Source organism: Thalassotalea loyana, from assembly GCF_030161435.1.
Taxonomy (GTDB): domain Bacteria; phylum Pseudomonadota; class Gammaproteobacteria; order Enterobacterales; family Alteromonadaceae; genus Thalassotalea_G; species Thalassotalea_G loyana.
Window position 1 is genome coordinate 980,417 of record NZ_BSSV01000001.1, and the last position, 57,671, is coordinate 1,038,087.

Below are 57,671 nucleotides of genomic sequence, written 5' to 3' on the forward strand. Positions count from 1 at the left end.
CCACATATCATATCGATTAGCGTCACTTGGGCAGAAACCATGATGATTTATGACGATAGTGAAGTGCGGATCCTGTTCAAGGATGTCGATGAGGCTATCGACAACTTGGGTATGCTCCATGGCAAACTGTGCTTCAAATACTAGATTTTGTTTTGCAAGTTCACGTAAGTTTTGTTTCACATGTTCTTGGTACAAAAAGTCAGCGTCGATATCTTCTAAAATATATCGAACCCCCATTAGACATGGGTATGTCTTAAGTTGAGTAATATCTGAAATAAATTCAGTCTGTGATTTGGCAATATCGACGAAGGCTATTGCTTTAAACGAGAGTTTATTGTGTTCTTCCAGGTATGCTAGTTCTCGCCAAGGCTCTTTATTATCAAAGCCTGCTTCTATATGGACGAACCCTGCAATGTCCAACGATGAATGGCTTGTAAGGTTCGTTTCATCAAATGATCTTGAAATCACACTTTTGTCGGGCCAAAACGGCGGGTTGGCTTGTTTGAGCCAATGATAATCACCTAGTTCAATATTAAATAAATGAATATGTGGGTCGATGATTTTCATTATTGCGCAGTGTAACCGCCATCAATGACCTGAAGGCTTCCAGTAATGAATTTTGCATTTTCTGAACTCAAAAAGAACACGAGTTCAGCCACTTCTTCTGGCTGTCCTAGACGACCGAGAGGTTGCAAAGCTTCCTCTTCTTGATGAATGCTCGCCTTGTCTTCACCTGACTTTTCACAATAGTTATCAATTGCCTTGTGATATAGGGGAGTTTCTATTGTTCCTGGGCAAACAGCATTAGCTCGGATATTAAATTCTGCATAATCAAGCGCGGTTGTTTTCGCCATACTCGCCAACGCACTTTTACTCAAGTTATAAGCGAAAGAATTACGTTTACCGATAATCGCTTGATCTGATGACATCAGGATAATGGCACCATTTTTTGCAGCTTTCATACTCGGTAACACAGACTTAACAGCAGCGTAAGCGCCTTTGACATTGATGCTAAACACTTTATCTAGCGCTTCCTCAGATGTGTTTTCAATATTTGCTGAGAAGTGTATGCCTGCATTCGACACCAATACATCAATGGTGTGCTCTTTTGCAATCTTGTTAATAATAGCCTCAACTTGCTTCACGTCAGTAATATCGCACTGGTGGAACTCACCAACATTACTGCTGGTAATATCAAGGTTAAAAACCAGGTATCCTTCGGCGATAAATTTATTAACAATACTGAGGCCAATACCGGAACTTCCGCCGGTGACAATACATACTTTTTGAGTCATAAGCTGAGCTTTTACTAAATTTTTCGAAAAAGTAGCAATATGTGCTATCTAATTCAAGTAAATAAGGTTTTTGTTCGTTATAATAACGCCAAGAGTAAACAGGAGCTTATATGAAAGTTTGTGGCGTAGAAATCAAAGGCAATGATGCAGTTATTTGTATCATGTCATTAAAAATGGGGTTGTACGATATTCCAAAGGTAAGAGTGCCTAAATTAAGTGTTGGTGATGCTAGTGATGCAGAAGAGATGCGTCGCTTTCAATTTGCCTTTGCAAAGTTATTAGAAGACTATCAGGTCGATAAAGTAGTAATCAAAGGTCGCGCAATCAAAGGTAAGTTTGCCGGTGGTGCCGTTGGTTTTAAAATTGAATCAGCGATTCAGCTTATTGCCGATTTAGATGTTGAGATTATGGCGTCGGCTACTATCAAAAAGACTTTGGAGCGCTCTCAGGTCGCAATCGATTTTCGTGACACAGGGTTGAAAAACTATCAACAAACTGCATTTGAAACAGTCTTTGGTTATTTCGAAGGTCGTAACCAATAAAAAGAATTTTGGTTAGAAATGAAACGCACAATATGTGCGTTTTTTTATGCCTATTTTTCGGTGTTCTTGAGTTTCGTCTACTACGATATATCAATACCAATAGGTTTTTGCTCACTCAGCGAAAATTTAAAGGCGTATAGACAAAGCATAGCCTGCAGAGAATCGTTATTCCTTTGTTAATAGCTATAACGCAGTTTAAACACTTTTAAAACTCACTCTTTGGGAGCTCATCATGGAAACATTAATTGTCCTAAATTTAATTTACGTAGAATAACTCTGCCAAAGAAATTTATCTTGTTACTGTTCCTGAGATTCAGCTCTGAGCCGCGTAAAAACTTGATGGGATTGGTATTTAAGACAGAAAGTTTTCATTGATACCATGAAAGTACTTTATCAAAACAAATTTTCTTGCTTATAATGGTGTCAAAAGGTGGTAAGACCACTTAATAAAGACAAAGGAAAATATCATGCCAGAATATAAAGCTCCCTTGAGAGATACTAAGTTTGTAATGCAGGAATTACTTAACTGTAACGAGCATTATGCTCGTTTAGGTTATGAAGATGCGACGGAAGATATGATCGACGCAATCTTGACTGAAGCAGGTAAATTTACTGAGCAAGTATTAGCACCAATCAACCAGATTGGTGACGAACAAGGTTGTACTTGGAACGATGGCGATGTAACCACTCCTGACGGTTTTAAAGAAGCTTATCAACAATATGTTGAAGGTGGCTGGCCAACACTTTCACAAAGTGTTGATTTTGGTGGTCAAGGTTTACCACATTCATTAAATTCCCATATTGCTGAAATGGTTTCAGCGGCAAACCACTCGTTTGCAATGTACCCAGGTCTTAGCCACGGTGCGTTAGCTACATTAGAAGCTCACGGTACACCTGAGCAACAACAAATGTTTATGCCAAAACTTGTTGAGGGTACATGGACAGGTACTATGTGTTTGACAGAGCCACATTGTGGTACTGACTTAGGTATGCTGCGCACAAAAGCAGAATTAAATGACGATGGTACTTACTCACTATCGGGTACCAAGATCTTTATCTCTGCTGGTGAGCACGATTTATCAGAAAACATTGTTCATATTGTTATTGCTCGCATTCCGGGTTCTCCTGCAGGTACAAAAGGTATTTCGCTTTTTGCCGTACCTAAGTTCAATGTTACACCTGACGGTGAAAAAGCGGACCGTAACGGCGTAAACTGTGGTTCTATCGAGCACAAGATGGGTATCAACGCGAACGCAACTTGTGTAATCAACTTTGATAACGCAAAAGGCTACTTAATCGGTGAAGTCAATCGTGGTTTACATTGCATGTTTACCTTCATGAATGCAGCTCGTTTAGGTGTAGCCAATGAAGGTGTTGCTGCTGCAGATGCGTCTTACCAAGGTGCTTTAGCCTATGCTAAAGAACGCTTACAAATGCGTTCGTTATCGGGTCCTAAAAATCCGGAAGGTCCTGCCGATCCAATTATTGTTCATCCTGATGTTCGTCGTATGTTATTAACGCAAAAATCAATTGCTGAAGGCGGACGTGCATTTGTTGGTTACTTAGCGCAATTAGTTGATGAAGTTGAGCACGGTACTGACGAGAAACTTAACGCGGTTGCAGAAAGCAAGCTTGCGCTGTTAACACCAATTGCTAAAGCTTTCTTAACTGAAGTTGGTTTTGAGTGTACTTCTCATGGTGTTCAAATTTTTGGTGGTCATGGCTTCATTAAAGAGTGGGGCATGGAGCAATTAATGCGAGATACTCGTATTAGTATGTTATATGAAGGTACAACGGGTGTTCAGGCTATCGATTTATTAGGCCGTAAGATTTTAGGCTCTAAAGGTGAATTAATTAAGCCGTTTGCTGCCGAAGTGATGGCGTTCTGTCAAGAGCACGGTACTGACGATGACATGGCTGAGTTCATCAAGCCGATGATTTCGTTTGGTGTTAAATGGCAAGAAATGACCAAAGAAATTGGTATGAAAGCGATGACTAACCCAGATGAAATTGGCGCTGCATCCGTTGATTACTTAATGTATTCAGGCTACATGACCCTTGCTTACTTCTGGGCGAAAATGGCAAAAGTTGCACAAGATGCACTAGCTGCAGGTACAGAAGAGAAAGGGTTTTATGAAGCAAAAATCAAAACGGCTCAATTCTACTTCCAGCGTATTTTACCGCGCGTAAAAGGTCACGCGGCGTGTATCAACAATGGTGGCGAATCTATGATGTCACTGACAGCAGACGACTTCTTATTCTAGTCAATAAGAAGTTTCAAAAAAGGCAGCGATTAGCTGCCTTTTTTATTACGTGTAATTATTGATAATGCTTAGGCATTAGGCAGTTCTACAACAGTAAAAGAGGTATTATCTTCGCCATAAAAGTACACAGAACACCCTTGCCAGTTTTTTGGCAGTTTCCATTGTGATTGCTCATTTACGGTATATACATGTCGTTTGTTTCTGCATCTAACATCAAGTTTCGTCAGTCTTCCATCAACATTTTGAATCCCAAACGACTGTCTAGCTAACCGGTGAGCGACAGAATCTCTGTCTTTGATATTTAGTTGTCGTGTAATTGCATCAGGGCCGCTAATGAATTGTTCTATTGCTAATTTTTGCTTCTGATAACGCTCATGATTAGGTTTACTAATTTCCAAGGCTAAAAGTCTTTCAGTTGTTCTATGCGCGCTTGCAACATGTCCTGCGTCTAACTCAAGTAGAAGTTTTTTGTGAAGGGCAGGATATATATTTTGTTCAATATTAGCTCTTATAGATTTTTGTTGCGCCGTGAGTGTATCTTGGTCTCGGTAGGTCTTCTCGCCAGAAAAGTGTAATGCTTTATTTAAATGGTATAACTCTTGTTTTGGCTGCTGTTGAAAATTAGCGTATCTCGCTAGTGCGCTATGCTGATAAAAACTCTCAATACCCCGATAGATTTTATAGTTTTTTAATTTTGTGGCTAATTCCGAAAGTTTAGCGGCATCTTTGGCCTCAAGTGCTTCTGAAAAAGAGGCGTGGAGACGTAAAAACTTTTTTGAAACGCCGGTTCCTGAGTTATGTAACTTAAAATCCATGCGTATGCTATTTTTGCACTGGGTAATCGCTTTACCGTTTTCAGTTGCAGGTTGGAATTTCCACTTATTAAGGGCTTTTAAGGTTTCTCTTTCGAATCGACTAGAGCCAGAAGAATCTTCGACAACAGCGTCACTTACCTTGCCATTTGTATCGACTACAAAGCTGACAATTACCCAGCCTTCTTTGCTCTTTTTAGCTTCTTGAATTGGATATGTAGGGGGTACTCTTAGGATAGGTTTGGCATCTACTAATGTTGTGATGTGTTTAGCTAGTTTATTCTCCGTAGCGTTTACAGGGCCCGCGAGTAGCGTGAGCGCGAAAAGCGCGGTTAATTTTTTGAAATGCATCGTTCTTCCTTGATTTTTCTCATTATTTTTAAGCATATAAAAAAACAGGGTCAGAGTAAAATTACCCTGACCCTGCTGTAACATGTAGTTGCTAAGACTTATTCTGCAAGCGGACGCATGTGCGGGAATAAAATCACGTCTTTGATTGTTGGTGAGTCAGTAAATAACATGACTAAACGGTCGATACCAATACCTTCACCAGCCGTCGGTGGTAAACCATACTCTAATGCGTTGATGTAATCGTCATCAAAGTGCATAGCTTCATCGTCACCTGCGTCTTTTTCTTCAACTTGTTTGCGGAAACGCGCTGCTTGATCTTCTGCGTCGTTAAGCTCAGAGAAACCATTCGCTAACTCACGACCACCAACGAAGAATTCGAAACGGTCAGTGATAAATGGATTTTCATCGTTGCGGCGAGCAAGTGGTGATACTTCCCACGGGTATTCAGTGATGAAGGTTGGTTGGTCTAATAAATGCTCAGCAACTTCTTCGAAGATTTCACAGATGTACTTACCTGGGCCCCAAACCTTAGCTGCGTCACCTTCTTTTACGTGAACTTTCTTCGCTAATGCTTTGATTTGGTCAAAGTTGTTTTCCGGATCGCGAAGTGCTGCTTCGTCATCGCTTGTCACTACACCGTCTTCAGCGTATTTTACGATGGCATCAACCATTGATAAACGCTGGAACGGCTTACCGAAATCGTAGAACTTCTCTTCAACAACTTCACCTTCAGCATTTTTTACTGTGTTACGGATAACTGTAGTACCCATAACATCTTCAGCTAATGTGCGTAACATGTCTTCTGTTAAGTTCATTAGGTCTTTGTAATCTGCGTACGCTTGGTAGAATTCGATCATGGTGAATTCTGGATTATGACGCGTTGATAAACCTTCATTACGGAAGTTACGGTTAATCTCGAAAACCTTTTCGAAACCACCAACAACTAAACGCTTTAGGTATAGCTCAGGAGCGATACGCATAAACATTTGTACGTCTAACGCGTTATGGTGTGTGACGAATGGTTTGGCTGTTGCACCACCAGGAATCGTCTGTAGCATTGGCGTCTCAACTTCCATAAAGTCACGCTCAGCTAGGAAGCGGCGGATACCATCAACAATTTTTGAACGAACTTTAAATGTTTCGCGTGTGTCTTGGTTGATGATTAAATCAACGTAACGTTGGCGGTATTTCGTTTCAACGTCTGATAAACCGTGGAACTTCTCTGGTAATGGACGAAGTGACTTCGTTAATAACTGGTATTCGTTCATGTTAACGTATAGGTCGCCTTTGCCTGATTTGTGCAAAGTACCTGTTACACCAATGATATCACCGATGTCTAATACGCCACCAAGGTTGGCTTTAATTTCTTTTTGAACTGTTTTGTCTGCGTATGCTTGGATACGACCTGACATATCTTGTAGCACAAGGAATGGGCCACGTTTAGCCATGATACGACCAGCAATCGAGTAAACATCTGATTCAGCTTCAAGCGTCTCTTTATCTTTATCACCGTGTGCAGCTTGTAAATCAGCTGCATAGTGTTTTCGATCAAACGTATTTGGATGGCCGTTGGCGTCACAGTTTTCTCGAATTTGCGCTAATTTGCCGCGACGTTCGGCAATTAATTTGTTTTCGTCTTGTTTTGCTTGGTCTGTCATTTTCAGTCTCAAACTAGGTTAATAAATGAAAGCAAAGGCTTTCTCTTCAATAATATGGCTTATAAGCCTGACTTTAATGATGCTTCGATAAATTTATCTAAATCACCATCAAGTACTGCTTGTGTGTTGCGATTTTCAACACCTGTTCGTAAGTCTTTAATACGGCTATCGTCTAATACGTATGAGCGTATTTGGCTGCCCCAACCAATATCTGACTTACCTTCTTCAAGGGCTTGTTTGTCTTCGTTTTGCTTTTGAATTTCCATTTCATATAACTTGGCTTTCAAAAGCTTCATCGCTGTTGCACGGTTTTTGTGTTGCGAGCGATCTGCCTGACAAGCTACTACGGCGCCCGTTGGAATGTGGGTCAATCGAATAGCTGAATCTGTTTTGTTTACGTGTTGACCGCCAGCGCCAGAAGCACGGAAAGTATCAACGCGTAAGTCCGCTGGGTTAATGTCGATTTCAATGTTGTCATCAATTTCAGGGTAGATAAACGCCGAAGCAAATGATGTGTGGCGACGACCGCTTGAATCAAACGGTGATTTACGTACCAAACGATGAACACCTGTTTCTGTGCGCATCCATCCATAAGCATAGTCACCAGAAAATTTAATCGTACAACCTTTTATTCCTGCAACATCACCATCTGAAACTTCAAGAACTTCCGTCTTAAAGCCGTGAGATTCACCCCAACGCAAGTACATACGCATTAGCATCTCAGCCCAGTCTTGCGCTTCGGTACCACCAGAACCTGACTGAATGTCTAAGTAACAGTCACTTTCGTCAGAGTCACCTGAAAACATTCGACGAAACTCTAAGGTGTTGAGTTTCTCATCTAGTCCGTCAACTTCTGCTTGCGCATCCGTGAAGGTCTCTTCGTCTTCTTCTTCAATTGCTAGTTCAACTAACCCTTCAACGTCGTCACAACCTGACTCAAGTTGGTCAACGGTATGAACAACAGCTTCAAGTGATGCGCGTTCTTTACCTAATGCTTGAGCACGTTCAGGCTCATTCCAAATTTCAGGTAATTCTAATTCACGACATACTTCAACTAGGCGCTCTGACTTCACATCGTAGTCAAAGGTACCCCCGAAGCATGGTGGTGCGCTCACGAATATCTTTTAATTTGTTCAGTACAGGGTTTACTTCAAACATTTTGCCTTGCAATTCCAATTGAAAACAGCGGATAAAATAGTCGCGCATTGTAGCGTAAATAGCGCGTCAAATAAACGGTTATGAGTGTCTGATTATGGTTCTAATTGAACTTTTTTCTTTCAGCTAAAAACCGTGACTAAATCGCTTCAAGGTTTTCCACCATTAATTGAAGGTTTTTCCGTCCGCGAAATTCGTTAATATCAAGTCGATAAGCCAAGTGGACTTTACTCGCGTGATGATTTGGCCAAGCTTTAATATCAACGTTAAACGCGATTGCATCAAACGCGACACCATCTTTTTGCACCATGAGCTTTAGGTGTTTTTCGCCGACAATACGTTGCTGCAGTATAACGAATTCGTCATCAAATAAAGGCTCAGGAAAGCGTTGTCCCCATGGACCAGCATCTCGAATTATTTGAGCGAAGTCGATTGTCATTTCTGTGATAGGTAATTGCCCATCCGACAACAGCTTTCCTTGAAAGTCCTCTTCTTTGATCCACTGTCCAGCATATTGACTAAATAACGTTTGGAATTCGTCAAAACGCTCTACATTTATTGATAATCCCGCCGCCATCGCGTGGCCACCAAATTTTATGATTAAACCTTCATGTTGACCAGAGATGTGCTCAAGCAAATCCCTAATATGTAACCCCTCAATCGAGCGCGCTGAACCTTTTATTTCTTTGGTATTCTCGTCACTTGCAGGCGCAAATACGATAGTTGGGCGGTGGAACTTTTCTTTTATTCTCCCCGCAACAATGCCGATAACGCCTTGGTGCCAGTCTTTTTGATAAAGCGCGATGGCAAAGGGAAGGTTATCTTGATTAAAGCTCAAACGACTCATGATTGCTTCAGCTTCTACTTGCATCCCTTGTTCTATTTCACGTCGGCTTTTATTTAAACCATCGAGCTCAGTCGCCATCATTCGAGCGCTACTGATGTCATTAGCAAGCAAACAGTTAATGCCAAAGGACATATCATCTAAACGTCCGGCAGCGTTAATTCTTGGTCCTAAAGCGAAGCCAAAGTCACTCGCAACCAGTTGGCTTTGATCACGTTTTGCTATTTCAATTAACGCCTGGATTCCAGGTCTTGTAACACCTGCACGAATTCTATTGAGACCTTGTTGGACTAAAATTCTATTGTTGGCATCGAGTGGTACAACATCGGCAACCGTGCCCAGTGCCACCAAGTCCAATAATTGGGCAATATTAGGTTCGCTAATTCCAACGTCCGCAAAGTAGTTATTTTCTCGCAGGGTTTTGCGCAGTGATAACATCAAGTAGAAGGCAACGCCCACACCTGCAAGCGCCTTTGACGGAAACTGACATGACTCGAGATTGGGGTTAACAATAGCGTCGGCTTTCGGCAGGCGGTTTCCTGGCAAATGATGGTCGGTAATGATAACGGTAAGGCCTAAGGCTTTTGCTCTTTCAACACCCGCGTGGCAACTAATGCCGCTATCAACCGTAATTAACGTTTTAGCACCTTGCTGATAAGCTATTTCAACAATTTCAGGTGACAAGCCATAGCCATATTCAAAACGATTTGGCACTAAAAATTCATGGTTTTGATAACCGAATAAACTCAAACCTTCCATCATTAACGCTGTTGATGTCGCGCCATCAGCATCAAAGTCACCGATAATAAAAATGCGCTGGTTTTCTAACATCACCTTATGCAGAATCTCACTTGCATCTTGAATTCCTTCTAGTGCATTTACATCCGCTAAATTTGATACTTGTAGGTTAAGTTCAGTGTCACCACTAACCCCGCGCTGCGCATAAATTTGTTTTATTATCGGGTGAAGGTTTGTCGATATGTGGCTATCAGAAACTGGGATACGTTGAATTATTTGTTTTTGCATTTAACTAACTAGATGAAGAGCGATGTTGGTGCCCTTCCTAAAAATCGGTACTCGTTTAAGCCTACGGGAATTTATAAAAAAAAACGAGAGCTAGGCTCTCGTTTTTGGGAATTTGTTAGAAAACCTAAATCTAGGTTAGATTTAAATGCTATCTAATAATGCTTTTAAATCTGCTGGTGGGCGGTAACCACTTAACATTGTGCCATTATCAAGAATTATCGCAGGTGTACCTGTAACACCAACTTGACGACCAAAGTTAAATTCATCTTCAACAGGCGTTTCACAGATTCGAAGCGATACACTTGCACCGTCTTTTGCACGCGTTAATGCTTTAGTTGGATCTTCGTTACACCAAATTGAGCGAAGATCTTTATAACCATTAGTGAACTCTCCGTAACGATTCGTAATTCCTTCACGAGGGTAGGCGAGATAACGAACCGTAATTCCTAAGTCGTTATATTTCTCCATCTCTTTGTGCATTTTGCGGCAATAAGAACAGGTGATATCAGTAAACACAGTGACAACATGTTTCTCATTTTTTGCCGGGTAAACAATCATATCTTTGGTGAACTTTGCCATACCGTCGATACGCATTTGAGCAAGGGTTGTTTCACTATGGTTAACAACGTTGCCGGATAATCCGTATAATTTACCCTGAATGAAAAACTCGCCTTTTTTATCGCTGTAAAATAATCCTGCTTCAGTGATTAATTCGTATAAGCCTTCCATAGGTGCTTCTTGAACTTGGCTTACAGTTAATCCAAGTTTTTGATTGATTTGTGCTTTTACTGCTTGCTCTTCAGCGCTAGTTAGTTGTGCGTGAGCTGGAAAAGATAACAGCGAATGACCTAATAAAATGCTTGCAGAAACGGTAGCAAGTAGTGCTTTTTTTAACATTAAAAAAACCTATGTTGATTGACTTATTCTGATAAGACCGAAAATTCGAGGATAAAATTACCGTTAATAGCTATTAAATGCAATCGAAGAAGCTTGCTGTTAACAAATTGTCGATAATTTGTTTCGTCTGATTAACGAACAATAGTGCTGGCGCACAGAACGCTGATTTTGCTAAACTGCGCGCAATTAATTTAGGTGGCTTAAACATAATCAAATGAAGATAGGTTTATTTTACGGTTCTACAACCTGTTATACAGAAATGGCGGCGGAAAAGATCCAAGCTGAGATTGGCGAGGAGCTTGTTGATTTGCACAACATCAAGGATGTACCGCTAAGTCAGGTTTCCGACTACGACTTTTTGATTTTTGGTATTTCAACGTGGGATTACGGTGAATTACAAGAAGATTGGGAATCGCATTGGGAGGAAGTGTCTGAGCTTAACTTAACAGGCAAAATAGTCGCGCTTTATGGTATGGGCGATCAAATTGGTTACACCGAATGGTTCCAAGATGCGTTAGGTATGTTACACGAACATTTGCTACCAACAGGCTGTAAAGTAGTCGGTTTTTGGCCAAATGAAGGTTATGAGTTTGAGGCATCTAAAGCCTTAACTGCAGACGAGTCACAATTTGTCGGCTTAGCTATTGATGACGAAAATCAATACCAACTAACCGATGAACGAATTGCTCAATGGACGTTACAAGTTCTTGAAGAGATTCAAGCGAATCTCTAACGCATACGTGTTGTTCACCTAAAACAATCCTTATAAAGTCATCGATTGTAGTCAGATAACAATAAAATCGCGAAAGTCTTTAGGATATTCGCGACTTTAGCACTATAATCTGCGCATATTTTCCAAATAGAAGCACAAGCATGTTTGAGCAGTTTGATCTCGACAACGAATTGTTGGGTGCCGTTAAAGATATCGGCTTCAAAAAACCTACGTCAATTCAACAACTTGTATTGCCAGAAGCAATGGCTGGCAAAGATGTTTTAGCATCAGCACCTACAGGCACTGGTAAAACAGCTGCATTTTTGCTGCCGGCTATCCAGCATTTATTAGATTACCCAAGAACGAAACCTGGTTTTCCTCGTGTTTTAATACTATCTCCAACGCGTGAGTTGGCTTTGCAAATATTTGAGCAAGCGCAACTACTCACTAAATACACCAATGTAAAAACAGGAGTCATTACTGGCGGTGTTAACTATGGGTCACACAAAGAAATTTTAACTAGTACAACTGATATGTTGATAGCGACGCCGGGTCGCTTGTTGGAATACATTGAAACAGAACAGTTTGATGCGCGCGAGATAGAAATTCTTGTACTTGATGAAGCAGACCGCATGCTAGATATGGGATTTGCTGAAACAATTAATCGCGTCGTTGGTGAAGCTCGTTGGCGTAAGCAAACGATGCTCTTTTCAGCAACATTAGAAGGCTCTGGTGTTCTTAAGTTTTCGAAAGAGCTGTTAGAAGAACCGGTTTACCTCGAATCAAATCCATCACGCAAAGAAAAAGCTAAGATCCATCAATGGATCCATTTAGCTGATAATAAGAAGCATAAACTCGATTTACTATGTGCATTATTAAAGCAAGAAGATGTTAAGCGCGCGGTCGTTTTTGCTAATAAGCGTGAAACTGTCCAGTTTTTATCAGGTAAGTTATACGCTGAAGAGTTACCTTGTGCATGGCTAGAAGGCAAAATGCCACAAGACAAACGTAATAGTGCGGTAGAGCGTGTAAGAAACGGGGATGTTAATGTTCTTGTTGCAACCGATGTTGCCGCTCGTGGTTTAGATATTGATGATGTTACGCATGTCATCAACTTTGATATGCCTCGCAAAGCTGATATTTATCTGCATAGAATCGGTCGTACCGGACGCGCAGGTAATAAAGGAACAGCAATTTCGTTGGTTGAAGCTCATGATATGGCTGTGATTGGTAAAATCGAGCGTTACATAGACGAAAAACTAGCACGTCGTGTGATTGAAGGTTTACGTCCTCTTAATAAAGAAGCGAGAGTTCCGCAGAAAAAACCAAAGGTGAAAAAGTCGAAAGCTGAGAAAAAAGCGAAGGCTAAAAAAGTTGCAAAGCGCAATACGAAAAAGGCCAAAAAGTAGTAACCACCTTTCAGTGAAAGACCATAAAAAAGCAGCGTTATTAACGCTGCTTTTTTTTGCTCGCAAAAAGCTTAATACCCGAGGAGCTTAAGCCCTACATAAGGTGCCAAAAAGAATACAAACACTAAAATTTTGTAGAGGGCAAAAGCTATGTAATTCATTTGATTAAATTGCTCATAGCTAATATCAAACCATCTGCTATGCATCTTAAATAAAAACGGCTTTGCCAGTACGAGGATAATAAACCACAGCAATAATACGCCGTAGTTTAATATCAAACACCATGCGAGCAATTTTACAGCTAGTTCCATTGTCACTCCTATTAATGCTTTTACTTAACCACCTAATAGGTCGCCAAGTTTACCTTTTAATTTGTCTGTTGCTTTCTTCTTAAGCTTATCTTCTTGTTGTTTTACAATGTCGTTGCTCAACAAGCTGGATAACGCACCATCTGTGCCGTTTAACAAATTCTCAAAATCTAAGATCTCGGCATTCGCACTGTCACCCAAGGATAAAGCACCTGAAAGCTTTTCATTTAACCCTCCCTGAATATCTGATTTAAAACCAGCTAACTTACTGTTGACTTGGGTCATCACGCTTTGCTGTAAAATCTTATTCATTGGCGATTTAATTGAAAAATTCGGTGATGCTAATAGACCGGTTGCATCAACACCCAATTCTAGTGTATCCAAATTGCTAATCGTCTCTAATACTGACTTTGCAAGCGATGACTCCGCGCTACCTTGATACTTTGCTTGACTCAACGTAAAGGCATTTACACTGTCAATGTCATCATTAGAGACTTTGAATTGGCCGTTACCTGCTAACAACCCACTTAATAACGTGACTGAAAGCTCTTTACTCGTGGCAAGGGCCGCTTCTGGCAGTGGTAACTTGTTCATTTGCCAATTACCTTGAGTTTCAAAGTCATTATTGGCAGCAAGCGCTAGCTGACCGTTTAAATTGGCAATACCGTCGGTCAGTAAATTATTTGTCTTAATCGAAAACTGTGTTGGTACATTGCGCATCCAATGCTGATGAGTCACTTCTGATAAATCGATGTCGAAATCACCGTGAGGCGTAACCACTGAAAAATGGGCTTTCTTGATCAATAAATCAGGTTGTGGGTTCTCTTCATCAAAATGTACAAACCTGCCGTTAGCCGCATGGTTTATTTCAGTTTGCTGTTCAGTTGACGGCGCAAGTAATGGCTTTACGTATTGATAGGCGATTAGTGCCATATCATGATATTCACGGGCTTTTTCGCCAAATAGTATGTGAGCAAAATCCGCCGAGTCGATATTATCAAGTTGATACGTCGATTTAATTTCATTCCAGTCTTGCGAAGGGGCAGTTTTTAAATCATTAACGCGCTTGGCCATAATACTTTTCGTTTGGCTAAGTTGTTCTTTGGTTTGTAAAACAATCGCTTTGTCTTGTTTAAATTGCTTTTTCAGCGCATCAAAATCTTTTTTGATTTGGCTAATATCGCTTACTGATTTGACTTTAACTTTACTTAAGGCATCAACCTGCTTTTTGTAATTGTCGAGTGTTTCTTTGGTCGGCAGTTTACCTTTGAGCTCTTCTAATTTAGCTTTCTCTTCTTGATAGGACTGCTCAAGTGCATTCGCCGCTTTCACAGTTCTCAAATTACTGTTAGCCAGCAGTTCTTCAGGATCTGGCAAACTAATGTCGGCTTCATCCATTGCATCTTGTGCTTTTTGTTTAAGTCGATCAGTAAGTGACGTTTCAGGATCGCGATACACGCTACCTTTACTGCTTCTTTGTGTAGCAAACTGCACTTGTTCTGCTCTTAATTCATCAACAAGTACTCTGCCTAATAAGTATTGCCAGATATCGACTCCAGCATTGACGTGAGCAATTTCTACTGCATTTTTTTCAGGGGTAGCAGCATCAGTTACTTGAACTCTGTACACATCGACAATAAAAGGTGAGTAATTAATTTTAACGTCATCAATGTTAACTTCTGCGCCGGTATAGTTCTCTAGGCCATGTTCCATCGCTTTTCTTGCAATTGTTTCGGCAAACAAATACATCATTAATGATATTAGTGCGACGATTACCGCGAATCCGGCAATTCCTTGCCAACGAATAATTTTATTCATGATTAAGCTCCTTGGTTCGCTAGACTGCTATACAGACGATAAAATTTAGACGCCTTTAGCGCCCTAACAACTTTGTATCGCTCTAATGTCGCCATAAATGATTCACGGTATTTTTCCACTAAGCGCAAGCTCAAAAAGTACATAGGTACCAGCATAAATATGCCAAATACAAAGGCACCTAGCGTATAAGTATGATGTAAGTGAGCAAGTTTGAACCAATCAAATTGATATAGCGATGCGAATACCCCTGATAGAGATGAAGACGTCAATAGCGTCTCCCCCAGACCCGTTAAGGCAAATGAGAATATATAGCCCAGTCCGCTAAAGAAGGTTGCAGATAAGATAAAGCTACTTAAATGGACGCGAATAAATAGTGCAACGAATAAGATGACTAGGTTGTGTAATGATGCCATGGGCGCAAGGCCAAACCAGAAGCCAAGTGCAATTGCCAGTGCGATTTGGCGTGAAGAGCTTTCAGAGTTGAGAGCCTGAAATAATTTCGCTAATAAAGTCAGCATTATTCCTCCTTAAAATGCTCAGTAGATCTTACTGTTTTAATCTACATGAATACGCATCCCAATTAAGGTATTGTTACGCAGAGATCACATCACAGAATTTATTTATACGATAAATGCTTCTGTGATGTAACTTTGGACAACTTAATTCCTAATTGGGCTTAGTATTATTATTGTGTGCTTTATGCTTCTTTGCGAGTAAACACCCAGTCATTATTTTTTGATAATTCTGAATTGTACTCGTAGCCACCATAATTAAATGCTTTCAATTGTTCTACGTTTGAAACCTGATTATCGATAATATATCGAGCCATTAATCCGCGTGCTTTTTTAGCGAAGAAGCTAATCATTTTATATTGACCATTTTTCCAATCTTTGAATGCTGGGGTAATAATGGTCGCGTTCAATGACTTTTTCTTAACAGATTTAAAGTATTCATTTGAGGCTAAGTTAATTAGTACATCATCACCTTGTTGTGCTAACGCATCGTTCAGGTGATTGGTGATTAACTCTCCCCAGAATTCATAGAGATTCTTACCGCGATTGTTATCGAGTTTAGTCCCCATTTCTAAACGGTATGCTTGCATTAAATCTAATGGTTTTAAAATGCCATAAAGACCAGACAGAATGCGCATATGCTGTTGAGCAAACTCAAAACCGTTATTGTCTAAACTAGCTGCGTCTAGGCCAGTATATACATCACCGTTAAAAGCTAATACCGCTGGTCTTGCGTTTTCAGGAGAAAAAGGTTGAGACCATTCGCCAAATCGGGCTGCGTTCAAGCCAGCCAATTTATCGCTAATGCCCATTAGAGAGCTCAAGTCAGCAGGCGTTAATTGAACACAACGTTCTACAAGCTCTTGAGCATGTTCTAATAGCTCAGGTTGGCTGTAAAGGTTGGTTGCTAGTGGTGATTCATAATCCAAATTTTTAGCAGGAGAAACAACAAATAACATAATATCTAACGTGATTGTGAAAGTTACACGAAACTATAACATAGCTGAGTTAGTTTGATACTAGAGCAGGGAAGTTTTTACTAATTTTCAAATGTAATAAAACTAGTTACCTGACCAATTAGTAAACAAAATATAAGTAATAGCAATTTTATACTGCATCTTAGGTAATTATTGGTGTAATATTTTTACAAATCGGAAGTATTACTTGGCAGAAAGCCAAGAAAGGAAAAGTTTATGACAAACCAGTTAGAGCAACTAAAAAGCATGACGACCGTAGTTGCTGATACGGGCGATATTGAAGCCATCGCAAAATTTCAGCCGCAAGACGCAACAACAAACCCATCATTGTTATTGAAGGCTGCAGCCTTACCTGCATATCAAACATTATTACAGCAAGCTGTAGATTGGGCAAAGTTACAGTCAAGTGACGAAAGTAAACAGGTGATTGATGCTGCAGACAAACTATCAGTATTAATTGGCTTGGAAATCTTAAAAATTGTCCCAGGTCGAATTTCGACAGAAGTTGATGCTCGTCTTTCGTTTGATACGCAAGCAACATTAGCTAAAGCTCGCAAATTAATGGCTATGTACAATGAAGCTGGAATTTCAAATGACCGTATCTTAATTAAGATAGCTTCAACGTGGGAAGGCATTAAAGCGGCGGAAGAGTTAGAGAAGGAAGGTATTAACTGTAACTTAACCTTACTATTTAATTTTGCACAAGCACAAGCATGTGCTGAAGCTGGTGTATACCTAATTTCACCTTTCGTTGGCCGTATTTTAGATTGGTACAAGAAAGACACAGGTAAAGAAAGTTACGACGCGGACGAAGACCCAGGTGTTATTTCGGTAAGCAAGATTTACAACTACTACAAAGCGAATAGCTACAACACCGTCGTTATGGGAGCAAGTTTTAGAAACGTTGGTGAAATTACCGAGCTTGCTGGGTGTGATCGCCTAACACTTAGCCCGCAATTAATGGACGAGTTGGCTAATACTGAAACCAAAATTGAGCGTAAATTAACAGCTGATAATGCACAAGCGAGCAAATTACCAACGTTAACTGAACAAGATTTCCGTTGGCAGTTAAATGAAGACCCAATGGCAACAGAAAAGTTAGCTGAAGGTATTCGTAATTTTGCAGCTGACCAAGAAAAGCTTGAACGTCAATTAACTAGCTTGTTCTAACGATTTTTAACCAAAAGGCGCGCCTTTATTAAACAAAGAATGTTTAAAATTTCGTAAAATTTTCTTCATAAAGTTGTTTTATTCTACATCTGGGTATGGTATTAAAAAGATGCAGTTGTAGAAAAAAGGAGCATTCCATGGATAAAATAAGCAGTGTGCTTGAACCTGTAGATCAACCTAAAGCAAAAACTACAAATAAAAAGCGAAAATGGCGCGAAATAGAACAACTGAAGGAAAAATTCCAGTTAGAAAAGGAACTCAGAATCTACGATGATTCAATGGAATATTTGTTAGAAGAGTTTTAAGTGACTCAATACACCCTCTAACATTGACGCAACAAAGCTCGGTTTGACCGAGCTTTGTTTTATCTGAAACCTCAAAAATTTAAATCTTCTTGAATCTCACAAATCAACCTATCCATAAATTGTCCGTGACTGCATGACAACCATGCTAACTAAGTTGTTTAATCATAATCGAATTTGTTGTCCTTTTTGGGGACTAAATTGAAGGCGATAGAAATTTTTTTTAACAAATATATTTTTTCATTTAAACCTTTTTCTCATAAAGTGTAACTAATAAGGAAAAGCACAAGGAATGAAGAAATGAAAAAATTAATCGCGTTGACTATGGTAGCTGGTGTATTTACTGCTGGCGCTCATTCGTATCATGATAGCGACTATGAAAAAGTTGAGACTAAAAATTTAACCTTATCAGCTGAAGCATTGAAAGACTTTGCTATAGATGCTGGTGCTGGTAGCTTGACGTTAATCGGACATGACAAAAAAACGATTGATGTAACTGCTGAAATTTATCAAAAAGACAAAGGTGAACCCTATTGTTTATCTTTAGAAGAGAAATCATCGGCAAAAGCCAAGCTAAAAGCAAATACTTGTCACAATGATAATCATACACGTATTGATGTCGCCGTTTATCTGCCGAGTACTCTATTAACCAAGATAAATGATGGCTCTGGACCAATCAATATTCAAAATACAAGTGTGTATAAAGTTAATGACGGTTCAGGTGGAATTGTTATTACCAATAATAATACAACATTGGAAGTTAATGATGGTTCTGGCTCAATAAAAGTAAGAGAGCAAATAGGCGCTTTAACGATTAATGACGGCTCAGGTAGTGTCAAAGTAAGTGGTGTTGAAGGTCACGTTAGTGTTTCTGATGGTTCTGGTAGCATTGATGTCAGTGATGTTGCTGGTGACGTAAAAGTATCAGATGGCTCTGGATCGATTCGCGTGGATAACGCACATCACTTTGAGTTACTTAGTGATGGTTCTGGTAGCGTAAACGTTACAAATGTAAACAACAAAATGTAAGACATTAGCTTTACTCTGATTCAAGGGTTGGCTATACCTAAAGAATTAATTTCATTAAATAAAACCCTAAGCTTATGCTTGGGGTTTTTAGTATATAGGACTGAAAATGAAAACAATACTGTTAACAGGCGCAACAGACGGAATAGGATTTGAGACGGCAAAAATGTTAGTTGCACAAGGTTTTCATCTTCTTATTCATGGTCGGAATGCTAAAAAACTTGAACAAACAAAAGCACAACTCATTGAGTTAGGTGCCAAGCAAATAGATACCTACTTAGCTGATTTGTCGTCGTTTTCTGACACTGTATCTATGGCTCAAAATATTGTTAAAACACATCACAAGCTTGACGTTATTATAAATAACGCGGGTATTTTAAAAACGCCTCATGAAATCACAAGTGATGGACTCGATATACGCTTTGTTGTTAACACGTTGACGCCGTATGTGTTGACCCAAAAACTTTTACCAATATGTGAAAATGGTACGCGGATCATCAATCTTTCATCTGCGGCGCAAGCGCCTATAAACGAGAAAGCAATGAGAGGCAAAGAGAGGTTACCAGCAAATACAGCCTACGCCCAAAGCAAACTTGCGATTACGATGTGGTCTATCAAAATGGCTGAAGAGCTCAAGCCCAGAGGTATCAGTGTAGTGGCTGTAAATCCAGGTTCTTTACTCGCAAGTAAAATGGTGAAAGAAGGTTATGGAATCGATGGTGAGGATATTACGATTGGTGCTGATATTTTAGTACGAGCGGCGGTGAGTGACGAGTTTGCTGAGGCGAGCGGTCAATATTATGACAATGATAGTAAATGCTTTGCCAATCCTCACAGTGACGCGTTAGCATCTGACAAAGTGAATAGTGTCTGTCGTGTAATTGAACAACTAGTGCGGGATTATATCTAAAGCGTTGAGCTTAGGCTTTGATGCCTAAGCTACTTAAACCACCACTTTTCTTGCCTTTGGCATCATAGGTCATCGTTGACTTGCTATTGCGTTCTAACAACGTAGAGCGCATGCGTTCTACCGCCAGCTCTGACTGGGTGATAATATTACCGTTAACTTGGTTTAGCTCTTTACATCTTTCTAGGGTTTCACTCGCGCGAGCAAGTGCATCAGCATGCAAGCCATCATTCAGCTCTTTTTTGAAATGAGGGTGTAATGAAAGCGCTTTATCACCTTCTTCTATGTTTAGTAATAAAACATGTTTCTTTTCGGTGATATCAACTAGTGCTTGAGGATTTTGCTTGGTTAAAATTTCCTTCTCAAGCAAAAGAAGCTTCTCTAACTCAAGTAAAGAAGCTTCTTGTTTTTCGATCAATTGTGTAACTGTTTCTGGTGCCGACATGCGCACTCCGTCAGATATTATTCGTCTATCTTAAACTCAAAGTTAGCAATGCTTGCTGCAAGCTTGTCTGGGTCAATTTTGTATTCCCCAGAAACAATCGCTTTTTTGAGTTGCTCAACTTTTTTCTGATTCACTTCTGGCTCATTAGCTGATTTTTGCTGTAATTTTGATAGCTGTTGCGCCTGAGGAGTTATTGACACAGAATCTTGACGCGCTTGAGGCGCAGCATTTGTTTGCTGAGCAGATTGCGCTGATTGCTGTTTCGCATTTTGATCGGCAACTTTGGTTAATGGGTTTGAATTACCTAAGTTGTTGATATTAATAGCCATAACTAATTCCTAAAGGCAAAGTAAAAACTTTTCTATCTTTTTATCGACTCAAAGCAAAAAAACTTTAGCTTTTTTTATAGCGTTATTTCAACATTATTAATTGCTGAAACTCTACCAGAGATAACCTTGCCAGAGCGTGTGTTTCTCACCCTCACTTGGTCACCTAAACTACCGTTAGATAATGCAACGCCAGTCGCTTTAACACTAAAACTACCAGAACTTGCCTTAATAGTCACGTTTTCGCCACTACAGACTAGGCAGATATTCTTGGTGTATATGGCTCTGCCTCTTGCGATGTTTCGCTTAGCTTTAGCCCCTATGATTGTCGCCATGCTTTCTAAAACCGAGCCTCGAATGCTATGACTATCGATATACTTCACTGCCAAATTGTCTGATGACAAAACCGTGCCTTTACCGATATGCGTTGTTGCAACGACAACAGGCAGCTGAGTACTTACTTTTACAGCAATAAAAAGGTGCCAAGGTATTGAATCTTTGCAAGTTATTTTAACATTTACATTTCTACCATAAGATTTTTCGGGTATATTTGCCGTTAAAGGTGAAGAACATGGCCTAATGTTAATACGACGATCAAGTTTTGTTGGTAAAATGTTAACCTTACCGTTTTGTGGTAATTCATGGTTATTTTCAACAAAGTCCTTGGCAAATTGCTCGATATATTCATGATCAAATTCTGTCGCCAAACAAGAACTAGCAAAAAATAATAATAAACTGCTAAGTAATGAGAATAACTTTAAATTTTTCATAAATATTACTGCTATTTTCTTAGGGAATTTAAAATACTCGTCTATGCTTAAGATATTCTTGGGCACAGACCAAGTGTCAAAAAAATTACGTTAAATAGAACTTCTAGTAGTATTTATCAAGAAACGTGCCTGATTGCTAAAGATGCAATGAGAGTTTAAATAAGAGGTTTATATGGCTGGTATTCTAGATTCGGTAAATCAACGCACACAGTTGGTTGGGCAAAACAGGTTAGAACTACTATTGTTCAAGCTTGTCGGGCCTCAACGTTTTGGCATCAACGTATTTAAAGTACGTGAGGTGTTACAGTGCCCGCCGCTTACTGCATTTCCTCATCAAGATTCATATATCAAAGGTGTGGCTCATATTCGTGGCCAAACGATATCGGTTATCGATTTAAGCAAAGCAACCGGTGGCCCTGAAATTGTTCAAACAGATAACTCATTTATTATCATTGCTGAGTACAACCGTGCAGTTCAAGGCTTTTTAGTCGCTGGAGTTGAGCGAATTATTAATATTCGTTGGCAAGATATTTTACCGCCGCCAGAAGGTGCAGGTAAATCAAATTACTTAACAGCGGTTACTGAAATTGAAGGCGAAATGGTCTCTATTTTAGATGTTGAGAAAATCTTAAATGAGATAAACCCTGTTTCTACAGAGTTAAGCGAAGAGGTTGCCGATACTACGGTCGGTGAAAGTGTTGGCGATAAACTGGTTATGATAGCCGATGACTCAACGGTTGCTCGTAATCAAGTAAAAAGAGCACTAGAGCCACTTGGTTTGAATATGGTGTTAGCAAAAAATGGTCAAGACGCCCTAGATCAACTTAATGCAATAGCAGATACCTGTGAGAGAAGTATTACTGAAAAAGTTGCACTGTTAATCTCGGATATCGAGATGCCTGAAATGGATGGTTATACGCTGACGGCAGAAATTAAGAGCCAAGAGCGATTAAATACGATGCCCGTTATATTGCATACATCGTTAAGTGGTGTATTTAATAATGCTATGGTTGAAAAGGTTGGGGCGGAAGACTTTATTCCAAAGTTCCACCCAGACGAATTAGCGACTGCGGTTAAAAAATGGTTGAACCTAGAAGAATAACCGTTGAAGTGAAGTAAGCGATGCCAAAACAATTAGACGATAGAAGTTACAGTCAGTTTCGAACTTTTCTAGAGCAGCAGTGTGGAATTGTGCTGGGTGAAAACAAACAGTATTTAGTCAAAAGTCGGCTAGCGCCTTTGATGGCTAAATTTGACATTTCTTCATTAGAAGACTTAGTTAATAGCACTCTTAACCCGTCACAACGACAATTGCGGGCAGCGGTCATTGACGCAATGACAACGAATGAAACGCTTTGGTTTCGTGATGACTATCCGTTTGAATTGCTAAAAACCAAAATATTGCCGGAGCTTGCTAAAAAGAAATCTTCAATCAAGATTTGGTCTGCGGCAAGTTCATCAGGGCAAGAACCCTATTCACTTGCAATGTGTGTGCTGGAATTTCAGCAAAAAAATCCAGGGGCACTTAAGCAGGCACAAATCATTGGGACAGACATTTCTGAAACCATGTTAGAGCATTGTCGTTACGGCCACTATGATTCGTTAGCGTTGTCACGTGGCCTCTCTATGGAAAGAAAACGCCAGTTTTTTGAAAATGGTGATAATGGCATGATGAAAGTCAAAGATAATGTGAAAAAGCTTGTCAACTTTAGACACCTAAACTTGTTAAATAGTTATAGTTTGCTCGGTAAGTTTGATTTGGTCTTTTGCCGTAATGTACTTATCTATTTTTCACCGGAAGTGAAGAGTAAAATCATTTCTCAAATACATGGCGTATTAAACCCCGAATGTTACCTTGTGTTAGGCGCGTCTGAGTCTTTATCGGGCATCAATCAGGACTTTTCAATGGTGAGGTGTAATCCTGGCATCCTCTATCAAAAATAAATTGTAGTCAGTAAATAAGGATGGGGTAGCGTGATTTCACGCTACCCCATTTTTTTTTGACGCATCTCTTGGCACAAAAATTGAATCTTCGAAAATAAGAATTTTTGGAGAATGATTATGGCTATTAGTTTTGAGAAAGCATTTGGGCTACATGCACAAGGCATGCTTGTTCGATCAAAACGTGCTGAAGTGATCGCTAGTAACATCGCAAATGCCGATACACCTGGCTATAAAGCACAAGGCATGGATTTTAAAGCGGCAATGTCTGCGGCGGCAAAAAATCAACAAATGAATATGGCTCGCACTAATGAAAAACACTTCAATACTAACATGTCATTGAACGATGGTGTTGAATATCGCGTTCCAAATCAACCAGATACGGGTGATGGTAATACCGTTGATGTACAAGTGGAACGAAACTTGTATCTCCAAAACTCATTAGAGTATCAAGCAAGCGTTCAATTTCTGAATTCAAAGATTAAAGGCTTGAAGAAAGCGATCACTGGAGGTCAATAATTATGAGTTTATTTAATGTCTTCGACATCAGTGGCGCGGGTATGAGCGCACAATCAGTAAGATTAAATACGACGGCAAGTAACATTGCCAATGCGGATAGTGTTAGCAGTAGTATTGATCAAACTTACCGTGCAAGACACCCAGTTTTTGCCGCTGAGATGCAAAAAGCTGCCGATGGGCAAGATCAGTCCGTTAGTGTTCAAGTACTGGGTATTGTTGAGAGTGATAAGCCACTAAATGTGGAATATCAGCCCGATCACCCAATGGCGGATAAAGATGGTTACATCTACAAGCCAAACGTCAATGTGATCGAGGAAATGACAAATATGATCTCTGCATCGCGCTCTTACCAAACGAATGTTCAGTTAGCAGAGTCTGCTAAAAACATGGTTAATAAAACATTACTGCTAGGTCAGCGTTAATTAGGAGTTAAAAATGGTTGATTCAGTTAACGGTAGTAACGGTTTAGGCGGATTATATTGGCAAGAAGAACAAGTTGATGTCGCCGATGAAGCCGATAATGGCATGCTTACGCAGGAAGACTTTTTTGCCTTATTGACAAAAGAGTTGGCGTATCAGGATCCGACAAAACCGGTAGAGAACAATGAAATGATCTCTCAAATGACAGCATTCTCGACTACTGACGGTGTTTCACAACTTAATGAAAAGTTTGAAAACTTTGCCACGCAGATGTCGTCAAGCCAAGCTTTACAAGCTTCTTCATTAGTCGGTCAAAGTGTCTTAGTTAATGACAATACCTTTGGCATTACTGAGGGACAAGCTGCGAAAGGTAAGCTAGTAGCAGATGCACCTGCGAGCAATGTATTTATCTATGTTGAGAATACGGTTGGTGAAATCGTTCAAACAGTTCCTGTAGGAAATGTCGCTCAAGGCGAATTTACTTTTGAGTGGAATGGTAAGGACTCTAATGGCGATCCAGCACCAGAGGGGGCTTACAGATTTAGAATTGCGGGTTTAGTTGATGGTGAAGCATCAGAATTACCGGCAATGACATATCGCAAAGTTGATAGTGTCACGCTTGCGGGGGCTGGCGGCGCTATTATGTTAAATCTTAACGGCGGCAGCTCAATGGCGTTATCAGACGTTGTTGAGGTTTCCGAGAGTTAAACAGAATTAAAGATAGGTGGACTTATGTCATTTAATATTGCACTTAGTGGTTTAAATGCCGCACAGAAAGATTTAGATGTTACTTCAAACAACATTGCAAACGTTAATACTACAGGCTTTAAAGAATCTCGAGCTGAGTTTGTTGATGTCTATGCATCATCGTTATTATCATCGGGTAAAACCAAAGTGGGTGACGGTGCGTTAACAGCAGACGTAGCACAACAATTCTCTCAAGGTAGTATTCGTTTTACTAACAACGAATTAGATTTAGCGATTACGGGTAATGGCTTCTTTGCTACAGTACCTGAAATTGACAGCTTAGAAACGTCATACACACGTGCTGGTGAATTCAAATTAAACTCAGAAAACTTCGTTGTTAATTCAAACGGTGGACACTTATTGGGTTTCCCTGTAAACGCTGATGGTTCGTCTGCTTCTGTAAGTTTAAGTACTGCAGAGCCAATTCGTGTACCAACTTCATCAGGTGCACCAACACAAACGAGCGAAGTTGATATTCGTATGAACTTACCGGCAGGTGACTCATATATTACAAACTCGCCAGACAACTTCGACCCAACAGACCCGTTAACATACAACCACTCTACGTCAGTGACGGTGTTTGATTCATTAGGTGATAGTCACGTGATGACTTACTACTTCATCAAAGATGATCCAGCGACAAACCCAAATGAATGGCTAGTTTTCTCGGCGGTTGACGGTATTCCTGTTGATATTCAAGATCCAGCAGCTGATGCGGTTGCCGATGGTCGTGTTGCCGGTGCTATTTCAGGTATTAATGGTGGTGCACTTGTTGGTGCTCGTTTACAGTTCAGTTTTGGCGGTGATTTCCAAGGGCAACTTCCGCCATTAGCCCTAGGTGGTATTGTCACAGAACAATTAGGTACGACAATTTTATCTAACGGTGCTGATAACACTCAGACCATCGCGATCGATTTCAATTTAGATGCTGTAGGGCCAAACGCTAATGAACCGACACAGTTTGCTTCAAACTTTGAAGTAACGGCGTTAGAGCAAGACGGTTTAGCCGTAGGTCGATTAACCGGTTTGGATATTGGTACTGATGGTCTTATCCGAGCAACATACTCTAACGGTACGTCTGAGCCGTTATCGCGTATTGCGTTAGTTAGTTTTGCCAATGTTCAAGGTTTAACACAAATTGGTGGTACGTCTTGGAAAGAAAGTATTGTTTCAGGCGAAGCTCTAGCTGGTGAAGCTGGCTCGGGGACTTTTGGTACGATCAACTCGTCAGCGTTAGAGCAATCAAACGTTAACTTAACGGCTGAGTTAATTGACTTAATTTCCGCACAACGAAACTTCCAGGCTAACTCTCGTTCATTGGAAGTTGACAACCAGTTAAACCAAACAATCTTACAGATTCGATAATTACATCAATCTATTGAAAAGGCAGAGCACCCGCTCTGCCTTTTTTATTTGTATCAAAGGCAAGATCTTAATACTCCCTTCCTAACTTGGCATCTGTTTTGCATTTACCTTAGTAAGATAACTAACGAAGAGAATTTGCTATGGATAAGATGCTGTATATCGCCATGAGCGGTGCAAAACAAAATATGCATGCTTTATCGGTAACTGCCAATAACTTAGCAAACGCAAAGACAACGGGCTTTAAAGCTGACATGGCTCAAGCTAGAACGATGCAAGCATTTGGTGAAGGTATGCCAACACGTGTTTTTGCGATGACGGAGCGAGCTAGCCAAAACTTTGACAGTGGTTCATTGATCACAACAAACCGCCCATTGGATATTGCTATTCAAGGTGATGGATTTTTTGCGGTACAAGCTGCTGATGGCTCAGAAGCATATTCTCGAAATGGTAATTTACGTTTAACTGAGCAAGGTGCACTAGAAACTAATGAAGGTGAATTAGTACTTGGCGATGCAGGCCCCATCTTTTTGCCATTGCCAGTAAACAATATTCAAGTTAGTCGCGATGGCACTATTTCGATTCAACCTGAAGGTGCTCCTTCATCTATCCAAGAAGAGATTGGTCGAATCAAGTTAGTTAACCCTGATGTAAGAGACATTGAAAAAGGCAATGACGGTTTATTTCGCCGTAAAGATGGTACACCTGTGCCGCCAGATGCCTTGGTGCAAATTCAAGGTGGCATGCTAGAAAGCAGTAATGTGAATCCTGTCGGTGAAATGACAGACATGATTGCATTACAGCGCCAATTTGAAATGCAATTGAAGTTAATGAAAACCGCCGAAGAAAATGATTCGGCAGCCGCGAATTTATTACGCGCATTCTAATTAAGAGGTAAATTATGAACCCAGCATTATGGATCAGTAAAACAGGCTTAGATGCGCAAACTAAAGACATTGCCGTAATTTCTAATAACTTAGCGAATGCGAGTACGGTGGGTTACAAGAAAAGTCGCGCAGTTTTCGAAGACCTTTTATATCAAACAATCAATCAACCTGGTGGTCGCACCGCACAAGATAGTCAAGCCCCGTCAGGCTTGATGTTAGGTGCAGGGACAAAAGTTGTTGCAACACAAAAAGTCCATACCCAAGGCGACATGTTAACCACTGATAATTCACTTGATTTAATGATTCAAGGTGAAGGCTTTTTTGAGATTTTATTACCCGATGGGACATCCTCATATAGCCGTAATGGCCAATTTATGATGGATGAAGAAGGTAACGTAGTAACGCCAGGCGCGGGCTATTTGCTTAACCCTCAAATTACAGTACCAGAAGATGCTATCGAGATAATGGTATCGCAAGACGGTGAAGTTTCGGTGCGTTTACAAGGTCAGGCTGATAACGCCGTGATTGGACAAATAAATACCGTTAATTTCGTTAACCCGACGGGCTTGGAGCCTATTGGTCAAAACTTATTCGTTGAAACCGCAGTAAGTGGTGCACCACAAGAGGGGACGCCTGGGTTAGAAGGTTTCGGGATGATAGTGCAAGGTGCACTTGAAACATCTAACGTAAATACGACAGAAGAGCTTGTTAACTTGATTGAATCTCAACGTGTTTACGAAATGAACTCAAAAGTTATCTCTGCCGTTGACCAAATGTTGAGTTATATCAATCAACAACTTTAGTTGGGGTGATGTTATGAAAAAATTACTGTTACCTTTATCTGCAATTATTTTGCTAAGTGCCTGCTCAGCAACAGATGAGCGTGCCAAAATTTTACCCGATGATCCGGAATTCGCGCCAATCATGCCGGTAGCAGAAGAAGCGCCATTAGTACCAACAGGCTCACTTTTTAAACCGAACTACATTAATAATATTTATTCTGACTCCAAAGCACACCGGGTGGGTGACATTATTTCAGTCATTCTATCTGAAAGTACGCAAGCACAAAAAAATGCTAAAACTGAATTAAAGAAAGAGAACGATGCTACCTTATCGCCTATTGTTGGGTTAGGTGGTGTGCCGGCAACAATCAACGGCAACTCTATTCAGTTTGCTTATGATCAAGACTCCAATTTCAAGGGGGATTCAAAAGCCGACCAAAGTAATAGCCTTAGTGGCAATATTTCAGTTCACGTTTTAAGAGTATTACCAAACGGCAATTTGATGATTCGAGGTGAAAAGTGGTTAACCTTGAACAATGGCGATGAGTATATTCGCCTAACAGGGATTATTCGTTCGAAGGACATTAGTTCAACAAATACTATTTTGTCGAGCAAAGTGGCTAATGCTCGAATTCAATATTCAGGCACTGGAACGTTCTCAGATATCCAACAACAGGGTTGGTTGTCTCGATTTTTCTCAAGTAAGTGGTGGCCGTTGTAAATCGACGGGAGATTATTATGAAAGCTGTATTTCGTCTTATCACTAGCGTTGTTATGTTACTCGCAGTAACACAAGCAAACGCACAACGAATAAAAGATCTCGCTGATGTGCAAGGTGTACGTTCAAATCAGCTTATCGGATATGGTTTAGTCGTTGGTTTACCTGGAACGGGTGAACAAAGTCCGTTTACTGAACAGAGCTTTAAAACCATGTTAAGCAATTTTGGCATTACGATGCCGGAAAACTTAAAGCCTAAAATCAAAAATGTCGCTGCGGTTGCTGTACATGCTGAATTGCCTCCTTTTGCTAAACCAGGCCAGGCGATTGACGTGACCGTCTCATCAATGGGGAGTGCGCAAAGTCTGCGCGGTGGTACCTTAGTTCAAACTATTTTGATGGGGATCGACGGCAATGCCTATGCTGTTGCACAAGGTAGTTTAGTCGTTAGTGGTTTAGGTGCTGAAGGATTAGATGGTTCAAAGATCCTTGTTAATACACCAACTGTTGGCCGAATAGCCAATGGAGCAACAGTAGAGCGTGAAGTAAATTCTCCTTTTGCAACCGGAGATTACATCACCTTTAACTTGAGAAATTCTGACTTTTCTAACGCAAAACGTTTAGCCGATACCATCAATGATTTTATTGCGGGTAGTGCAAAAGCCATTGATGCAACATCTGTTAGAGTGACTGCGCCACGTGACGTATCTGATCGTGTTGGCTTTCTCGCAACATTGGAAAATTTAGAGCTTGAATTAGACACCCCAGCGGCGAAAGTCATCGTTAATTCGCGCACGGGTACCATTGTTATTGGCTCTGATGTGCGTTTATTACCTGCGGCAATTACCCATGGTGGGATTACGGTAACAATCAACGAGATGCAAGATGTATCGCAACCTGATGCCTTTGCAGAAGGCGAAACGGTAACAACCACCCAATCAATTGTTGATGTTCGCCAAGATGACTCACGTATGTTCGTGTTTGATCCTGGTGTTACTTTAGATACGCTAGTGCGTGCAATCAACGAAGTTGGTGCTGGTCCAGGCGATGTTATGGCGATTCTTGAAGCGCTTGAACAGGCCGGCGCATTGCGTGGCCAATTGATCGTGATCTAACCACGCAGGGTAGCAAGATGAAAACACCTGGCACTGAAGCAGCTAATTTTTTTGATTTAACGAGCCTAAATAATATTCGTCAGCAATCTAAGGCTGATGATAAGGCATCAAAAGATCAAGCATTAGAAACAGCAGCAAAACAGTTCGAAGCGATCTTTATGCAAATGCTGTTGAAAAGTATGCGAAGTGCTCAAGAAGTGCTGGAATCAGATAGCCCGTTCAATTCTCAAAACGCTAAATTTTATCGAGATATGCATGACCAACAATTAGCGTTGGAACTATCAAACAATGGTAGTTTAGGCCTGTCTGACTTAATTGTGCGTCAATTAGGTGGCGATCAAGATTCATTTACACCGAGCTCTGTGCTTCGAAGTAACGGTAACTTAGTAATGCCGGAAGATCGTCAAAAAGTTGATGAAAAACCGGACGCTAATCGCCCGTTTAATGAAATCATAGAACATGCTAATCAAGTTCATGCGTTTGAAAAACCAGAAGATTTTGTTCAACAGCTGACAGGACCTGCTCAATCTGTTGAAAAGGCTTTAGGGATTCCTTATCAGGTTGTTATTGCTCAATCAGCATTGGAAACAGGTTGGGGCAAAAAGATCATTCAAAAATCTGACGGTCAAAGTTCAAATAACCTATTCAACATTAAAGCGGATAGTCGTTGGACTGGTGGTAAAGCAAATAAAGAAACGCTAGAGTTTGAAAATGGCACTATGACCAAGCAAAATGCGCCTTTCAGAGTGTACGATTCAATTAAAGATAGTGTTAATGACTATATAAATTTCCTTTCTTCTAACGATAGATATCAAGACGCGTTAGATAAGTCATCAAATGTGGAACAGTTTCTGCATGGACTACAGAAGGCGGGTTACGCTACCGATCCTCAATATGCAAACAAGATCATCGGTACATTAAAGCGAGTAACCAGCATTTTGAACAACTAAGCCTCTGATTATTCTCATACATGGCTTAGTCATTAAGTTTCATGTAGGAGTAACATATGTCTGTTGATTTGTACCAAACTGGCGTGAGTGGCTTATTGGCCGCCCAACAGCAGTTGGCAACGACATCGCATAATATTGCCAACGTAAATACCGAAGGTTATAGCCGTCAACGCGCTGAACAAGAAGCTCGTCTTGGTCAGCAGTTAGGTGGTAATTACTTTGGCTCTGGTACTTCTATCAACGATATTCGTCGCGTGTACGACGAGTTCGCTCAAAAAGAACAATTAATCAACCAAACAAACCTCGGTTTTGCCGATGGTTTACATGCGTCTTTAGATCAACTGAACGATACGATGAGCACGATGGGAACATCTGTGATGAATTCGATAGATCAGTTGTATCAATCAATGAATTCAATTGCTGATAACCCAAGCAATTTAGGTTTGCGATCAATGGCATTGAATCAAGCCGATATTTTAGCGAGTGATTTTAACTCTATTAATCGACAGTTCGAACAGTTAGAGAAGTCGGTCAATAGTGAGATAGAGCAAATCGCATCTCAAATATCCGATATTTCGCTTGAACTTGCTCATATTAATAATCAGGTTTTGCAGAACAAAGATTTGACGTTAGCCGGTCAACCGAATGACCTGCTTGATGCCCGTGATAAGTTAATCACTGAGTTGGGCAAGTTTACTCAAGTAAACACCCTTGAAGATCAAAATGGTGTTTTAACGGTAATGATTGCAAATGGCACGACATTAGTCGCTGGCACAACAGCGTTTACGATGAACGTTGTCGCAGGAGATCCTGATTCAGCAAAAACAGAAATTGAACTCGTGTCAACAAATGGTACGGCGGTATTAGATGGTCGTAAAATTGGCGGTGAGCTTGGTGCCAAAATTGAATTTCGAGATGAGCACTTAAAGGAGGCTCGCGCTCAAATTGACCGATTAGCGCTGGCGATTACTGATACGTTTAATCAAAGCCAATCTCAAGGTTTAGACTTAAACGCGTTGCAAGGGCTAAACATGTTTACCGATATCAATACGGTAGATTTAATGAATGCACGGGTGCTAACACCTACTACCAACGCTGGTACACTTACGGCTCAAGTATCGATAACTGACGTAACACAATTAACGGATAGTGAATATGAAGTTAGTTTTGATGGCGTTGATTATATTCTTACAGATACGCGTTCAGGTAACCAAACTAATTTAGGTGCGCCAGGTGGTGGTACGTACAATACACCATTTGGTTTTGATTTTGTTGAAACCGCAGGTGCGCCAGCAACTAACGACACATTTACCATTCGACCAGGTGAAAATGCTGCATCGTTAATGAAAACCACATTAACTGATGGTCAAGGTATTGCCGCTTCAACACCGGTTGAGGTGCGTCCAGGAGACAATAATATTGGTGGCGGTAGCGTTACTATTATTGGAGTAAATGATCCTGTAGCGGCGCGCACTAATGACTTAGGGCGTATTGAAGTATTAGAAAACCCAGCAGGAAGTGGTGTTTTTGCTTATCAAGTGTTTGATACTGCAAATGCCGTCGTTGGTGGTGGTGCATACACGCCTCCTAGCCAACAAATTACCGTAGGTGATCTAACCATTGAGATTGAAGGTCAACCATCAGGACTAGCACCAAATGCACCAGAGGTCTTCAATCTAGTCGATGCTTACGGTATGGGTAATGGCACCAATGCGCTGCAATTAACTCAGACGGCAACTCAGGGCATCTTGAATAATGGTCGAGAATCTTTCACACAAAATTTAGGTATCTCAACATCAACGGTTGGTTCAAAAGCCTCATCCGCTGAATTAGTTGCAGATACTGCCGATGCGTTATACACGCAAGCTTACAACCGTAATCAAGAAACCAAAGGCGTTAATCTTGATGAAGAAGCGGCCAATCTCGTTAAATTTCAGCAAGCTTATCAAGCCTCGTCAAGAATCATCTCGGTAGCGAATACGATTTTTGACACCTTGTTCCAAGCGGCGCGTTAGGAGTAGATCATGAGAGTTTCTACTAATCAAATGTTTATGCAGTCGAGCATGTATATGGCTCGTAATGAATCTGATTTGAATGAACAGGTAGCTTATTTGTCTTCCGGTAAAAAGGTGTTAACGGCAAAAGATGATGCAGTATCTTATGGCACACTAACCGGCTATAAAGATGAATTATCTAATATTGAACAGTTCCGCCGTAATATTGTTCAAGCCGAAAATCGCAATACATTAGTTGAGGGATCTTTTTCAACGGCACAGGATGTTCTTAACCAAGTCAAAACGACATTTATTCAAGCTAATAACGGTTCGATGTCCGATGATGACCGCGCCGCACTTGCTGAGCAATTACAGCAAAACTTACAACAGGTTTTAGATGTCGCTAACGCGCGTGATGAAACAGGTGGTTATGTATTTTCAGGTTATCAAATCGATAAACGCCCATTTTTACTTCAGCCTGATAATAGTGTTGTTTACCAAGGTGATGATGGTGTTAGAGAACTGAAAATATCAAAAAGTGTTGAAGTTCCACTCAACCAGCCAGGTGATGAAGCATTCTTAGAAGTTGCTAATCCGATTGGTGATTTTGTTGGTGTTTACAACAATAACCAAAGTGGAATTTCAGTAAATAGAGCGGTAATTCAAGATCGCGGTGCTTATGTTGATGGCGCAAATTATACCTTTAACTTTACCGATACTAATGGTGATGGTGCCTTAGAGTTGGCGGTTACAGATAATTCGGCAGTGAACCTGATCACAATTGATCCTTATGTTCCTGGGCAAACCGTTGCCTTTAATGGAATGGAAGTGAATATTGACGGCACACCATTGCCGGGTGACCAACTAGAACTTGCCCCTCAAGAAACTGTTAGCGTTTTTCAAGCGATTAAAGATGCGATTGATTGGGTGTCTCGTACAGGCACTATCACTGGGACTGAGCAACACGCGGTAGATTACGGCCATATCCTTAGCAATATCAACGCGTCACTAAACCATATATCTACTCGGCAAGGTGAGGCGGGTATTAACTTGCAGCTGATCCAAAGCCAGGAATCCTTTCATGCGGACAATGAGCTATTGATGGAGCAGGGGCGCTCGGTGATTGAAGACTTAGACTTTGCAACCGCTGTAACGAAGTTTGAGCAATCGAAACAAGCACTTCAAGCCGCTCAACAAACCTATGCACAATTACAAGGGTTAAGTTTATTTAACTATATTTGATCCTTTTTAATAAAGTTGGCATCTAGCTTGCTTTTAACTAACTAGATTAAAAATCGCTTATTTATTGGCGTTAAAAATAAACACAATTAAGAGAGGTCAACATGCCTTTATATGTAAACAGTAATATCAGTGCGTTGAACGCACAACGACAATTAATGAACTCAGGTAATGAATTAGATACCTCTTTTAAGCGTTTATCATCAGGCTTACGTATCAATTCAGCAGCAGATGATGCGGCAGGTCTACAGATCTCTGACCGTCTTCAATCGCAAATTTTGGGTTTAGGGCAAGGTAACCGAAATGCCAACGATGGTATTTCACTTGCGCAAACGGCCGAAGGTGCGATGGGAGAAATGACATCGATGCTTCAACGTGTTCGAACGTTGGCTCAACAGGCATCAAATGGCTCGAACACTGATGAAGACAGATTGGCACTTCAGCAAGAGATTCGTCAATTAATGGAAGAAGTTAACCGTGTTGCTACAGATACAACATTTGGTGGTCAAAACTTATTAGATGGCAGTTATGCTGCTAACTTCCAAGTAGGTGCTGATGCTGTTCAAACAATTGGTTTCGATATGCGTAATGTTGGTGGTGCTAGTTTATCAGCCAATGGTGGCTTTACCTTATCAGGTATTGCAGGTATCGCCAGTGCGGTAAATGGTGTTCGATTATCAACGTTAGCAGAAGGTGCTTCAGATATTGGTGGTGCAGCGTTAGCAACAGACACATTCGCCGCGACATTTATTGCAACGGCAATTAGTGTCTCTACACAAGTTAATTCACAAGTTGTATTTGCCGGTATTGATTCACTGATTGCGGTGGTTGATAAGAAGCGTGCTGAATTAGGTGCGGTTCAAAACCGATTCCAATCAACAATTCGTAACCAAGCTAACATCTCTGAAAACTTGTCAGCTGCGAAATCTCGAATTAAAGATGCAGACTTTGCTGCTGAAACCGCTGCGTTGACGCGTAACCAAATCTTACAGCAAGCTAGCCAAACAATTCTTGGTCAGGCAAATCAGCGTCCACAAGCTGCATTAAGTCTACTACAAGGTTAGATTTACATTCTCTTGAAAGCCGGCAATTGCCGGCTTTTTTATTGCCCAAAATTCGTTATTAAGCTCTGCTAATGAGTGCTGTTTTATGTCGTAAGTCATTGTTTTAAAGCTTAAATAAAAAAAATTAAAAAAAGATTAAAGATCATTTTTATTAAGCCGATAAAGAAATTGTCAGGGGGTGAGAGACCTGACACCCAGCTGGCAGTATTTACTGTAGCTTTAAAGTAATGAGATATAAGAGAGTAAATTATGGCTTTATATGTAAACACTAACGTGAGCTCGTTAAACGCTCAACGTCAATTAATGAACTCAGGTAATTCACTTGATACTTCATTCCAACGTTTATCTTCTGGTTTACGCATTAACAGTGCTCGAGATGATGCAGCTGGTCTACAAATTTCTGACCGCCTAGAGTCTCAAATTCAAGGTTTAAACCAAGGTAATCGAAACGCTAACGACGGTATTTCACTAGCGCAAACTGCTGAAGGTGCGATGGAAGAAGTTACGTCAATGTTCCAACGTGTTCGTACACTTGCACAACAAGCTTCTAACGGTTCAAACACTGATGAAGACCGTTTAGCACTTCAAGAAGAAATCCGTTCTTTAATGGAAGAGGTTAACCGTGTTGCTTCAGATACAACATTCGGTGGCCAAAACTTATTAGACGGTTCATATTCTGCAAGCTTCCAAGTGGGTGCTGATGCAGTACAAACAATCAGCTTCAGTATGCAAAACGTTGGCGGTTCAGCAACCGGTAGCATGTCATTAAACGGTGGCTTTACATTATCTGGTATCGCAGGTATCGCAAGTAACGTAACGGGTAATGGTTTAACAACGTTAGCTGCTGGTGTATCAGATATTTCAGGCGCGGCAATTGCTGGTACTGATGACTTTGATGCGAAGTTCCGTGCTTCTTCAATCAGTGTATCATCACAAGCAAACGCACAGTTTATTTTAGCGGGTATGGATTCGTTAATTGCGGTAGTTGATAAGAAGCGTGCTGAGTTAGGTGCGGTTCAAAACCGTTTCCAATCAACGATTCGTAACCAAGCTAATATTTCAGAAAACTTGTCAGCTGCGAAATCTCGTATTAAAGACGCAGACTTTGCTGCCGAAACTGCAGCACTGACTCGTAACCAAATCTTGCAACAAGCTAGCCAAACAATCTTGTCGCAAGCTAACCAACGTCCACAAGCGGCACTAAGTTTACTAGGTTAATTTAGGCAATCTGTGGTAATTTAGGTGGCAAGAAATTGCCACCGTGGCCGTACCAGGTCAAAACCTATCAACATATAGATGGTTCTTCAGTTTGAAAAAACGAGAGAGTGAAGAGAAGTTAGTGTTGAGAGGAGTTGCGCCCTTGTCAGATGGGGTAATTTAACAAGGGCGCGAATAATTAATGTGGGAATATTGTGAGCGTGGAGGCTAAATTCAATATTTCAAACATTAATCGCGAAGTTCTCTCTCACATTCGCGTAAATAGTAAAGCATTCTTTGTGCCAAGTTTTATGGATGAAATTTTGACGCTGCAATGTTTTATAGAGTCATACTCTCGACTCATGGAAAGGGGAAGGTGCTTAGCCTTCCCTTTTTTCATGATTCAGAGTCCCTTCTAAAAAATAATTAATCTTTTTATTCTTTAATATTCAATTGCTTAAGTTTGTTTTTTGATCTTTTTAGCTTTTTTTATAAAAAAAACTTAAAGATCTTTTAGCCTTCGCCGATACAAGTCCTAGAGAAAGATTCTCTGGTGAAAAACATTTAGTTAGGGGTAATTAATTTGTTTTTTGCGTAAAAAATTAATGTGGAGGCTGTATGGCTTTATATGTAAACACTAACGTGAGCTCGATAAACGCTCAACGTCAATTAAATAACTCTGGCAATGCATTAGATACATCTTTCCAAAGATTATCTTCAGGTCTTCGCATCAATGGTGCAAGAGATGATGCTGCTGGTTTACAAATCTCAAACCGTTTAACGGGCCAAATCAATGGTTTAGACCAAGGTATTCGTAACGCGAACGACGGTATCTCTTTAGCGCAAACAGCTGAAGGTGCGATGGAAGAAGTTACGTCAATGTTCCAACGTGTTCGTACACTTGCGCAACAAGCTTCAAACGGTTCAAACACTGATGAAGACCGTTTAGCACTTCAAGAAGAAATCCAGTCATTAATGGAAGAGGTTAACCGTGTTGCTTCAGATACAACATTCGGTGGCCAAAACTTATTAGACGGTTCATACGAAGCAAGCTTCCAAGTGGGGGCTGATGCAGTACAAACAATCAGCTTCAGTATGCAAAACGTTGGCGGTTCAGCAACCGGTAGTATGTCATTAAACGGTGGCTTTACACTATCTGGTATCGCAGGTATCGCAAGTAACGTAACGGGTAATGGTTTAACAACGTTAGCTGCTGGTGTATCTGATATTTCAGGCGCGGCAATTGCTGGTACTGATGACTTTGATACGAAGTTCCGTGCTTCATCAATCAGTGTATCATCTCAAGCAAACGCACAGTTTATTTTAGCGGGTATGGATTCGTTAATTGCGGTAGTTGATAAGAAACGTGCTGAGTTAGGTGCGGTTCAAAACCGTTTCCAATCTACGATTCGTAACCAAGCTAACATTTCTGAAAACTTATCTGCTGCACGTTCACGTATCAAAGATACTGACTTTGCTGCTGAGACGGCTGCGTTAACTCGTAACCAAATCTTACAACAAGCAAGTTCAAGTATTCTTTCTCAAGCGAACCAGCGTCCACAATTAGCTTTAAGTTTATTAGGTTAATTGAAATATATGACAACCTTATGGTGCTTCGGGATCATAAGGTTTTATCATATTTAAGGAGGCTTTATGGCAATCGAATCAATAGCTGACAAAAACAAATTCAATTCGGCACAAATGAATGACCAAGTGCAATTGAATGTTGGCTTAAATGTTGCTGGAGATAAGGTTTCTCAAACGGCAGATGTTGAAACTGCCCAAGATGAATCTCAATTAGATCAAAAGCAAAATCTTGAACAAGAAAAAGATGTACAAGAGCAAAGTTTTGATAGGGATGCGTTGGTCGAGTCAATCGAACAAATTAACGCAGAATTTCCTATCAAAGAAACAAGCCTTGTTTTCGAGTTTGATGAATTGAATGAGCCACCGATAGTCAAAGTAGTTGATAAAGAAAACGGTGAAACAATTAGAGAGATACCGCCAAAGTATTTCAGTGATGTTTCATCTGTGCTGAAAGATGTTTCAGAGCGCTTAACTAATGGTGGGTTTTTATTAGATAAGCAGGTTTAAACTAGTAAATATAGCTGTGTAGCTAGATTGTTACTAGTATTGAACAAAGTAGTAGAAACGTACTATCCTTAACAGGGTAGTACATTATAGGTGAATATTATGGCACTAATTACATCGGCAGGTGTAGGCTCTGGCCTAGACTTAGAGAGTATTATCTCAGCGACACTTAATGCTGAAAATTTACCTAAAGTTCAAAAATTTGAAGAGAAGGAAACGAGCCTTACCCTAGAGCTTTCAGCGGTGGGTGCCGTTAAATCTTCTCTTTCAGCCCTCGAAGATGTTGTTGAAAAGCTCGCTGATATCGACAACTTCAATAAACGTACCGCGACCGTAACCCAACCTGACTCTGGTGATCTGATTTCTGTTACCGCAACAGAAGATGCAACGCCTGCACAATTTAATGTTGAAGTTATGCAACTTGCACAAGGTAGTCGCGCGGTAATGGCAGACGGTTTATACACCTCTGTTGATGATGTTGTTACAGCTACTGGCGGTACGCTCACGTACAGTGCTGGCGGTGATACATTTGATATTACATTGGATGCCGGCGCAACGCTCGAGGATTTGCGTCAAGCGATTAATGACGCAAATGATAACTTTGGTGTCACGGCAAATATTATCAATGATGGTACATCGTCAAAACTCGTTTTAACGTCAAATAAAACGGGTGCAGGCAATGACTTAGTTGTCACAAACAATATTGCTGAATTAGATAATGTTTCTACCGTGGCCAATGGCGGCGGTGCTGGCGGTCTAGCAATTGCGGTAGAAGACCAAGCGCAAGATGCCATCATCGAAGTGGATGGTATCAGTATCACGAGTGATACCAACACCTTTAAAGATGCCGTTCAAGATCTGACGATTGTTGCGCAAAAAGAAAGTGAAAACAACGAAACAAGTAAGATCGTTGTCGATTACGATAAGTCAGGGGTTGAATCTTTAATTGAAGAGTTTATTACCGGCTTTAATAATGCAATGGGCACCATTGATTACCACACCCAATCAGGTGCACCGTTAAACGGTGATTCGACAATGCGTAGTCTGAAAGCGCAACTGATTAATGCGCTATCTACGACGGTACCGACAGGCGATTTCGAAACAATTTTTGACGCTGGTTTAGGCTTAAGCAAAGACGGTGTATTAGAAAAAGAATCACTAGTGCGCAGTTTAAATACAGCCTTGAGTGAAAACTTTGATGAGGTTGGTGAACTTTTCGCTGGCGAAAATGGCATAGCATCAACATTTAGTACTTTACTCGAGAACTACGTCTCTTCAAGTGGTTCAATTAAATCTCGAGAAGATGGCATAAATCTTGAATTGAATCAGTTAGAAGACGATGTCAGTAATCATGAATATCGTATGGAACAGTTAGAGATTAGTTTAAGGAAGCAATATTCGGCACTTGACGTGCTGATTGCACAAATGCAAAGTTCTGGACAATACTTAAGTGCACAACTTGCAAGCTTACCTGGCTTTTCGACACCTGACTCATAAATAAAATCGTAGGATTTACTATGGCTAATTTAAATTTAAAGTACTATCAAAAAGAAGCAACGAAAACGAGCTTAGCGGACGCAGAACCATATATGGTCACGAAAATGCTAATGGGTGGCGTTGTTGAAAGCCTTGTCATGGCTAAAGGTGCTGTAGAGCGTGGTGATTATCAAGAGCGAGCAAGAACGATTTCAAAAGCGTCAAATATTATTGAAGCATTGCGTTCAAGCATTGATTTTGAAGCTGGCGGTGAAGTGTGTCAAAACTTATACGCCTTATACCAATACATGCTAGAGCGTTTAGCGGATGCAAGTATGGCAAAAGACACCGTAGCAATTGAAGAAGTGCACACGCTTTTTAAAGAAATTAAAGCAGGCTGGGATGCTATTCCAGTGGAAGCTCGCCAAGAAGCTGAAGCACAACGCAAAGTAAATCAATCTGCGGCAGTTTAACATTGTGAAGTCACAGATAGCTTTATTGTTTGAGGAACTACAAGGTTTACTCGAAGAGAATAAAGTTGAAGAGGCCAACGATAAGTTGGTTGAACTTGATAAAGCTATTCGTGAGCTTTTTGCAGAGCATCAAGCAAGTGATCTCCCAGAAGACGTTGTCAGTTTATTGACGGATGTTAACCACTTCTTTCAGAAATCGTCATTAAAACTTGCTGATGATGCAAAAACTGTTCAAGAATCTCTATTGAAAATCAAAAAAGCGGATAAAGTGCGTAAAGCATATCAACTTTAGTTTGTTTTTTAGTTATTTCACTATACAAGTGTGGCCATTTGGCCCCATACTTGCCTTAATTATCTTCATATTAATCAACTTTTGATATGTCTAAACCTTAACTGCGGTATGAGTAGTATGAAACCATCAGATTACGATATTGACCAACTTTCAGCACAAATTGATGAAGCTGAAGAGGTGGCAAAACGAGAAGCTATTTTTGCTGAGCAAGCAAATGTGCGATTTAACCAAAACATAGTAGCATTTAATCGCTACTTTCCAGAGATTGCGCAAAAGTTTGCATCCTACAATCCCATTGAGCCATTTCAACTATTGGTTAATAAAGATGGTACTGGCAATATTATTGATAATCAGACTAAAGTTCCCTTTTATCGAGAAGAGCCTGTTGCTCAAGTGAAGCAGCAAGTGGATGATTGTTTTGAAAATCCTGTGCTTGGTCAAATTAACTATTCAGTTTTGGAAACGCTTGAAAACACAACGGATTTTGTTCATGTTGATACAATGAAGCTGTTAGGAAAGTGTTTCAATAAGGTGAGTTCAGATTTACCTTTAAATACTAAGATCGCGTCAAAAATCCCAAGTTTAATTATTTTTGGGATTGGTTTAGGTTACCATCTTAAAGAGCTGCAATCACGCACCAGTGCAACTTACATCACTATTTTTGAGCCAAATGAAGATTACTTCTTTGCTAGCCTATTTTGCTTTGATTGGGCTGAATATTTACAGGCTGTTGATGACGCAGGTTCATTTCTCTACTTGGGTATTGGTGAGGAAGAAGATTCGATTTATCAAACACTTTACGACCGAGTGAAGGAAATTGGCCCGTATAGTGTGTCCAACTCATTGTTTTATCAACATTATCCTTCGCAAAAAGTTGCTAGTATTATTGAGAAGATTAAAGAAAATTTTCATCAATTCTTTATGGGGTGGGGCTTTTTTGATGACGCACTGCTTAGTATCTCTCATACGCTAGGTGTCATGGATAAAGCGCCTTCTGTCATGGTTGCAAGTCCGAAGTTACCACACGATATAAGTCAATATCCGATATTTATTGTTGCTAATGGTCCATCACTTGATAACGATATCGAGCGCATTAAGTCGCTACGCGAAAATGCTATTGTGGTGTCGTGTAATTCGGCAACTACCGCTTTATTGGCAAATGGCATAACGCCAGATTTTCACGTGGCGCTGGAACGTACTAAATCTACAGCTGACTTTCTTGAGCATTTCATTACACCTGAGCAACGACAAGAAATAAATCTGCTTGTGCTCAATGTTATGTACCCTGGGGTGTTAGATTTATTTGGTTGGACTGGCGTAGGCATAAAAGGTCATGAGGCAGGAACCACCTTGTTTCAACTTGCAGAGCTGCAAAATAAAGGCGAGATTACGCCTACCTTAGGTTACTGTAACCCATTGGTGGGGAATACGGCGCTGAGCTTTTTTACGACAATGGGGTTCAAAAATATCTACTTGTTTGGTCTGGATAAAGGCTATGTTGACGAGTCTATGCATCACTCGAAGCATTCTTATTATTACAAAGATGATGGTGAGGAAAAATATGCGCCGATTAAGATGGGTGCAGAGTTTGCCGTTGAAGGTAATTTTGAACCTAGAGTGATTACTGAACCGTTTTTATATACAGGTAAAGAGCAAGTTGAACGCTTACTAGAGGTCTTTAAAGGTCGTAACGTCAATGTCTTTAACTGTTCTAACGGGGTTAAAATGGCTGGGACGTTACCACTGAGATCAGATGATATATTATTTGAAGATTCACCATTGAAAAATGCGCAAGTGGTTGACTTTGTTAAGTCTAATGTATTTGATGACTACGATGCTGGCTATGACTTAAAAAGTCTATTGTACTTTGATGAATTCGAACAAATTTGCCAAACAATGGTTGAATTTTTAGAGCAACCGGCAAGTTCGCGTGAAGAAGCGTTAGATAATTTGTTTAAACATCTACATTATTTAAACTCGTTTATGCAAGGCGGTAAATTAAGTCATTTATATTTGATCCTTCAAGGTGAAGCTTGGTATGTCAATTCAGTACTATTGTCAATTTTGTACAATTATGGTGATAGTGAAGAGGTTATGCCTTATTACCAGGAAGCGTTAGCTATTTGGGTTGATTTCTTGAAGAATATGCCTGATTTATATCGTGAGCGTTGGGATTTATTAAGTACTTATAGCTTCGACTACAACGCTTAAAAGTAAGTACTTAAATATCTATATCCATTTCTAAAGCCTCATCATCAAAATGATAATGAGGCTTTTTACTAATCTCAAAACCAATTTTTTCGTAGGCTTTTACCGCGGCAACATTTGATTTCTCAACACCTAAGTTGACCATGTTCGCATGTAGCGTTGACTTTACTAATGGCAGGCTTGCTTCAATCACCTCTTTGGCTACACCTTTGCCGTGCCAATTCGTCTCACCAATTAATATACCCATGGTTGCAATATTAGGGAAGGTGGCCATAGACTCATATTTAACGTTGCCAATATGGGCGAGACCATCACTGGCTTCCGCAAAAATACCTAAAAATAAACAGTGAGGGTTGTGAAAATGTTGATCAATATACTCGGCTAATTCACTAAGCTGGGCCTGTGTATGGGTAATATATTGTGAGGTGTTTTCATCATTGAGCCATGATAGGTAACGGCTGGTAGCATCCGCTTTTGTTAGCTCTTTTAAGATAAATCGCTGCGTTTTTATCGATTTAGTGTTTGCTGACCTAGTGTTCATACAAGTGCACCTCGATTACTGTGTTGCCTAATTAACTCTAAAGTGTGCTCAAAGCCACAATTAAATAGGGCGTCAAATACCGATAAATGACTGATAAAGTCACCATATAACTGTGGGTATGTTGGGGCCTGGTAGCTTTGGTAGCTCAACGAAATGCCTGCTTTCACTATTGCTCCGCCTTTTGAATGCTTCTCTATATAGTCAGCAGCACCAACTGGTGATAAATAATGAGTGATACTTAATTCATGACAAAGGCTTACTAAACGTTCGTCTTTGACACCTGTTATATTGTCTAAATTTGAAGCGCGAACGAGCTTTGTAGTGATACCAAGTTGTGTAGCAACAGCGCTAATAATTGCCATGTTGAGCTCTGCAAGGTTTTGATAATCCCTTTTCAATAACCCTTCAATGAACGGATAAACGTCGTTAAAAAATGGCGCTTTGCTGTAGTTGGTCACTAAGGTTTTTAGATGTTTCTTTTGCCAAGGCTTGGGAGACAAAAGTGTTTCATTGATCATGGTCTCTAATCGACCATTGGGTGTTGAAACAGGCACTGTCAGCATAACAGCACCTTGCACTGACTTTATTTGGTTGCGAACATGCCAGCTACTTTTCTCAAGTTTTACATTGTCCAAATACACAAATACATCAACACTATCTATCAGATCGAAAAAGCCTGTCCAGGGTAAATAGGTAGGCTGCATTATTGCACCACGCATTATTTCAAATCCTTATATAAATACATGGTAAATTCGTATGGGACAGAGCCTTTTTTAACGACGTAGTCGTGTTTTAAAACAACATGTGCGCCAAGTTTTTTACAAAAATCGAATACTTCTAATGGATCGATGTAAAACAGATCGTCATTAAAAAAATCAACATAGGTCGACATTGCGTTAAATGCGACACCTTTTTGGCAAGCATTGAACATCTTTTCTATCGCATCGAACATAAAGTCTTTGGCGTTTGGTGTATTGTTATTAAACACACCGCTTAGCAAGATATAATCATATGATGTTGGCATAGCATCTTTAGTGATATCAAACACAGCAAAACTAGCCTGCTGATCATTGGCAAATTGCTCGTTAGCCGTTTCAATAAACTCATCAACAAAATCTAGTCCGAGATAATTACCACTGTACTGGGCAGATTTTAAGTAATGATACATATCACCTAAACCACAACCAATGTCGACGATAGAATCAATCTCGCTGTCAACCGCGGTTAAAATTTCAAAACGTTTGTACTGTGAACTTTGACTAACATGTTGCACGGCTTCAACACTGTTGCCATGTTTATCAAATAGTCCTTGATAGTAGGTTTTGAGATCTTTGATCATGCTTCAAACTCATTAATGAATGAAATCGTTTTTTCTAATTGTGCCATCGGCATTTCTGGCCGCACGAACAGGTTAATGACTTGTTCTGAAACCTGTCTTGCGTTGGGCAATGTCCAACCGGTTTTTAACAATTCTAGCGATTTATAGTGGCAGGTAATAATAATATCTTGGTGAGCCGCCTGCTCAATTAGTTTTTCTCTGTCGCCTTTAAATAGCAATGGGTAACGCCAAAGAGGCTGGCCTAACTCAATTTTTGGCTTAACAACGTTATTATCAGTGAGTGTTTGGTGACAGAACCGTACCTTCTGACTCCGCTCTTTGTTGAATTCACTCAGTTTTGCAAGTGCCGCGTTTAACGAAGAGAGTTTGTTGGCATCATCTAGATATTGGAAAAATTGATTGGCGTTAAGTGTTTCGCCAATACGTTTAGCAAACTTAGGGTTATTAGTAAAAATTGCGCCACCGTATTGCTCGGCAATGGTTTTGTCATAACCAAAGCTGATGATGCTGATATCACCAAAGCGACCAAGCGGTTGCCCGTTGACACTTGCACCTAAAGCGAGGCAGGCATCTTCAATAAGGAAGATCTCATGGGCTTGGCAGTACTGTTCGATTGCTTCAATATCACAAGCAATACCATAACCATGAACGGCTACTACAGCAGCGGTGTTATTCGTTATTTGGCGTTTGATCTGCTCAAGGTTACTCGAAAAGTTAACCATTGACACATCTGCTAATACTGGGGTGAAACCTGCCATTTGAATAGCAAATAGCACTGCAGGACAACAAATTGCAGGCATGATTACTTCACTGCCTACTGGAATGTTTGAAGAGTGCAGAGCGGTAATTAATGCGCTACTGCCTGAGCTTGTTAAAAAGCTGTATTCACGCTCAAGGCTTTTATTAAGCGAGCTTGTGATTGTTTGTCTTAGCGAGTGTGCTATAGCCATATTTTAATATCTTTTCGGTAATGACTTAGCGGAAAACTCGTTGGTTGTGCAAGTTTTTCAATTTTTGTGACTTTTTCATGGCCGCTAAAATGTTCAAGAATGTTATCTAATGTGTAAAACGTCCATTGGGAATAACGGTGTATCAGTGGCAGGTTTGCTTCAATAGCCAAGTCACTGTTTGACTTAATCTCTTGCTCAAAAGTAGCATCGAGCAAGTCGCCAATAAGAATTATGCCACCTGGTTTAGTCACGCGTATCATCTCTTCGATTGCTGATATGGCATAACTTTGTTCTGGAAAATAGTGAAAAATGCTGTAGCACAACGTTCGCTCACTGGTGTTTTCATCGAACGGTAAATTCGCCGCTTCACCTTGCTCAAAATTGCCTGATGGGATGAGCTTTCTTGCTTCGGTTACCATAGCCTGAGCATAATCAATACCGCTGATATCACTGGTGTAATTGCTTAGTTGTGATAGTAAAAGACCATTACCACAGCCTATATCGAGAAAGCTATAGGTTGAGCCTTCGGTTAAAGAAAGTTTGACTTTAATATCGTCGACCAGTCCTTGCCAAGCCTCATCATCAAATGGACGTCCGACTTGTGCTTTTAAGTCGTCGCTGGCAAGTGCTTGTTCGTGCCACTCTGATTTTTTTGCTTCGAAACTAGTCATAACATCTCTTTAAAATATGGTCGGCAAGTGCACGACATGAATGAGTATCAAAAGTTTGCTTACTTGCTGATATTAACGCGCTTTGTGCAGGGGCTTCAATATCGGCAACTAACGTTGTAAGCGATTGTTCAGGCGATAATAAAAAGCTATCAACCAAACCTAAATCGGTTGTAAGGCCATGCTTTGCAAACACGACGCTATCTTCTGCTTGCCCTTGGTTTTGTGAAATACATGCATTGGCAATGCCACAAAAGCTCACTTCATATTTCGATAAGCCACCACCTGAAATAAAGTAATCGGCAGCTTGATAATAATGTTCAATTTTGGAAGTTAACGGCTTTAACCACAGAGTGTTGCGACTCGAGGGGATTGGTTTATCCGCTGTTGTTGTTGCCGTCACTAAATTGATAACCTTTCCCGACAATAGATTATCTAAGGCAGTCATCAGCTTCATGCCAGTGTTATGCTGATCTTGACCGCCAATAAAAATAAAAATGTTGTCTAATGACGTTTTTGTCGTGGATAAATTGTCTTCTCTAATAGCTTGTAAGCTTGATTTAAATGGAAAAAACTTAGCACCAAGGCAGGTGTTTTTTGCGTTGTAAGGTTCATTATCAAAACCAACACGAAAGTTAATCACTAAATCACATTGGGACAAATCAAAATGATTGAAGTCGTCAATTGCAATTAAATGTTCTGCTTTATCGCGCCAGTGATTAATGTCATCCTGATTGATTTGATAATCGTCAATAATTAGGCAAAATGGTGGATTAATCGCTGCAAAATCTGTAATGCAACCAAACCCTTGATCTTCTATTTGTTGTGTCGCAAATGGCAAGTAGTCGCCACAAAAGACAATCTCTTGTTCAGGCTTTTGTCTTTTGAGCCTGGTTGCAATGTTAAGGCATCGGCTGACGTGTCCAAATCCGGTTTGGCTATTGGCATTGCATTTGAAAACAATTAGGTTTGACTTATCCGTCGCCACTTTTATGCAAACCTCTTGCTAATCTCATTGTACGCTGAGGTTAACACATCGGCATGGAACCATTGTTTGCCACTAAAACGGCCTGAAACGATGACATTGTTGAATGCCTGGATGAACGTTTGATAATTCTCAATTGTTGCTTTAGAAAATTCAAATGTTGGTACAGGAAACGTGTTGTCTATGGTTTGTCTGTGACTACTTACTAACGTTGCGTCTTCTTGTATTAAGGCCATCTCGCGAACTTCCTGTAAAATCATTTCAACTGTAATGTCATTTGCCTCGTCTGGACTAGACAGTACTTCAACAGACATATTGTATTGACCATTATCTACTGTACGCAGGTTAGGGTATAGCGTGATCCGAAATGTTTTATGTTCGCTATGCCAGTTCCATAAAAATGGTGCCGTTTTATTCGTTAGTGGTTTATCAAAATTGAAATAGAAGATGTTAGCCGTTCTAAACTCGGCTTTATGGCTACTGATTGGTAAGCCTGACGCTTTCAAACCAAAGAATGGTGGTGCGCTCCAGTACAGTAAATCACACGGTATCGTTGATTGACTTTTGCCTAGTGTAATATGCGTGACCCTATCACCTTGGTGTTCGATGTGAGTAATAAACTCACTTGTAATGATTTCGACCCCTTTGGCTTGAGCTTGTTTTAGCAAATGCTCCACCCAGAATTCTATCCCTTCACCATTTTTTGGATAGTAATAGGTTGGCATGGCAATACCTTGCTCTTTCATTTGAGATAAATAATCAGCTTGCTTGTGGAAACTTAATTTATGATCGAATGCTGGTGTTTGTTTTAAGCGTTTGGTTGTTTCATTTGTTAAAGCAACCACGCGTGTGATACCAAAATAGTTGACTGATGATTGGCGTTGTAAGCTCTGACCATCAACATTTTTACCGTAGAGCTTAGCAACGATTGGCAGTGATACTTGCTCGGTGATGGTATCACCTAAGGTTTCTCTCAAGTAATCTTCAATATTTTCACTTTGGCCGATTTGATCATTTTCGAGTAGCTCTTTGGCTGCTTTTTCATAATCTTGTTTTGGTAAGTGGCGAACGTCTACACTTTGGTTTTCTAAATTCCAGTGACCATTGAAAAAGCTTCCCGATGGTAACTCGTTGATGACATGCCAATGGTCGCGAATGAAGGCTTCGTCACCAAATAAGATTTCATCAATTTCATTTATGCCTGTGGTGTTTGGAATATGAGTGCCCTGGTCGTAGACAACGCCGTGGCTATCGGTGACAGATTTTAATAATCCACCGCAACTTGGTGCACTCTCGATTAGCGTCACTTTTTGACATCGATCTGCCAATAATATCGCCGAAAAAAGGCCACAAAGTCCACCGCCTACAACAACACAGTTTTTCATAATTGCCTCACCTAAATGCTTTTCTCATAAACTAAAAGTGTAATCTAAGCATTGGCTAATATAGATGCGTTAAATCAACGAATCTTTTTTAAAGAAGCGTGTTCCATTGATGATGGATTACACTTCTTATGAATTTCTTACACACGTTCAACAAATTCTAAAGCAAATCTTTGACCAAGTTTTAAGTCTTGAGTTGCTTTTTTGCCGATTATCTCGGGCAAGTACTTAGGATGTAAACCGTAACTCGGGCGAACTGACTTGACATGTTCCTCAGTAATTACTTCGCCTTTATCAATATTTTTTGCAACATAGAGTGAGCGTTTGGCTAATAAGTTCTTTTTCGAAGCAGGCGATATGTCATAGTTCACTTTGCCGATCGCCTTTTCAATGTTTCTGACGTCTACAACTAATTGACCAAATTCCTCAGGCGTGAGTGAGAAAAAGCCATCCACTGATTCTTCATTACGTTCTAGCACAAAGTGTTTTTCAATAATCTTGGCACCTAGTGCAACCGAAGCAATTGCAACACTATTACCTAATGTATGATCTGAAAGACCAGTAACACATTGATATTTACTTGCCATGTCTTTGATGGTCTTCAAATGAATATCTTCAGCAGGCGCAGGGTAGGCTGTCGTGCATTTTAAAAATGCATATTGCTGACAACCATTGGCTTTTAAAGTCTCAATGGCGAGCTCAATATCTTCTTGAGTGGCTAGACCGGTGGATAAAATAACCGGCTTGCCAGTCTTCGCGACGCGGGCAATTAAGCCAACATCGGATATTTCTGGAGAAGCAATCTTATACGCTGGACAATTTAACGACTCAAGTAAATCTACGGCACTGCTATCAAAAGGCGACGAGAAGATATCGATACCAATTTTTTTACCTTCTTCAAATAATGCCTCGTGCCACTCCCACGGGGTGTAAGCTTTTTCATAGAGTTTATACAGCGTGTTGTGTGACTCCCATGGATTGTCACTAGGCAATTGAAAGTCTTTTTCATCGCAATCTAGGGTAATAGTATCGGCACGGTATGTTTGCAGTTTTATTGCATTTGCACCGCAAGCTTTTGCTTGGTGAATTATTTCTATTGCCTTTTCAAAGCTACCACAGTGATTCGCTGACATTTCAGCAATTAAGTAGCAAGGGCTATCTTCGCTCACTAACGTTTGATTGATATGAAAATTCATCAGTTATTAACTCTATTAAATGCGCTGATCATTTTGTAATGAAGTGATTAAGCCTTCATTTCTAACAATATGTTGATTCATTTTTTTAATTATTGGGTTCTCATCAAGAAAGTGCTTAATTTCTTGATAATTCAAAGACAAATCATCGCAATGCTCAATGATTTGACCAACCACTTGGTAATCTTCTTCGTTGTCGACGGTGAAGCGATAATGACTGTCATCTTGGCTATTTGCTAATTCAATAATCGTAAAGTCACTTTCATTTTGATAGACGTATAGCGTGACATGCTCACGTTGAGATGCCAACTTAGCATTGACATGGGCAACTGATAAAGCTTGAAAAGATAAAACTTCACAATCGACACCTTCGGCAAAATGTTCGGACAGGTAAGCATAATCAGCTTGCTTGCGAAAATAGTCGTTGATTAATGTGTCGCAAATTTCTGGTGATAATAATGGAGAATCGCCAGTAATTCTTACGATATCCGTGGCGTTAAACGTCACGGCACATTGGTAAAAACGTCCAAGCACGTCATCTTCGTCACCGCGAAAGGTATTAAAACCATGATGACTCACAACATGACAGAGCTCGTCATTTTCGGGGTTGGTTGACGTTGCTAAGACAATTTCATCAATCTGCTTACACTGTTTTAGGCGTTCCAGTAGTAAGATAATCAATGGTTTGTTACCTAGTGGCTTGAGCACTTTTCCTGGAAGTCGAGATGACCCCATTCTTGCTTGAACAATAGCGACTACATGTTGTTTCGTCATGATAACTCCCGCACGTTCAATTAATTTAAACGTTGAAACCCACTGTGGCAAACCTCGCCTTCGAGTAGGCTCGATAACTCATTTGTACTGATTGCCTGACTAATCTGACAAAATACTTCCTCAGCGTGTTTTAAGTAGTTATCAGCAACATCTTTGGTATGCGCAAGGCTCACATAAATAACATTGCTGGCAAGAAAACCTCGCTTGAGCATCTCTTGCGTGAAAACGGTTTTTACCGTCAATGCATCACCGCCAAAACCTAAGATAAGTACAGGGTCAATACCAAGCATATTGAGTGGTAATTTGGCCTTTTCTGCAGCCTTGATAAGCCCCTCTTTTAGGTATTTGCCGTGCTCTGAAATGGTATTGATAACGTTTTGCTCATGCATGACTTCTATTACTTTGAGCGCTGCTGTAAAGCCGACGCGTTCCGTCCAATATGAGCTGGAAATAAACGATTCTTGAGCTGCTTGCATGATGTCTGATTTACCAATGACCGCACCAATTGGGTGACCATTACCCAGTGCTTTGCCTAAGACACAGATATCAGGCTCAAGATCCCATAATAGATGAGACCCGCCTATGTTTAATCTAAACCCTGAAGATATCTCGTCAAACACTAAGACAATATTGTGTGCCGTGCATAGTTCACGAATACGTTTAATAAATGCTAGGTCAGGCATTGCATGACGGAAAACTTCCATTACGACAACACCTAAGTTATCTTTTTCAGACTCAACGATTGCTTCAAAAGATTCAATATCACCTTCTTTAAATGGTATTACTGAACCTGACAGCTTTCTCGGTACACCTGAAGGCGCTAGCCCCGGTAATAGTTGCTCATCTAAATTCTTATCATCACCCAAATTGGTTGCAATGTACCAGTCGTGCCAGCCATGATAGCCACAAAAGGCAACTTTATCTTTGCCTGAATGTGAGCGGGCAATACGAACAGCAATCGAACAACTTTCGCCACCAGTGCGTGCAAATCGTGCAGCGCCTGCCCATGGGTGTAATTCAATCAGTTTCTCAGCAAGCTCAACCTCTTCGTAACAGTTAAGGCTTGTCATGCTGCCGTTTGCAATAGCCTCACCAACAGCGATGTTGATCTCGTCATTCGCATAACCAAGAGGGCAAGTGCCAATCCCCATAATGCTCATGTCGATGTAATGGTTATCATCAAGATCCCAAATTTCACAACCTTTAGCTTTTTTGTAATATGCAGGCCAAAAGTCCGGTAAAAACATTTCAGCACGTTTTGACAATAGCTGATTGCCACCAGGGATGATTTTTTTCGCCTGCTGCCAAAGTTTGCTACCTGAATTGTTTTTAATATCAATCATGAAAACCTCTATGATAAATCATGCGTCGGCATGGAATATATTGAATTAACCTACTGCGGCCATTTACTGGGGTTAGTTATGTTGTCGTCCAAAATGGCAAAATCTTGATAGTTAAAGTGGCAATTTTTAGCAAGATCATAGGCTCGAACGATTTCTGCTAATTCAGTGCTTGAGCAACAACCTACAATAATCTTTGAAATATTAGGGTGTTGGATGAAAGGAGCCAGCAATAATGCCATTCTGCTTACGTTTAATTGAGAACTTAAGTTATCAAGTTTGGTATGAGTAGTGGACAGCGTTTTTAAATGAGCGGGTAAATTTGACGTAGGCATCAATAGTGCGCCTTGTAAAAATAACGAACGGATGTGAATTTCGATATTCTCTTGCTGGCAAAACGCTAAAAACTCATTATCTAATACTTGTTGATCACAAATATTAGCCGGTAGTTGTATCACATCTATATTGAAGCGTCGGATCAACGCTAGTGCTTGTTCTATGCTATAGACAGAACAGCCAATTTTTTTTGTTAACTGTTTTTGTTTGGTCGATAGTAGTGCTTGGTAATTTTGTTCACTGTCATCATTTAACAGCCATTGAGCATGATGAGATGAAATGCACTCAAATTGTTTAATGTTTAAATCACTAAGCGATTGTTTAACTTCATCAATAACACTATCGGGAGCTGTTGTCGGCGCTATTTTTCCTAGATAGTGAGCGTCAATATCATGATGCTCTTTCGTCATTAATGTGCCGATAATGGCCTCACTATTACCGTAACTTGATGCGGTATCAAATGCAGAAATATTGGCTTCTGAGGCAATAGCGAGTATTTCATTAACTTGCGCAGGCATGACCTGGCCATCATGGTTTGAAATGCCATAATCTAAACCAAATTGCACTGTTCCAAGCGCTAGTTTCATAACAAGCTCTTTAACGTGCTAATGATGAATTGCTGGGCCTCTTCGCTCAAGTCAGGGTAGAGCGGGATAGAAATCGCTCGCTGATAGTAGTCTAATGATGAAGGAAAGTCAGATTCAGCAAAACCAAGTGATTTGTAATATGGCTGAGTATGTATGGGAATATAGTGCAGGTGGGCACATATGTTTGCAGCACGCATTGATTCTATGATTTCTTTGTGTGCGTTTGCCTTTTCTTTCGGTAGTAGCACCACGTACAAATGATATGCAGAGTAACTTTGCTCGCATGGTTTCAATACTGTTAATGGAGTATCTGCAAACGCATCATCGTAAACCTTTGCTTTTTCGTTACGCAATTCAACAAGTTTGGATAGTTTATTTAATTGACTTACGCCCAACGTCGCTTGCAGCTCTGTCATCCGATAGTTAAATCCCAACATGATTTGTTGATAATACCAAGGGCCATGTGACGCTTCTGTCATCTCACTCGGGTTCGTAGTAATGCCGTGACTACGATATTTTGTCATCAAATTATGGAGGTTTTTGTCATTAGTTAACCCAACACCACCTTCTGCACTCGTGACTATTTTTACTGGATGAAAGCTGAAAACGCTAATGTCACTATATTGGCAGTTACCAACGGGTTTACCCTGATATCTGCTGCCAACAGCGTGAGAAGCATCTTCAATAATGTTAAATCCATACTCCTGACTCAGTTGATGAATACCTTCCATATCACAACTATGGCCGCATAGATGAACAGGAATCACAACTTTCGGTAGTTGCCCTAAGTCTTTTGCTTGAATCAGTTTTTGTTTGAGCGCTTGGGTGCTCATTAGACCCGTGTCTACATCGATATCAACAAAGTCCACTTTAGCGTCGCAATATAACGCACAGTTAGAAGAGGCGACGAAAGAGATCGGGCTGGTCCACACAATATCTTCTGAAGTTACGCCTAAGGCTAAACAAGCGATGTGTAATGCTGATGTCGCACTGTTAGCTGCGCAGGCAAACTCTGCACCTGTTAATTGACATAAAGCATTTTCAAACGCTGGGACTTTAGGGCCTTGAGTTAAATAATCTGACTTCAATACATCAATAACGGCGTCAATATCAGCTTGATCGATATGCTGACGCCCGTAAGGAATGAAGGTGTCGAATTTATCCATTAAAGGCACGACTCTTTATTTAACTCTTTGATTTGCTCAACAGTTAAAAAGTCTTCGTTATTGAGAGAGTTATATTCAAACCCTGGCGCTACTAGCTCGCCTTTTTCATCAAGGGCATTTGAGTTGAAAGCATTAGTGCGAGAACTAAATTTGATTGATGGTGCAATGACAAAATGGTCATGATATTCGAATGTGTCATATGATAATTCTTCAGGACACATGACTTCATGCATTTTTTCTCCAGGGCGAATACCTACTATTTCAATCGGTAGTTCTGGTGCAATTGCATTTGCCAAGTCAGTAATTTTAATCGATGGGATCTTGGGAACAAAGATCTCACCACCTAACATTCGATCGAAATTCTTAAGGACGAAATCGACACCCTGTTGCAAGGTTATCCAAAAACGCGTCATGTTTTCGTGAGTGATCGGTATTTTAGTGGCGCCTTCATTAACTAATTTTTGAAAAAATGGCACGACTGAACCGCGAGAACCGACGACATTACCATATCGTACAACAGAGAAAAGTGTCTTATAGCCACCACTTATATTGTTCGCTGCCACAAATAACTTGTCGGATGCTAATTTTGTCGCTCCGTAGAGATTGACGGGGTTAGCTGCTTTATCTGTTGATAATGCAATCACTTTTTCTACGTTATTTGCAAGTGCTGCGTGGATCACATTTTCGGCACCATTGATATTGGTTTTGATGCATTCCATTGGGTTGTATTCGGCTGCGGGTACTTGCTTGAGCGCAGCGGCATGAATAACATAGTCAACCCCGTTCATCGCTTGAACTAAGCGTTCTTTGTCACGGACGTCCCCAATAAAGTAGCGCATGCAAGGTTCATCAAAGACTTGCTGCATCTCAAACTGCTTTAACTCATCTCTTGAATAGATGATGATTTTTTTTGGCTTGTAGCGGGTTAATAGCGTTTTAACGTACAACTTACCGAAAGAGCCTGTACCGCCTGTAATGAGGATACTTTTACCATTAAACATAATTAACCCTTCTCTTTTTGGCACCCAGGACCTAAATTCGTCAATAATTGGGCACCTTCGCTATATGCAAATTCTTATTATGATTAAGGCAAATTATGTGCCGAGTTAAAAAAGGGTACAAGCGTTTGGTGTAAATAATCTCAAAATACTCAACAATTCATAGTGTTGGCATCATTAATAATGTCATTTTTGTTGTTTATTTATACATATGCAACGGTGTTTACTGTAAATGTCAAATTTATGTCGTTTATAGTGTCAAATATTTGTTGATTTATTAGGACGCAACGCTAGAATTTAAAACATAATAAATACAATAGGTTTGAAGTATGCAAGGTCAGAAACTTATTATTATTGTCGATAATAATGAGGCACGTCGCTATCAGTTAGAAACCGTGTTTTCTTTTGTCGGAGAACACTTTACCTCGTGTCGATTGGATGAACTCAAGGACATATTCAAGCCGCAAGACAACGTCTTAACGGTAGTGATGGCAGGAGATCTTGATCAAAATGCCATTGATTTTGTTAAAAATAATCCTGCTATGCCATTTATTTTTCATGACGTAGTAGATACTCACCAAATTGAGAATCAAGCAAATGTCATTGGTCAGTTATCCGTGCCATTGAACTATGCACAATTAACGGAATTGATTCATCACTGCCATCAGTATCAAAACAAATTACCATCGAAACGTCGTGGCTCATCAGGAAATAGTCCTCTTTTTAGATCGTTAGTTGGCGTGAGCGAACCGATGCAGCAAGTTCGTTTTTTAATTGAACAAGTCGCGCCTACGGCTGCTAACGTGCTTATTTTGGGTGAATCGGGGACAGGTAAGGAAGTTGTTGCTCGAAATATTCATAATTTGTCTGAGCGTGCTAAAGCACCATTTGTTCCCGTGAACTGTGGTGCGATTCCAGGGGAACTACTGGAAAGTGAATTGTTTGGCCACGAAAAAGGCGCATTTACTGGTGCTATATCTACTCGTAAAGGGCGATTCGAATTGGCTGAAGGTGGTACTTTATTCTTAGACGAAATAGGTGATATGCCGCAGCCAATGCAAGTAAAGTTATTACGTGTGCTGCAAGAGCGGACATTTGAGCGCGTAGGTGGCGCCAAAAGCATAAAAACGAATGTTCGTGTTGTCGCTGCTACTCACCAAAACTTAGAAAGCATGATCGAAACAAACGATTTTCGTGAAGACTTATTTTACCGTCTTAATGTTTTTCCTATCGAAACACCTGCATTACGAGAGAGAAAAGAAGATATTCCTTTGTTACTCAAAGAACTCATTTCTCGGTTTGAAGCAGAGCAAGGTCAAAGCGTTCGATTTACCGAGCAAGCAATCCTATCGTTGCAAGAACATCCATGGGCGGGCAATGTTAGAGAGCTATCGAACCTGATCGAACGAATGATCATTATGTATGCTGACCAAGTTATTGACGTTAGTGAGCTCCCGATAAAATACCAACATATCGATACCGAAACATATCAGCCAGAATATCCTGAAGAGTTACAAGAAAAAGAAGCCATTAATGAATTGTTTGCAGGTTTTGATTACGATGATGACGACGAAGAAGATTCATCGAGCTTTGATGATGAAATTGACCAAGGTGAATTTGGTGTCCTGCCAAGTGACGGTGTCAACATGAAAGAGTATCTGGCTGATCTCGAGATTTCTTTGATTGAACAAGCATTGGATAGAACAGACAATGTTGTTGCTCGTAGTGCTGAGTTACTGGGTATGCGTCGTACCACTTTGGTTGAAAAAATGCGTAAGTACGGCTTGTCTAAATAGGACATAAATGTTGAAGTCTTTGGAAACTAAACCGGTAATCTTGATTGGCTCAGGCGGCCACGCAAGTGTGTTGCTCGATATATTATTACAGCAAGGTGTTGAAATACTTGCTGTCTCGTCAAACGACGACGTTATAGAGCGTTCGATTTTTAATGGTATTACACATATCAAAGGCAATGATGCAATTTATCAATACTCGCCAAAAGACGTCATGCTGGTAAATGGTATTGGCTCGATGCCTAATAATCAGGTGCGAAGCAATATTCATAAAACCTTTACCGAACAAGGGTATGAATTTTTCACCGTTGTTGCTCAAGATGCATTTGTTTCAAACTATGCAAGTTTATCTCAAGGGTGCCAAGTCTTATCAAAGGCTGTTATCCAAGCAGGTGTGTCTATCGGTGAAGCAAGTATTATCAACACCAAAGCATCAGTTGATCACGACTGTCAACTTGGTTTCAACACTCATGTCGCGCCTGGTGCGACGTTAAGTGGACAAGTAATAGCAGGCGATCGAGTGCATATAGGTACAGGGGCTAATGTCATCCAGTGTGTTGAAATTGGTGACGACTGTGTCGTGGGCGCCGGTGCAACATTAACTCGTTCAATAGACGC

At 40.3% G+C, this 57,671-nt stretch carries 58 protein-coding genes (2 of these 58 running past the window's edge); 31 read left to right on the forward strand and 27 right to left on the reverse strand.

Annotated features, from left to right (window positions below; all coding sequences use genetic code 11):
* On the reverse strand, window positions 1–567 hold the 5' portion of the coding sequence (locus QQK05_RS04260) for an amidohydrolase family protein (RefSeq protein WP_284296201.1). 300 nt of this gene lie to the left of the window's left edge; 567 of the gene's 867 nt are visible here — the first part of the coding sequence; it begins with the start codon at window positions 565–567; its stop codon lies beyond the left edge, outside the window.
* Entirely contained in the window at window positions 567–1,295 is a 729-nt protein-coding gene (locus QQK05_RS04265) for an SDR family NAD(P)-dependent oxidoreductase (protein ID WP_284296202.1), read from the reverse strand. Before QQK05_RS04265 ends, QQK05_RS04260 begins: the two co-directional genes overlap by 1 nt.
* A gap of 110 nt (window positions 1,296–1,405) precedes the next feature.
* On the opposite strand from QQK05_RS04265, the gene QQK05_RS04270 reads away from it, so the two are divergent.
* Both QQK05_RS04270 and QQK05_RS04275 read left to right on the forward strand, forming a co-directional pair.
* Window positions 1,406–1,837 (forward strand): DUF3010 family protein, encoded by a 432-nt coding sequence (locus tag QQK05_RS04270; RefSeq protein ID WP_284296203.1) that lies wholly within the window; start codon window positions 1,406–1,408, stop codon window positions 1,835–1,837.
* Window positions 1,838–2,304: 467 nt separating this feature from the next.
* The gene (locus QQK05_RS04275; protein ID WP_284296204.1) at window positions 2,305–4,101 is read left to right on the forward strand and encodes an acyl-CoA dehydrogenase C-terminal domain-containing protein; all 1,797 of its coding nucleotides are present in this window, start codon (window positions 2,305–2,307) and stop codon (window positions 4,099–4,101) included.
* A gap of 68 nt (window positions 4,102–4,169) precedes the next feature.
* Here the strand turns inward: QQK05_RS04275 and QQK05_RS04280 are convergent, their stop codons facing one another.
* From QQK05_RS04280 to dsbC, 5 genes are all read right to left on the reverse strand, one after another.
* On the reverse strand, window positions 4,170–5,348 hold the full coding sequence (locus tag QQK05_RS04280; RefSeq protein ID WP_284296205.1) for an energy transducer TonB: 1,179 nt from the start codon (window positions 5,346–5,348) through the stop codon (window positions 4,170–4,172).
* 14 nt (window positions 5,349–5,362) lie between these two features.
* On the reverse strand, window positions 5,363–6,922 hold the full coding sequence (lysS, locus tag QQK05_RS04285; RefSeq protein ID WP_284296206.1) for a lysine--tRNA ligase: 1,560 nt from the start codon (window positions 6,920–6,922) through the stop codon (window positions 5,363–5,365).
* 59 nt (window positions 6,923–6,981) lie between these two features.
* Window positions 6,982–8,080 (reverse strand): peptide chain release factor 2 gene (gene prfB, locus QQK05_RS04290; RefSeq protein ID WP_284296207.1). Its coding sequence is split into 2 segments (ribosomal slippage): window positions 6,982–8,004 and window positions 8,006–8,080, totalling 1,098 coding nucleotides; the frame shifts between segments, so codons are not numbered across the junction.
* Window positions 8,081–8,216: 136 nt separating this feature from the next.
* The gene (gene recJ, locus QQK05_RS04295; RefSeq protein WP_284296208.1) at window positions 8,217–9,947 is read right to left on the reverse strand and encodes a single-stranded-DNA-specific exonuclease RecJ; all 1,731 of its coding nucleotides are present in this window, start codon (window positions 9,945–9,947) and stop codon (window positions 8,217–8,219) included.
* A 141-nt stretch (window positions 9,948–10,088) separates the two neighbouring features.
* Window positions 10,089–10,844: a bifunctional protein-disulfide isomerase/oxidoreductase DsbC gene (dsbC, locus tag QQK05_RS04300; RefSeq protein ID WP_284296209.1), complete on the reverse strand. Its 756-nt coding sequence runs from the start codon at window positions 10,842–10,844 to the stop codon at window positions 10,089–10,091.
* A 214-nt stretch (window positions 10,845–11,058) separates the two neighbouring features.
* On the opposite strand from dsbC, the gene fldB reads away from it, so the two are divergent.
* Together fldB and srmB are read left to right on the forward strand one after the other, a co-directional pair.
* Window positions 11,059–11,577, forward strand: a complete 519-nt coding sequence (gene fldB, locus QQK05_RS04305) for a flavodoxin FldB (protein ID WP_284296210.1) — start codon at window positions 11,059–11,061, stop codon at window positions 11,575–11,577.
* Window positions 11,578–11,717: 140 nt separating this feature from the next.
* Window positions 11,718–12,965 carry an ATP-dependent RNA helicase SrmB gene (gene srmB / locus QQK05_RS04310; protein WP_284296211.1) on the forward strand — a complete coding sequence of 416 codons (1,248 nt, stop codon included), beginning with the start codon at window positions 11,718–11,720 and terminating at the stop codon, window positions 12,963–12,965.
* A gap of 71 nt (window positions 12,966–13,036) precedes the next feature.
* Here srmB and QQK05_RS18685 read toward each other — a convergent pair whose 3' ends face one another.
* The 4 genes from QQK05_RS18685 to yaaA all read right to left on the reverse strand — a co-directional run bounded on the left by QQK05_RS18685 (window position 13,037) and on the right by yaaA (window position 16,562).
* Window positions 13,037–13,276: a DUF6868 family protein gene (locus QQK05_RS18685; RefSeq protein WP_407704849.1), complete on the reverse strand. Its 240-nt coding sequence runs from the start codon at window positions 13,274–13,276 to the stop codon at window positions 13,037–13,039.
* Between the two features lie 24 nt (window positions 13,277–13,300).
* Window positions 13,301–15,091, reverse strand: coding sequence for a TIGR03545 family protein (locus tag QQK05_RS04315; protein WP_284296212.1), 1,791 nt, complete (start codon window positions 15,089–15,091; stop codon window positions 13,301–13,303).
* 2 nt (window positions 15,092–15,093) lie between these two features.
* Window positions 15,094–15,609 (reverse strand): TIGR03546 family protein, encoded by a 516-nt coding sequence (locus tag QQK05_RS04320; RefSeq protein ID WP_284296213.1) that lies wholly within the window; start codon window positions 15,607–15,609, stop codon window positions 15,094–15,096.
* A gap of 179 nt (window positions 15,610–15,788) precedes the next feature.
* Window positions 15,789–16,562 carry a peroxide stress protein YaaA gene (yaaA, locus tag QQK05_RS04325; RefSeq protein WP_284296214.1) on the reverse strand — a complete coding sequence of 258 codons (774 nt, stop codon included), beginning with the start codon at window positions 16,560–16,562 and terminating at the stop codon, window positions 15,789–15,791.
* A gap of 234 nt (window positions 16,563–16,796) precedes the next feature.
* Here yaaA and tal point away from each other — a divergent pair, with 234 nt between their 5' ends.
* The 4 genes from tal to QQK05_RS04345 all read left to right on the forward strand — a co-directional run bounded on the left by tal (window position 16,797) and on the right by QQK05_RS04345 (window position 19,988).
* The gene (gene tal, locus QQK05_RS04330; RefSeq protein ID WP_284296215.1) at window positions 16,797–17,750 is read left to right on the forward strand and encodes a transaldolase; all 954 of its coding nucleotides are present in this window, start codon (window positions 16,797–16,799) and stop codon (window positions 17,748–17,750) included.
* Between the two features lie 137 nt (window positions 17,751–17,887).
* The gene (locus QQK05_RS04335) at window positions 17,888–18,055 is read left to right on the forward strand and encodes a DUF3545 family protein (RefSeq protein WP_284296216.1); all 168 of its coding nucleotides are present in this window, start codon (window positions 17,888–17,890) and stop codon (window positions 18,053–18,055) included.
* 297 nt (window positions 18,056–18,352) lie between these two features.
* Window positions 18,353–19,081, forward strand: a complete 729-nt coding sequence (locus QQK05_RS04340) for a DUF4097 family beta strand repeat-containing protein (protein WP_284296217.1) — start codon at window positions 18,353–18,355, stop codon at window positions 19,079–19,081.
* A 106-nt stretch (window positions 19,082–19,187) separates the two neighbouring features.
* A complete protein-coding gene (locus QQK05_RS04345; RefSeq protein WP_284296219.1) occupies window positions 19,188–19,988 on the forward strand; it encodes an SDR family NAD(P)-dependent oxidoreductase in 801 nt (266 codons plus the stop codon).
* Between the two features lie 10 nt (window positions 19,989–19,998).
* Here QQK05_RS04345 and flgN read toward each other — a convergent pair whose 3' ends face one another.
* The 3 genes from flgN to flgA form a co-directional block, all read right to left on the reverse strand.
* The gene (gene flgN, locus QQK05_RS04350) at window positions 19,999–20,430 is read right to left on the reverse strand and encodes a flagellar export chaperone FlgN (protein WP_284296220.1); all 432 of its coding nucleotides are present in this window, start codon (window positions 20,428–20,430) and stop codon (window positions 19,999–20,001) included.
* Window positions 20,431–20,447: 17 nt separating this feature from the next.
* Window positions 20,448–20,759: a flagellar biosynthesis anti-sigma factor FlgM gene (gene flgM, locus QQK05_RS04355; RefSeq protein ID WP_284296221.1), complete on the reverse strand. Its 312-nt coding sequence runs from the start codon at window positions 20,757–20,759 to the stop codon at window positions 20,448–20,450.
* 74 nt (window positions 20,760–20,833) lie between these two features.
* Window positions 20,834–21,526: a flagellar basal body P-ring formation chaperone FlgA gene (gene flgA / locus QQK05_RS04360; protein ID WP_284296222.1), complete on the reverse strand. Its 693-nt coding sequence runs from the start codon at window positions 21,524–21,526 to the stop codon at window positions 20,834–20,836.
* Window positions 21,527–21,698: 172 nt separating this feature from the next.
* Between flgA and QQK05_RS04365 the strand changes: the two genes are divergently transcribed.
* The 21 genes from QQK05_RS04365 to QQK05_RS04465 all read left to right on the forward strand — a co-directional run bounded on the left by QQK05_RS04365 (window position 21,699) and on the right by QQK05_RS04465 (window position 43,004).
* Window positions 21,699–22,628, forward strand: coding sequence for a chemotaxis protein (locus tag QQK05_RS04365; protein ID WP_284296223.1), 930 nt, complete (start codon window positions 21,699–21,701; stop codon window positions 22,626–22,628).
* Between the two features lie 20 nt (window positions 22,629–22,648).
* A complete protein-coding gene (locus tag QQK05_RS04370) occupies window positions 22,649–23,470 on the forward strand; it encodes a CheR family methyltransferase (protein ID WP_284296224.1) in 822 nt (273 codons plus the stop codon).
* Between the two features lie 117 nt (window positions 23,471–23,587).
* Window positions 23,588–23,986 carry a flagellar basal body rod protein FlgB gene (gene flgB, locus QQK05_RS04375; protein ID WP_284296225.1) on the forward strand — a complete coding sequence of 133 codons (399 nt, stop codon included), beginning with the start codon at window positions 23,588–23,590 and terminating at the stop codon, window positions 23,984–23,986.
* A 2-nt stretch (window positions 23,987–23,988) separates the two neighbouring features.
* On the forward strand, window positions 23,989–24,408 hold the full coding sequence (flgC, locus tag QQK05_RS04380; protein ID WP_284296226.1) for a flagellar basal body rod protein FlgC: 420 nt from the start codon (window positions 23,989–23,991) through the stop codon (window positions 24,406–24,408).
* Window positions 24,409–24,421: 13 nt separating this feature from the next.
* Complete coding sequence (locus QQK05_RS04385) at window positions 24,422–25,114, forward strand: flagellar hook assembly protein FlgD (protein ID WP_284296227.1); 693 nt, start codon at window positions 24,422–24,424, stop codon at window positions 25,112–25,114.
* A gap of 24 nt (window positions 25,115–25,138) precedes the next feature.
* On the forward strand, window positions 25,139–26,518 hold the full coding sequence (gene flgE, locus QQK05_RS04390; protein WP_284296228.1) for a flagellar hook protein FlgE: 1,380 nt from the start codon (window positions 25,139–25,141) through the stop codon (window positions 26,516–26,518).
* A 140-nt stretch (window positions 26,519–26,658) separates the two neighbouring features.
* Window positions 26,659–27,402, forward strand: a complete 744-nt coding sequence (gene flgF / locus QQK05_RS04395; RefSeq protein WP_284296229.1) for a flagellar basal-body rod protein FlgF — start codon at window positions 26,659–26,661, stop codon at window positions 27,400–27,402.
* A gap of 14 nt (window positions 27,403–27,416) precedes the next feature.
* Window positions 27,417–28,205, forward strand: a complete 789-nt coding sequence (gene flgG, locus QQK05_RS04400; RefSeq protein ID WP_284296230.1) for a flagellar basal-body rod protein FlgG — start codon at window positions 27,417–27,419, stop codon at window positions 28,203–28,205.
* A gap of 13 nt (window positions 28,206–28,218) precedes the next feature.
* Window positions 28,219–28,905: a flagellar basal body L-ring protein FlgH gene (flgH, locus tag QQK05_RS04405; RefSeq protein ID WP_284296231.1), complete on the forward strand. Its 687-nt coding sequence runs from the start codon at window positions 28,219–28,221 to the stop codon at window positions 28,903–28,905.
* 53 nt (window positions 28,906–28,958) lie between these two features.
* Complete coding sequence (locus tag QQK05_RS04410) at window positions 28,959–30,017, forward strand: flagellar basal body P-ring protein FlgI (protein ID WP_284296446.1); 1,059 nt, start codon at window positions 28,959–28,961, stop codon at window positions 30,015–30,017.
* A gap of 17 nt (window positions 30,018–30,034) precedes the next feature.
* The gene (flgJ, locus tag QQK05_RS04415; RefSeq protein ID WP_284296232.1) at window positions 30,035–30,967 is read left to right on the forward strand and encodes a flagellar assembly peptidoglycan hydrolase FlgJ; all 933 of its coding nucleotides are present in this window, start codon (window positions 30,035–30,037) and stop codon (window positions 30,965–30,967) included.
* Between the two features lie 56 nt (window positions 30,968–31,023).
* Window positions 31,024–32,982, forward strand: coding sequence for a flagellar hook-associated protein FlgK (gene flgK, locus QQK05_RS04420; RefSeq protein WP_284296233.1), 1,959 nt, complete (start codon window positions 31,024–31,026; stop codon window positions 32,980–32,982).
* 9 nt (window positions 32,983–32,991) lie between these two features.
* Window positions 32,992–34,203 carry a flagellar hook-associated protein FlgL gene (flgL, locus tag QQK05_RS04425; protein WP_284296234.1) on the forward strand — a complete coding sequence of 404 codons (1,212 nt, stop codon included), beginning with the start codon at window positions 32,992–32,994 and terminating at the stop codon, window positions 34,201–34,203.
* A gap of 101 nt (window positions 34,204–34,304) precedes the next feature.
* On the forward strand, window positions 34,305–35,264 hold the full coding sequence (locus tag QQK05_RS04430; RefSeq protein WP_284296237.1) for a flagellin N-terminal helical domain-containing protein: 960 nt from the start codon (window positions 34,305–34,307) through the stop codon (window positions 35,262–35,264).
* Between the two features lie 249 nt (window positions 35,265–35,513).
* Entirely contained in the window at window positions 35,514–36,482 is a 969-nt protein-coding gene (locus QQK05_RS04435) for a flagellin N-terminal helical domain-containing protein (RefSeq protein WP_284296239.1), read from the forward strand.
* 597 nt (window positions 36,483–37,079) lie between these two features.
* Complete coding sequence (locus QQK05_RS04440) at window positions 37,080–38,048, forward strand: flagellin N-terminal helical domain-containing protein (RefSeq protein WP_284296241.1); 969 nt, start codon at window positions 37,080–37,082, stop codon at window positions 38,046–38,048.
* 66 nt (window positions 38,049–38,114) lie between these two features.
* Window positions 38,115–38,555 carry a flagellar protein FlaG gene (locus QQK05_RS04445; protein ID WP_284296242.1) on the forward strand — a complete coding sequence of 147 codons (441 nt, stop codon included), beginning with the start codon at window positions 38,115–38,117 and terminating at the stop codon, window positions 38,553–38,555.
* A gap of 99 nt (window positions 38,556–38,654) precedes the next feature.
* Window positions 38,655–40,049 carry a flagellar filament capping protein FliD gene (gene fliD / locus QQK05_RS04450; protein ID WP_284296243.1) on the forward strand — a complete coding sequence of 465 codons (1,395 nt, stop codon included), beginning with the start codon at window positions 38,655–38,657 and terminating at the stop codon, window positions 40,047–40,049.
* Window positions 40,050–40,069: 20 nt separating this feature from the next.
* Complete coding sequence (gene fliS, locus QQK05_RS04455; RefSeq protein ID WP_284296244.1) at window positions 40,070–40,501, forward strand: flagellar export chaperone FliS; 432 nt, start codon at window positions 40,070–40,072, stop codon at window positions 40,499–40,501.
* A 4-nt stretch (window positions 40,502–40,505) separates the two neighbouring features.
* On the forward strand, window positions 40,506–40,793 hold the full coding sequence (locus QQK05_RS04460) for a hypothetical protein (RefSeq protein WP_284296245.1): 288 nt from the start codon (window positions 40,506–40,508) through the stop codon (window positions 40,791–40,793).
* 117 nt (window positions 40,794–40,910) lie between these two features.
* A complete protein-coding gene (locus tag QQK05_RS04465; RefSeq protein ID WP_284296246.1) occupies window positions 40,911–43,004 on the forward strand; it encodes a motility associated factor glycosyltransferase family protein in 2,094 nt (697 codons plus the stop codon).
* 10 nt (window positions 43,005–43,014) lie between these two features.
* Here the strand turns inward: QQK05_RS04465 and QQK05_RS04470 are convergent, their stop codons facing one another.
* From QQK05_RS04470 to pseB, 13 genes are all read right to left on the reverse strand, one after another.
* Window positions 43,015–43,542 (reverse strand): GNAT family N-acetyltransferase, encoded by a 528-nt coding sequence (locus tag QQK05_RS04470; protein WP_284296247.1) that lies wholly within the window; start codon window positions 43,540–43,542, stop codon window positions 43,015–43,017.
* Window positions 43,539–44,261, reverse strand: a complete 723-nt coding sequence (locus QQK05_RS04475; protein WP_284296248.1) for a WbqC family protein — start codon at window positions 44,259–44,261, stop codon at window positions 43,539–43,541. Before QQK05_RS04475 ends, QQK05_RS04470 begins: the two co-directional genes overlap by 4 nt.
* Window positions 44,261–44,881, reverse strand: coding sequence for a class I SAM-dependent methyltransferase (locus QQK05_RS04480; protein WP_284296249.1), 621 nt, complete (start codon window positions 44,879–44,881; stop codon window positions 44,261–44,263). Before QQK05_RS04480 ends, QQK05_RS04475 begins: the two co-directional genes overlap by 1 nt.
* Entirely contained in the window at window positions 44,878–45,831 is a 954-nt protein-coding gene (locus QQK05_RS04485) for a DegT/DnrJ/EryC1/StrS family aminotransferase (protein ID WP_284296250.1), read from the reverse strand. Before QQK05_RS04485 ends, QQK05_RS04480 begins: the two co-directional genes overlap by 4 nt.
* Window positions 45,822–46,502, reverse strand: a complete 681-nt coding sequence (locus tag QQK05_RS04490; protein ID WP_284296251.1) for a class I SAM-dependent methyltransferase — start codon at window positions 46,500–46,502, stop codon at window positions 45,822–45,824. Before QQK05_RS04490 ends, QQK05_RS04485 begins: the two co-directional genes overlap by 10 nt.
* The gene (locus QQK05_RS04495; RefSeq protein ID WP_284296252.1) at window positions 46,495–47,487 is read right to left on the reverse strand and encodes a hypothetical protein; all 993 of its coding nucleotides are present in this window, start codon (window positions 47,485–47,487) and stop codon (window positions 46,495–46,497) included. Before QQK05_RS04495 ends, QQK05_RS04490 begins: the two co-directional genes overlap by 8 nt.
* Window positions 47,488–47,489: 2 nt before the next feature.
* On the reverse strand, window positions 47,490–48,869 hold the full coding sequence (locus tag QQK05_RS04500) for an NAD(P)/FAD-dependent oxidoreductase (RefSeq protein ID WP_284296254.1): 1,380 nt from the start codon (window positions 48,867–48,869) through the stop codon (window positions 47,490–47,492).
* Window positions 48,870–49,006: 137 nt separating this feature from the next.
* The gene (gene pseI, locus QQK05_RS04505) at window positions 49,007–50,062 is read right to left on the reverse strand and encodes a pseudaminic acid synthase (RefSeq protein WP_284296256.1); all 1,056 of its coding nucleotides are present in this window, start codon (window positions 50,060–50,062) and stop codon (window positions 49,007–49,009) included.
* A 15-nt stretch (window positions 50,063–50,077) separates the two neighbouring features.
* A complete protein-coding gene (locus QQK05_RS04510) occupies window positions 50,078–50,833 on the reverse strand; it encodes a glycosyltransferase family protein (protein ID WP_284296257.1) in 756 nt (251 codons plus the stop codon).
* Between the two features lie 20 nt (window positions 50,834–50,853).
* Window positions 50,854–52,173, reverse strand: coding sequence for an aminotransferase class III-fold pyridoxal phosphate-dependent enzyme (locus tag QQK05_RS04515; protein ID WP_407704862.1), 1,320 nt, complete (start codon window positions 52,171–52,173; stop codon window positions 50,854–50,856).
* 53 nt (window positions 52,174–52,226) lie between these two features.
* Window positions 52,227–53,096 carry an aldo/keto reductase gene (locus tag QQK05_RS04520; protein ID WP_284296260.1) on the reverse strand — a complete coding sequence of 290 codons (870 nt, stop codon included), beginning with the start codon at window positions 53,094–53,096 and terminating at the stop codon, window positions 52,227–52,229.
* Window positions 53,093–54,262 carry a UDP-4-amino-4,6-dideoxy-N-acetyl-beta-L-altrosamine transaminase gene (gene pseC, locus QQK05_RS04525; protein WP_284296261.1) on the reverse strand — a complete coding sequence of 390 codons (1,170 nt, stop codon included), beginning with the start codon at window positions 54,260–54,262 and terminating at the stop codon, window positions 53,093–53,095. Before pseC ends, QQK05_RS04520 begins: the two co-directional genes overlap by 4 nt.
* Entirely contained in the window at window positions 54,262–55,263 is a 1,002-nt protein-coding gene (gene pseB, locus QQK05_RS04530) for a UDP-N-acetylglucosamine 4,6-dehydratase (inverting) (protein ID WP_284296262.1), read from the reverse strand. The genes pseC and pseB overlap by 1 nt, the downstream gene beginning before the upstream one ends.
* A gap of 326 nt (window positions 55,264–55,589) precedes the next feature.
* Here pseB and QQK05_RS04535 point away from each other — a divergent pair, with 326 nt between their 5' ends.
* Window positions 55,590–57,056: a sigma-54 dependent transcriptional regulator gene (locus QQK05_RS04535; RefSeq protein ID WP_284296263.1), complete on the forward strand. Its 1,467-nt coding sequence runs from the start codon at window positions 55,590–55,592 to the stop codon at window positions 57,054–57,056.
* Between the two features lie 7 nt (window positions 57,057–57,063).
* On the forward strand, window positions 57,064–57,671 hold the 5' portion of the coding sequence (locus QQK05_RS04540) for an acetyltransferase (RefSeq protein WP_284296264.1). 46 nt of this gene lie beyond the right edge of the window; the window shows 608 of its 654 coding nt (coding positions 1–608); the start codon lies at window positions 57,064–57,066; its stop codon lies beyond the right edge, outside the window.

Excerpts from the sequence above, each read along its gene's own strand:
- recJ (WP_284296208.1), bottom strand. The coding sequence starts at position 9,947 with ATGCAAAAACAAATAATTCAACGTATCCCAGTTTCTGATAGCCACATA.
- QQK05_RS04480 (WP_284296249.1), bottom strand. The coding sequence starts at position 44,881 with ATGATCAAAGATCTCAAAACCTACTATCAAGGACTATTTGATAAACAT.
- yaaA (WP_284296214.1), bottom strand. The coding sequence starts at position 16,562 with ATGTTATTTGTTGTTTCTCCTGCTAAAAATTTGGATTATGAATCACCA.
- QQK05_RS04410 (WP_284296446.1), top strand. The coding sequence starts at position 28,959 with ATGTTACTCGCAGTAACACAAGCAAACGCACAACGAATAAAAGATCTC.
- QQK05_RS04465 (WP_284296246.1), top strand. The coding sequence starts at position 40,911 with ATGAAACCATCAGATTACGATATTGACCAACTTTCAGCACAAATTGAT.
- QQK05_RS04275 (WP_284296204.1), top strand. The coding sequence starts at position 2,305 with ATGCCAGAATATAAAGCTCCCTTGAGAGATACTAAGTTTGTAATGCAG.
- flgA (WP_284296222.1), bottom strand. The coding sequence starts at position 21,526 with ATGAAAAATTTAAAGTTATTCTCATTACTTAGCAGTTTATTATTATTT.
- QQK05_RS04475 (WP_284296248.1), bottom strand. The coding sequence starts at position 44,261 with ATGCGTGGTGCAATAATGCAGCCTACCTATTTACCCTGGACAGGCTTT.
- QQK05_RS04435 (WP_284296239.1), top strand. The coding sequence starts at position 35,514 with ATGGCTTTATATGTAAACACTAACGTGAGCTCGTTAAACGCTCAACGT.
- flgM (WP_284296221.1), bottom strand. The coding sequence starts at position 20,759 with ATGGCTATTAATATCAACAACTTAGGTAATTCAAACCCATTAACCAAA.
- QQK05_RS04365 (WP_284296223.1), top strand. The coding sequence starts at position 21,699 with ATGGCTGGTATTCTAGATTCGGTAAATCAACGCACACAGTTGGTTGGG.
- fldB (WP_284296210.1), top strand. The coding sequence starts at position 11,059 with ATGAAGATAGGTTTATTTTACGGTTCTACAACCTGTTATACAGAAATG.
- pseI (WP_284296256.1), bottom strand. The coding sequence starts at position 50,062 with ATGAATTTTCATATCAATCAAACGTTAGTGAGCGAAGATAGCCCTTGC.
- tal (WP_284296215.1), top strand. The coding sequence starts at position 16,797 with ATGACAAACCAGTTAGAGCAACTAAAAAGCATGACGACCGTAGTTGCT.
- flgK (WP_284296233.1), top strand. The coding sequence starts at position 31,024 with ATGTCTGTTGATTTGTACCAAACTGGCGTGAGTGGCTTATTGGCCGCC.
- QQK05_RS04440 (WP_284296241.1), top strand. The coding sequence starts at position 37,080 with ATGGCTTTATATGTAAACACTAACGTGAGCTCGATAAACGCTCAACGT.
- lysS (WP_284296206.1), bottom strand. The coding sequence starts at position 6,922 with ATGACAGACCAAGCAAAACAAGACGAAAACAAATTAATTGCCGAACGT.
- flgE (WP_284296228.1), top strand. The coding sequence starts at position 25,139 with ATGTCATTTAATATTGCACTTAGTGGTTTAAATGCCGCACAGAAAGAT.
- QQK05_RS04430 (WP_284296237.1), top strand. The coding sequence starts at position 34,305 with ATGCCTTTATATGTAAACAGTAATATCAGTGCGTTGAACGCACAACGA.
- flgN (WP_284296220.1), bottom strand. The coding sequence starts at position 20,430 with ATGTCGGCACCAGAAACAGTTACACAATTGATCGAAAAACAAGAAGCT.
- QQK05_RS04265 (WP_284296202.1), bottom strand. The coding sequence starts at position 1,295 with ATGACTCAAAAAGTATGTATTGTCACCGGCGGAAGTTCCGGTATTGGC.
- flgC (WP_284296226.1), top strand. The coding sequence starts at position 23,989 with ATGAGTTTATTTAATGTCTTCGACATCAGTGGCGCGGGTATGAGCGCA.
- QQK05_RS04270 (WP_284296203.1), top strand. The coding sequence starts at position 1,406 with ATGAAAGTTTGTGGCGTAGAAATCAAAGGCAATGATGCAGTTATTTGT.
- srmB (WP_284296211.1), top strand. The coding sequence starts at position 11,718 with ATGTTTGAGCAGTTTGATCTCGACAACGAATTGTTGGGTGCCGTTAAA.
- QQK05_RS04335 (WP_284296216.1), top strand. The coding sequence starts at position 17,888 with ATGGATAAAATAAGCAGTGTGCTTGAACCTGTAGATCAACCTAAAGCA.
- QQK05_RS04340 (WP_284296217.1), top strand. The coding sequence starts at position 18,353 with ATGAAAAAATTAATCGCGTTGACTATGGTAGCTGGTGTATTTACTGCT.
- dsbC (WP_284296209.1), bottom strand. The coding sequence starts at position 10,844 with ATGTTAAAAAAAGCACTACTTGCTACCGTTTCTGCAAGCATTTTATTA.
- fliD (WP_284296243.1), top strand. The coding sequence starts at position 38,655 with ATGGCACTAATTACATCGGCAGGTGTAGGCTCTGGCCTAGACTTAGAG.
- QQK05_RS04385 (WP_284296227.1), top strand. The coding sequence starts at position 24,422 with ATGGTTGATTCAGTTAACGGTAGTAACGGTTTAGGCGGATTATATTGG.
- QQK05_RS04315 (WP_284296212.1), bottom strand. The coding sequence starts at position 15,091 with ATGAATAAAATTATTCGTTGGCAAGGAATTGCCGGATTCGCGGTAATC.
- flgG (WP_284296230.1), top strand. The coding sequence starts at position 27,417 with ATGAACCCAGCATTATGGATCAGTAAAACAGGCTTAGATGCGCAAACT.
- flgJ (WP_284296232.1), top strand. The coding sequence starts at position 30,035 with ATGAAAACACCTGGCACTGAAGCAGCTAATTTTTTTGATTTAACGAGC.
- flgB (WP_284296225.1), top strand. The coding sequence starts at position 23,588 with ATGGCTATTAGTTTTGAGAAAGCATTTGGGCTACATGCACAAGGCATG.
- pseB (WP_284296262.1), bottom strand. The coding sequence starts at position 55,263 with ATGTTTAATGGTAAAAGTATCCTCATTACAGGCGGTACAGGCTCTTTC.
- QQK05_RS04500 (WP_284296254.1), bottom strand. The coding sequence starts at position 48,869 with ATGAAAAACTGTGTTGTTGTAGGCGGTGGACTTTGTGGCCTTTTTTCG.
- QQK05_RS04280 (WP_284296205.1), bottom strand. The coding sequence starts at position 5,348 with ATGTTACAGCAGGGTCAGGGTAATTTTACTCTGACCCTGTTTTTTTAT.
- pseC (WP_284296261.1), bottom strand. The coding sequence starts at position 54,262 with ATGGATAAATTCGACACCTTCATTCCTTACGGGCGTCAGCATATCGAT.
- flgL (WP_284296234.1), top strand. The coding sequence starts at position 32,992 with ATGAGAGTTTCTACTAATCAAATGTTTATGCAGTCGAGCATGTATATG.
- QQK05_RS04370 (WP_284296224.1), top strand. The coding sequence starts at position 22,649 with ATGCCAAAACAATTAGACGATAGAAGTTACAGTCAGTTTCGAACTTTT.
- QQK05_RS04510 (WP_284296257.1), bottom strand. The coding sequence starts at position 50,833 with ATGACGAAACAACATGTAGTCGCTATTGTTCAAGCAAGAATGGGGTCA.
- QQK05_RS04485 (WP_284296250.1), bottom strand. The coding sequence starts at position 45,831 with ATGGCTATAGCACACTCGCTAAGACAAACAATCACAAGCTCGCTTAAT.
- QQK05_RS04520 (WP_284296260.1), bottom strand. The coding sequence starts at position 53,096 with ATGAAACTAGCGCTTGGAACAGTGCAATTTGGTTTAGATTATGGCATT.
- flgH (WP_284296231.1), top strand. The coding sequence starts at position 28,219 with ATGAAAAAATTACTGTTACCTTTATCTGCAATTATTTTGCTAAGTGCC.
- QQK05_RS04490 (WP_284296251.1), bottom strand. The coding sequence starts at position 46,502 with ATGACTAGTTTCGAAGCAAAAAAATCAGAGTGGCACGAACAAGCACTT.
- flgF (WP_284296229.1), top strand. The coding sequence starts at position 26,659 with ATGGATAAGATGCTGTATATCGCCATGAGCGGTGCAAAACAAAATATG.
- QQK05_RS04320 (WP_284296213.1), bottom strand. The coding sequence starts at position 15,609 with ATGCTGACTTTATTAGCGAAATTATTTCAGGCTCTCAACTCTGAAAGC.
- QQK05_RS04535 (WP_284296263.1), top strand. The coding sequence starts at position 55,590 with ATGCAAGGTCAGAAACTTATTATTATTGTCGATAATAATGAGGCACGT.
- QQK05_RS04445 (WP_284296242.1), top strand. The coding sequence starts at position 38,115 with ATGGCAATCGAATCAATAGCTGACAAAAACAAATTCAATTCGGCACAA.
- QQK05_RS04470 (WP_284296247.1), bottom strand. The coding sequence starts at position 43,542 with ATGAACACTAGGTCAGCAAACACTAAATCGATAAAAACGCAGCGATTT.
- fliS (WP_284296244.1), top strand. The coding sequence starts at position 40,070 with ATGGCTAATTTAAATTTAAAGTACTATCAAAAAGAAGCAACGAAAACG.
- QQK05_RS04345 (WP_284296219.1), top strand. The coding sequence starts at position 19,188 with ATGAAAACAATACTGTTAACAGGCGCAACAGACGGAATAGGATTTGAG.
- QQK05_RS18685 (WP_407704849.1), bottom strand. The coding sequence starts at position 13,276 with ATGGAACTAGCTGTAAAATTGCTCGCATGGTGTTTGATATTAAACTAC.